The 54618-nt window shown below is 69.9% G+C and carries 60 protein-coding genes (2 of these 60 running past the window's edge); 36 read left to right on the top strand and 24 right to left on the bottom strand.

All coding sequences use genetic code 11. The features are described 5' to 3' along the window. The 6 genes from AB7I40_RS01970 to AB7I40_RS01945 all read left to right on the top strand — a co-directional run. Window positions 1-565 carry the 3' end of an MMPL family transporter gene (locus tag AB7I40_RS01970; protein ID WP_428346607.1) on the top strand. 1601 nt of this gene lie to the left of the window's left edge, so 565 of the gene's 2166 nt are visible here — the last part of the coding sequence; the start codon falls outside the window, past its left edge; the stop codon is at window positions 563-565. Window positions 566-759: 194 nt separating this feature from the next. Continuing rightward, window positions 760-987: a YgaP family membrane protein gene (locus AB7I40_RS01965; protein WP_428346608.1), complete on the top strand. Its 228-nt coding sequence runs from the start codon at window positions 760-762 to the stop codon at window positions 985-987. Beyond that, window positions 984-2441, top strand: a complete 1458-nt coding sequence (locus tag AB7I40_RS01960) for an NAD(P)/FAD-dependent oxidoreductase (protein WP_428346609.1) — start codon at window positions 984-986, stop codon at window positions 2439-2441. The genes AB7I40_RS01965 and AB7I40_RS01960 overlap by 4 nt, the downstream gene beginning before the upstream one ends. Window positions 2442-2477: 36 nt before the next feature. Then, complete coding sequence (locus AB7I40_RS01955; RefSeq protein WP_428346610.1) at window positions 2478-2639, top strand: hypothetical protein; 162 nt, start codon at window positions 2478-2480, stop codon at window positions 2637-2639. 24 nt (window positions 2640-2663) lie between these two features. Next, window positions 2664-3032, top strand: coding sequence for a carboxymuconolactone decarboxylase family protein (locus AB7I40_RS01950; protein ID WP_428346611.1), 369 nt, complete (start codon window positions 2664-2666; stop codon window positions 3030-3032). 42 nt (window positions 3033-3074) lie between these two features. Further along, on the top strand, window positions 3075-3875 hold the full coding sequence (locus AB7I40_RS01945) for a transglutaminase-like domain-containing protein (RefSeq protein ID WP_428346612.1): 801 nt from the start codon (window positions 3075-3077) through the stop codon (window positions 3873-3875). Window positions 3876-3911: 36 nt separating this feature from the next. Here AB7I40_RS01945 and AB7I40_RS01940 read toward each other — a convergent pair whose 3' ends face one another. From AB7I40_RS01940 to AB7I40_RS01925, 4 genes are all read right to left on the bottom strand, one after another. Next, on the bottom strand, window positions 3912-4664 hold the full coding sequence (locus tag AB7I40_RS01940; protein ID WP_428346613.1) for a helix-turn-helix domain-containing protein: 753 nt from the start codon (window positions 4662-4664) through the stop codon (window positions 3912-3914). A 53-nt stretch (window positions 4665-4717) separates the two neighbouring features. Further along, entirely contained in the window at window positions 4718-5017 is a 300-nt protein-coding gene (locus AB7I40_RS01935; protein WP_428346614.1) for a putative quinol monooxygenase, read from the bottom strand. Between the two features lie 121 nt (window positions 5018-5138). Then, on the bottom strand, window positions 5139-5912 hold the full coding sequence (locus AB7I40_RS01930; protein WP_428346615.1) for a hypothetical protein: 774 nt from the start codon (window positions 5910-5912) through the stop codon (window positions 5139-5141). Between the two features lie 88 nt (window positions 5913-6000). Then, window positions 6001-6624 (bottom strand): cysteine hydrolase family protein, encoded by a 624-nt coding sequence (locus AB7I40_RS01925; protein WP_428346616.1) that lies wholly within the window; start codon window positions 6622-6624, stop codon window positions 6001-6003. Window positions 6625-6732: 108 nt separating this feature from the next. Here AB7I40_RS01925 and AB7I40_RS01920 point away from each other — a divergent pair, with 108 nt between their 5' ends. After that, window positions 6733-7026, top strand: coding sequence for a hypothetical protein (locus tag AB7I40_RS01920; protein WP_428346617.1), 294 nt, complete (start codon window positions 6733-6735; stop codon window positions 7024-7026). A gap of 12 nt (window positions 7027-7038) precedes the next feature. Here AB7I40_RS01920 and AB7I40_RS01915 read toward each other — a convergent pair whose 3' ends face one another. Continuing rightward, the gene (locus AB7I40_RS01915; protein WP_428346618.1) at window positions 7039-10035 is read right to left on the bottom strand and encodes a BTAD domain-containing putative transcriptional regulator; all 2997 of its coding nucleotides are present in this window, start codon (window positions 10033-10035) and stop codon (window positions 7039-7041) included. A 78-nt stretch (window positions 10036-10113) separates the two neighbouring features. Between AB7I40_RS01915 and AB7I40_RS01910 the strand changes: the two genes are divergently transcribed. From AB7I40_RS01910 to AB7I40_RS01895, 4 genes are read left to right on the top strand one after another with little or no spacing between them, the layout of a single operon-like run. Next, window positions 10114-11043 carry a hypothetical protein gene (locus tag AB7I40_RS01910; RefSeq protein WP_428346619.1) on the top strand — a complete coding sequence of 310 codons (930 nt, stop codon included), beginning with the start codon at window positions 10114-10116 and terminating at the stop codon, window positions 11041-11043. After that, complete coding sequence (locus tag AB7I40_RS01905) at window positions 11040-11984, top strand: NAD-dependent epimerase/dehydratase family protein (RefSeq protein WP_428346620.1); 945 nt, start codon at window positions 11040-11042, stop codon at window positions 11982-11984. Before AB7I40_RS01910 ends, AB7I40_RS01905 begins: the two co-directional genes overlap by 4 nt. A gap of 29 nt (window positions 11985-12013) precedes the next feature. Beyond that, complete coding sequence (locus tag AB7I40_RS01900; RefSeq protein ID WP_428346621.1) at window positions 12014-12745, top strand: DUF4386 domain-containing protein; 732 nt, start codon at window positions 12014-12016, stop codon at window positions 12743-12745. Then, window positions 12721-13119, top strand: coding sequence for a hypothetical protein (locus AB7I40_RS01895; protein ID WP_428346622.1), 399 nt, complete (start codon window positions 12721-12723; stop codon window positions 13117-13119). Before AB7I40_RS01900 ends, AB7I40_RS01895 begins: the two co-directional genes overlap by 25 nt. On the opposite strand, the gene AB7I40_RS01890 is transcribed toward AB7I40_RS01895, so the two are convergent. Then, window positions 13116-13991 (bottom strand): Gfo/Idh/MocA family protein, encoded by an 876-nt coding sequence (locus tag AB7I40_RS01890; protein WP_428346623.1) that lies wholly within the window; start codon window positions 13989-13991, stop codon window positions 13116-13118. The genes AB7I40_RS01895 and AB7I40_RS01890 overlap by 4 nt on opposite strands. 90 nt (window positions 13992-14081) lie before the next feature. Between AB7I40_RS01890 and AB7I40_RS01885 the strand changes: the two genes are divergently transcribed. Both AB7I40_RS01885 and AB7I40_RS01880 read left to right on the top strand, forming a co-directional pair. Beyond that, window positions 14082-14600: a VOC family protein gene (locus tag AB7I40_RS01885; RefSeq protein ID WP_428346624.1), complete on the top strand. Its 519-nt coding sequence runs from the start codon at window positions 14082-14084 to the stop codon at window positions 14598-14600. A gap of 196 nt (window positions 14601-14796) precedes the next feature. Beyond that, window positions 14797-16329 (top strand): sigma-70 family RNA polymerase sigma factor, encoded by a 1533-nt coding sequence (locus tag AB7I40_RS01880; RefSeq protein ID WP_428346625.1) that lies wholly within the window; start codon window positions 14797-14799, stop codon window positions 16327-16329. On the opposite strand, the gene AB7I40_RS01875 is transcribed toward AB7I40_RS01880, so the two are convergent. Genes AB7I40_RS01875 through mftA form a run of 6 tightly spaced genes read right to left on the bottom strand, consistent with a single transcriptional unit; the run spans window position 16294 to window position 20696 of the window. Continuing rightward, a complete protein-coding gene (locus AB7I40_RS01875) occupies window positions 16294-17088 on the bottom strand; it encodes a mycofactocin-coupled SDR family oxidoreductase (protein WP_428346626.1) in 795 nt (264 codons plus the stop codon). The genes AB7I40_RS01880 and AB7I40_RS01875 overlap by 36 nt on opposite strands. Continuing rightward, window positions 17085-17783, bottom strand: a complete 699-nt coding sequence (gene mftE, locus AB7I40_RS01870; RefSeq protein WP_428346627.1) for a mycofactocin biosynthesis peptidyl-dipeptidase MftE — start codon at window positions 17781-17783, stop codon at window positions 17085-17087. Before mftE ends, AB7I40_RS01875 begins: the two co-directional genes overlap by 4 nt. Next, window positions 17780-19042, bottom strand: a complete 1263-nt coding sequence (gene mftD, locus AB7I40_RS01865; RefSeq protein ID WP_428346628.1) for a pre-mycofactocin synthase MftD — start codon at window positions 19040-19042, stop codon at window positions 17780-17782. Before mftD ends, mftE begins: the two co-directional genes overlap by 4 nt. Window position 19043: 1 nt before the next feature. Continuing rightward, the gene (mftC, locus tag AB7I40_RS01860) at window positions 19044-20273 is read right to left on the bottom strand and encodes a mycofactocin radical SAM maturase (protein WP_428346629.1); all 1230 of its coding nucleotides are present in this window, start codon (window positions 20271-20273) and stop codon (window positions 19044-19046) included. 5 nt (window positions 20274-20278) lie between these two features. Next, window positions 20279-20572: a mycofactocin biosynthesis chaperone MftB gene (gene mftB / locus AB7I40_RS01855; protein WP_428346630.1), complete on the bottom strand. Its 294-nt coding sequence runs from the start codon at window positions 20570-20572 to the stop codon at window positions 20279-20281. A 4-nt stretch (window positions 20573-20576) separates the two neighbouring features. Then, entirely contained in the window at window positions 20577-20696 is a 120-nt protein-coding gene (gene mftA, locus AB7I40_RS01850) for a mycofactocin precursor MftA (RefSeq protein ID WP_428346631.1), read from the bottom strand. 94 nt (window positions 20697-20790) lie between these two features. Here mftA and mftR point away from each other — a divergent pair, with 94 nt between their 5' ends. After that, entirely contained in the window at window positions 20791-21402 is a 612-nt protein-coding gene (gene mftR / locus AB7I40_RS01845) for a mycofactocin system transcriptional regulator (RefSeq protein WP_428346632.1), read from the top strand. Here the strand turns inward: mftR and AB7I40_RS01840 are convergent. Together AB7I40_RS01840 and AB7I40_RS01835 are read right to left on the bottom strand one after the other, a co-directional pair. After that, window positions 21392-22555 carry an acyl-CoA dehydrogenase family protein gene (locus tag AB7I40_RS01840; protein ID WP_428346633.1) on the bottom strand — a complete coding sequence of 388 codons (1164 nt, stop codon included), beginning with the start codon at window positions 22553-22555 and terminating at the stop codon, window positions 21392-21394. The two genes, mftR and AB7I40_RS01840, sit on opposite strands and share 11 nt — an antisense overlap. 16 nt (window positions 22556-22571) lie before the next feature. Beyond that, window positions 22572-23414, bottom strand: coding sequence for a 3-hydroxybutyryl-CoA dehydrogenase (locus AB7I40_RS01835; RefSeq protein WP_428346741.1), 843 nt, complete (start codon window positions 23412-23414; stop codon window positions 22572-22574). A gap of 82 nt (window positions 23415-23496) precedes the next feature. On the opposite strand from AB7I40_RS01835, the gene AB7I40_RS01830 reads away from it, so the two are divergent. Continuing rightward, window positions 23497-24180, top strand: coding sequence for a TetR/AcrR family transcriptional regulator (locus AB7I40_RS01830; protein ID WP_428346634.1), 684 nt, complete (start codon window positions 23497-23499; stop codon window positions 24178-24180). Window positions 24181-24219: 39 nt separating this feature from the next. Beyond that, window positions 24220-26772, top strand: coding sequence for a bifunctional FO biosynthesis protein CofGH (locus AB7I40_RS01825; protein ID WP_428346635.1), 2553 nt, complete (start codon window positions 24220-24222; stop codon window positions 26770-26772). 23 nt (window positions 26773-26795) lie between these two features. Here AB7I40_RS01825 and AB7I40_RS01820 read toward each other — a convergent pair whose 3' ends face one another. Then, a complete protein-coding gene (locus AB7I40_RS01820) occupies window positions 26796-27179 on the bottom strand; it encodes an SHOCT domain-containing protein (protein ID WP_428346636.1) in 384 nt (127 codons plus the stop codon). A 102-nt stretch (window positions 27180-27281) separates the two neighbouring features. Between AB7I40_RS01820 and AB7I40_RS01815 the strand changes: the two genes are divergently transcribed. After that, window positions 27282-28085 carry a thioesterase family protein gene (locus tag AB7I40_RS01815; protein ID WP_428346637.1) on the top strand — a complete coding sequence of 268 codons (804 nt, stop codon included), beginning with the start codon at window positions 27282-27284 and terminating at the stop codon, window positions 28083-28085. Window positions 28086-28151: 66 nt separating this feature from the next. Here the strand turns inward: AB7I40_RS01815 and AB7I40_RS01810 are convergent, their stop codons facing one another. Continuing rightward, window positions 28152-30941 (bottom strand): S8 family serine peptidase, encoded by a 2790-nt coding sequence (locus AB7I40_RS01810; protein WP_428346638.1) that lies wholly within the window; start codon window positions 30939-30941, stop codon window positions 28152-28154. Window positions 30942-31031: 90 nt separating this feature from the next. Then, window positions 31032-32105, bottom strand: a complete 1074-nt coding sequence (locus AB7I40_RS01805; protein WP_428346639.1) for a hypothetical protein — start codon at window positions 32103-32105, stop codon at window positions 31032-31034. 25 nt (window positions 32106-32130) lie between these two features. On the opposite strand from AB7I40_RS01805, the gene AB7I40_RS01800 reads away from it, so the two are divergent. The 7 genes from AB7I40_RS01800 to AB7I40_RS01770 all read left to right on the top strand — a co-directional run bounded on the left by AB7I40_RS01800 (window position 32131) and on the right by AB7I40_RS01770 (window position 38114). Beyond that, entirely contained in the window at window positions 32131-32508 is a 378-nt protein-coding gene (locus AB7I40_RS01800) for a (deoxy)nucleoside triphosphate pyrophosphohydrolase (RefSeq protein WP_428346640.1), read from the top strand. 188 nt (window positions 32509-32696) lie between these two features. After that, the gene (locus AB7I40_RS01795) at window positions 32697-33734 is read left to right on the top strand and encodes a hypothetical protein (protein WP_428346641.1); all 1038 of its coding nucleotides are present in this window, start codon (window positions 32697-32699) and stop codon (window positions 33732-33734) included. A gap of 88 nt (window positions 33735-33822) precedes the next feature. Continuing rightward, window positions 33823-34098 (top strand): hypothetical protein, encoded by a 276-nt coding sequence (locus AB7I40_RS01790; protein WP_428346642.1) that lies wholly within the window; start codon window positions 33823-33825, stop codon window positions 34096-34098. A gap of 13 nt (window positions 34099-34111) precedes the next feature. Beyond that, window positions 34112-35020 (top strand): N-acetyl-1-D-myo-inositol-2-amino-2-deoxy-alpha-D-glucopyranoside deacetylase, encoded by a 909-nt coding sequence (gene mshB, locus AB7I40_RS01785; RefSeq protein ID WP_428346643.1) that lies wholly within the window; start codon window positions 34112-34114, stop codon window positions 35018-35020. Beyond that, on the top strand, window positions 35020-35373 hold the full coding sequence (locus AB7I40_RS01780) for a hypothetical protein (RefSeq protein WP_428346644.1): 354 nt from the start codon (window positions 35020-35022) through the stop codon (window positions 35371-35373). Before mshB ends, AB7I40_RS01780 begins: the two co-directional genes overlap by 1 nt. A 10-nt stretch (window positions 35374-35383) precedes the next feature. Continuing rightward, window positions 35384-37135: a VanW family protein gene (locus tag AB7I40_RS01775; RefSeq protein WP_428346645.1), complete on the top strand. Its 1752-nt coding sequence runs from the start codon at window positions 35384-35386 to the stop codon at window positions 37133-37135. A 1-nt stretch (window position 37136) separates the two neighbouring features. Next, the gene (locus AB7I40_RS01770; protein WP_428346646.1) at window positions 37137-38114 is read left to right on the top strand and encodes a DUF389 domain-containing protein; all 978 of its coding nucleotides are present in this window, start codon (window positions 37137-37139) and stop codon (window positions 38112-38114) included. On the opposite strand, the gene AB7I40_RS01765 is transcribed toward AB7I40_RS01770, so the two are convergent. Continuing rightward, entirely contained in the window at window positions 38087-39013 is a 927-nt protein-coding gene (locus AB7I40_RS01765) for a GNAT family N-acetyltransferase (RefSeq protein ID WP_428346647.1), read from the bottom strand. The two genes, AB7I40_RS01770 and AB7I40_RS01765, sit on opposite strands and share 28 nt — an antisense overlap. A 49-nt stretch (window positions 39014-39062) precedes the next feature. Between AB7I40_RS01765 and fdxA the strand changes: the two genes are divergently transcribed. Continuing rightward, window positions 39063-39386, top strand: a complete 324-nt coding sequence (gene fdxA, locus AB7I40_RS01760) for a ferredoxin (RefSeq protein ID WP_428346648.1) — start codon at window positions 39063-39065, stop codon at window positions 39384-39386. Then, window positions 39383-40492 (top strand): succinyldiaminopimelate transaminase, encoded by a 1110-nt coding sequence (gene dapC, locus AB7I40_RS01755; protein WP_428346649.1) that lies wholly within the window; start codon window positions 39383-39385, stop codon window positions 40490-40492. Before fdxA ends, dapC begins: the two co-directional genes overlap by 4 nt. A gap of 6 nt (window positions 40493-40498) precedes the next feature. Here dapC and AB7I40_RS01750 read toward each other — a convergent pair whose 3' ends face one another. The 4 genes from AB7I40_RS01750 to AB7I40_RS01735 form a co-directional block, all read right to left on the bottom strand. Beyond that, complete coding sequence (locus tag AB7I40_RS01750) at window positions 40499-40867, bottom strand: hypothetical protein (protein ID WP_428346650.1); 369 nt, start codon at window positions 40865-40867, stop codon at window positions 40499-40501. 173 nt (window positions 40868-41040) lie between these two features. After that, complete coding sequence (locus AB7I40_RS01745) at window positions 41041-42009, bottom strand: hypothetical protein (protein ID WP_428346651.1); 969 nt, start codon at window positions 42007-42009, stop codon at window positions 41041-41043. Then, window positions 42009-42950 (bottom strand): 2,3,4,5-tetrahydropyridine-2,6-dicarboxylate N-succinyltransferase, encoded by a 942-nt coding sequence (gene dapD, locus AB7I40_RS01740; protein ID WP_428346652.1) that lies wholly within the window; start codon window positions 42948-42950, stop codon window positions 42009-42011. The genes AB7I40_RS01745 and dapD overlap by 1 nt, the downstream gene beginning before the upstream one ends. 28 nt (window positions 42951-42978) lie before the next feature. Beyond that, a complete protein-coding gene (locus AB7I40_RS01735; RefSeq protein ID WP_428346653.1) occupies window positions 42979-43527 on the bottom strand; it encodes a DinB family protein in 549 nt (182 codons plus the stop codon). A gap of 295 nt (window positions 43528-43822) precedes the next feature. Here AB7I40_RS01735 and ileS point away from each other — a divergent pair, with 295 nt between their 5' ends. Genes ileS through AB7I40_RS01705 form a run of 6 tightly spaced genes read left to right on the top strand, consistent with a single transcriptional unit; the run spans window position 43823 to window position 50502 of the window. Continuing rightward, window positions 43823-47101 (top strand): isoleucine--tRNA ligase, encoded by a 3279-nt coding sequence (gene ileS / locus AB7I40_RS01730; protein ID WP_428346654.1) that lies wholly within the window; start codon window positions 43823-43825, stop codon window positions 47099-47101. Window positions 47102-47142: 41 nt separating this feature from the next. Further along, a complete protein-coding gene (gene dapE, locus AB7I40_RS01725) occupies window positions 47143-48207 on the top strand; it encodes a succinyl-diaminopimelate desuccinylase (RefSeq protein WP_428346655.1) in 1065 nt (354 codons plus the stop codon). Between the two features lie 44 nt (window positions 48208-48251). Continuing rightward, entirely contained in the window at window positions 48252-48992 is a 741-nt protein-coding gene (locus AB7I40_RS01720; protein WP_428346742.1) for a TIGR00730 family Rossman fold protein, read from the top strand. Continuing rightward, complete coding sequence (locus tag AB7I40_RS01715) at window positions 48989-49276, top strand: DivIVA domain-containing protein (protein ID WP_428346656.1); 288 nt, start codon at window positions 48989-48991, stop codon at window positions 49274-49276. The genes AB7I40_RS01720 and AB7I40_RS01715 overlap by 4 nt, the downstream gene beginning before the upstream one ends. Window positions 49277-49291: 15 nt before the next feature. Then, window positions 49292-49723, top strand: coding sequence for a hypothetical protein (locus tag AB7I40_RS01710; protein ID WP_428346657.1), 432 nt, complete (start codon window positions 49292-49294; stop codon window positions 49721-49723). A 2-nt stretch (window positions 49724-49725) separates the two neighbouring features. Further along, entirely contained in the window at window positions 49726-50502 is a 777-nt protein-coding gene (locus AB7I40_RS01705) for a M14 family zinc carboxypeptidase (protein ID WP_428346658.1), read from the top strand. A 3-nt stretch (window positions 50503-50505) separates the two neighbouring features. Here AB7I40_RS01705 and AB7I40_RS01700 read toward each other — a convergent pair whose 3' ends face one another. Continuing rightward, window positions 50506-51300: an enoyl-CoA hydratase-related protein gene (locus AB7I40_RS01700; RefSeq protein ID WP_428346659.1), complete on the bottom strand. Its 795-nt coding sequence runs from the start codon at window positions 51298-51300 to the stop codon at window positions 50506-50508. A gap of 121 nt (window positions 51301-51421) precedes the next feature. On the opposite strand from AB7I40_RS01700, the gene AB7I40_RS01695 reads away from it, so the two are divergent. The 3 genes from AB7I40_RS01695 to AB7I40_RS01685 are packed head-to-tail and all read left to right on the top strand — an operon-like array spanning window position 51422 to window position 53465. Continuing rightward, window positions 51422-51589, top strand: coding sequence for a DUF3117 domain-containing protein (locus tag AB7I40_RS01695; protein WP_082599809.1), 168 nt, complete (start codon window positions 51422-51424; stop codon window positions 51587-51589). A 5-nt stretch (window positions 51590-51594) separates the two neighbouring features. Further along, window positions 51595-53130: a leucyl aminopeptidase family protein gene (locus AB7I40_RS01690; RefSeq protein WP_428346660.1), complete on the top strand. Its 1536-nt coding sequence runs from the start codon at window positions 51595-51597 to the stop codon at window positions 53128-53130. Next, window positions 53127-53465: a hypothetical protein gene (locus AB7I40_RS01685; protein ID WP_428346661.1), complete on the top strand. Its 339-nt coding sequence runs from the start codon at window positions 53127-53129 to the stop codon at window positions 53463-53465. The genes AB7I40_RS01690 and AB7I40_RS01685 overlap by 4 nt, the downstream gene beginning before the upstream one ends. 17 nt (window positions 53466-53482) lie before the next feature. Here AB7I40_RS01685 and AB7I40_RS01680 read toward each other — a convergent pair whose 3' ends face one another. Continuing rightward, the gene (locus AB7I40_RS01680; RefSeq protein ID WP_428346743.1) at window positions 53483-54136 is read right to left on the bottom strand and encodes an O-methyltransferase; all 654 of its coding nucleotides are present in this window, start codon (window positions 54134-54136) and stop codon (window positions 53483-53485) included. A 193-nt stretch (window positions 54137-54329) separates the two neighbouring features. Here AB7I40_RS01680 and sigE point away from each other — a divergent pair, with 193 nt between their 5' ends. After that, window positions 54330-54618: the beginning of an RNA polymerase sigma factor SigE gene (gene sigE, locus AB7I40_RS01675; RefSeq protein WP_428346662.1), read on the top strand. The gene runs 302 nt beyond the window's last position; only the first 289 of its 591 coding nucleotides appear in the window; the start codon lies at window positions 54330-54332; its stop codon lies off the right edge, out of view.

Genomic DNA, 54618 nt, shown 5'->3' with positions numbered 1-54618 from the left:
CGGTGTGATCCTGGCGCTCGGCTTCCTGCTGCTGCTCGTCGCCCTCCAGGCACCCCTCATCGCGCTGCTCGGCACCCTTGCCAGCCTGCTGTCCACCGCGGCGGCCTTCGGCGTGGCCCGACTGGTCTTCCAGGAAGGCTGGGGGGCCGGGTTCATGGGCTTCGAGTCGCAGGGCTTCCTCGACGCCTGGGCGCCGGTGTTCTTCTTCGCGATGATCTTCGCGATCGCGATGGACTACACGGTGTTCCTCCTGGCCTCCGCCAAGGAGCACTACGAGCGCTCCGGCGATCCGAAGGACGCCATGGTCGGTTCGCTCGCGCACTCGGGCCGGGTGATCTTCGCCGCCGGTGCCGTGATGGTCGCGGTGTTCTTCACCTTCGCCCTCTCCGGGCCGCTGCCGCCCAAGGAGATGGGCATCGTGCTGGGCGTCGCCGTCCTCCTGGACGCCTTCCTGGTGCGGCTCGTGCTGCTGCCCGTCCTGCTTCGCCTCACCGGGAAGGCGGCGTGGTGGGCTCCGACCTGGCTCACCCGTGTCCTGCCCGACATCCGGTTCTCCCACAACTGACCCTCGTCCACGACAAGAAGGAGCTCCTCCACTATGTGTCACGCAGTCACCTGCAAGACCTGCGGCAAGGCGACCTGGGCGGGATGCGGCCGCCACGTCGACCGCGCCCTGGCCGGTGTCCCCAGTGCGAATCGCTGCCCGGGACATGTCAACGAGAGCTCGGGTCGGCTCGGACGCTTCTTCGGGCGCCGGCCATGAACCTCGACCGAGCCGTCCTCGCAGTGGCCGGGAGCGTCGTCCTCCTCAGCGTGCTGCTGACCGTCACCGTCTCGACCTGGTGGATCCTGCTGACCGCCTTCGTCGGGCTCAACCTGCTTCAGTCGAGTCTTACCGGCTTCTGCCCGGCCGCGATCGTCCTACGGCGGTTCGGCGTGGTCAGCGGATGCGCCTTCACCTCGAAGGAGGAGGTGGCAGCCAGATGAGCCGCGTGGTCATCCTCGGAGCAGGGGTCTCGGGACACACCGCCGCGCTGCACCTGCGGCGGATGCTGGGCAAGGAGCACGAGGTCCTCGTCGTCTCGCCCAACTCGCAGTGGAACTGGATCCCCTCCAACATCTGGGTCGGGGTCGGGCGGATGGGCGTCAAGGACGTGACCTTCCCCCTCGCCCCCGTCTACCGGCGCCAGAAGATCACCTTCACCCAAGCCAAGGCCGTCGCCCTCCATCCCGACGGCGACACCACGGACCCCCGGCCGGCGGTCGACGTGGTGCACACCTCTGCGCAGAGGATGGGGGAGCACGAGCTGATCCGCTACGACTACCTGATCAACGCGACCGGACCCAAGCTGAACTTCCAGGCAACGCCTGGTCTCGGCCCGGACGGCAACTCGTGGTCGGTCTGCACCGCTGGCCACGCCGTCGAGGCCGCTGCCGCGCTCGAGGACGTCATCGCGCGACTCCGCAGCGGCCAACCCCAACGCCTGGTCATCGGCATGGGTCATGGCACCTGCACCTGCGAGGGCGCCGCCTTCGAATACGCCTTCAACGTCGAGCACGAGCTTCGAGCAGCCGGCGTGCGTGACCTGGCCGAGGTCGTCTATCTCTCCAACGAGCACGAGCTCGGCGACTTCGGGGTCGGCGGCATGGTCTTCGGTCAACGCGGTTTCCTGACGTCCAGCCAGACGTGGACCGAGTCGCTCTTCCGTGAGCGCGGTGTCCGGGCGGTCCTCGGCGCCCACGTCGAGCGCGTCGAGGAAGGCAAGCTCTACTACGAGACCCTTGCCGGCGACCACGAGAGCCTGACGTTCGACTTCGCCATGCTGCTGCCGCCGTTTCGTGGCGCCGAGCTGCAGGCCTTCGATCGACTCGGCGAGGACATCACCGCCACCATGTTCGCGCCCAACGGGTTCCTCAAGGTCGATGCGGACTACACCTCCAAGCCGTACGACGACTGGCGCGCGGCCGACTGGCCATCGACGTACCAGTCCCCGGCCTACGGCAACGTCTTCGGGGTCGGGATCGCCTTCGCCCCTCCGCACCAGATCTCGCGGCCGCGAACCAGCCCCAACGGCACCGTCATCACGCCAGCGCCACCACGGACCGGCATGCCCTCGGGGATCATGGGACGCCAAGTCGCCCGCACGATCGCCGACATGATCCAGACGGGCGCCACCGAACCGACACACACCGCATCCATGGCCGACATGGGCGCCGCGTGCGTGGCGTCCGCAGGCACCGGCCTGCGCTCGGGATCGGCAGCCGCCATGACCATGTACCCCGTCGTTCCGGACCACCAGAAGTACCCCCACGGTGGCCGCAGCCTGACCGACACCTTCGGCGAGATCGGGTTGGCGGGGCACTGGGTCAAGCACGCGTTGCACTACCTGTTCCTCTACAAGGCCAAGGCGCGCCCCGGATGGTTCCTCATCCCCGAATAACCCCGTCCTTCCCTTCCATCGAACCAGGAGCATCAGATGACCGACACCGATGACCGCATCGCCAGTGCCCCCTTGCCCACGGCCCGCACCCTGCGCCGGCGCAACGGACTCCTCATGCAGAGCTGGCGATTCGTCGTGATCAACCTCCGGATGATCCGGATGATCCGCCGCAGCCACACACCTCCCGCTCACCACTGACCCGCCCAGACAGGAAGGCCCCTCATGACCACCACCACCAGCGAGCACGCCCACGGCAAGGACGTCCTCGACGCCCTCAACCCGCTGCACCGGGAACTGCGTCGCGCCGTGCCCGACGTCTACAAGGGCTTCGGCGAGCTCCACAAGGCTGCCTTCGCCCCCGGCGCCCTGGACCAGCGCACCAAGGAGCTGATCGCCCTAGCCATCGGCGTCGTCGAGGGGTGCGACGGCTGCATCGCCTCCCATGCCCAGGCGGCTGCCCGCGCCGGTGCCACGAAGCAGGAGGCGGCCGAGGCCATCGGCGTCACCTTCTTGATGAAGGGCGGCCCCGCCACCATCTACGGCCCGCGCGCCTACGACGCCTTCTGCGAGTTCGCCGACGCTCTCGCCTGACCCGATGACGTCGCGGGGGCGGTTGCGTGTGAGGATCCGTGCATGGACAGGACCGTGGGTGCCGAGCTGGGAATCACCGCCTTCGGCGAGTGCGAGATCGAGCTGCAGATCGCGGTCGCTCGGACTCCGGGACTCCAGGTCACCGAGAAGCTCACGGTCGTGCACGAGAGCGGTGAGGTGGTCCCGGTCGAGGTGACGACACCTCACGGCGGTCGCCTGCACCTCCTCACCCTGCCGGCCGGCTCCTCCCAGGTCTCCTACGAGGCACAGGTGCGTGGCACTGCCGACCTCCCCACTCCGGAGCTGGCCGACCTGTCGCTCTACCGGCGACCCAGCCGCTATATCGAGTCCGACACCTTCGGTGGTTTCGCCACCTCCGAGTTCGCCGGCGTCCAGGACGGCGAGCTCCTCGAGGCCGTCTCCTCGTGGGTCGGCACCCGTCTGGTCTACGTGCCGGGAAGCAGCGGGCCCACCGACGGAGCGACGGAGACCCTGCTGAGCGGGGCAGGGGTCTGCCGCGACTACGCCCACCTGGTGATCGCCCTGCTGCGCGCGCTGCGGGTCCCCGCTCGACTGACCGCCGTCTACGCTCCCGGCTGCGACCCCATGGACTTCCACGCCGTCGTCGAGGCCTTCGTCGCCGACGGCTGGTACGTCGTGGACGCGACCGCCCTCGCGCCCCGCTCCTCGCTCGTGCGCATCGCCACCGGCCGCGATGCCGCAGACACAGCGTTCATGACCGTCGTCAACGGGCGGGCCGACCTGAACTGGTCGGCAGTGACCTCCGTCGCCGACGACGGACTGCCCCAGGACGACCTCGATCAGCTGGTCGCCATCCGCTGAGCCGACTCCTCATCGTGCTGGCCCCCACCCGCGTGCTCAGGGGCGGAAGCTGGCGCGGTAGTCGGTCGGCGTACGGCCGGTGAGGTCGCGGAAGGCCGCGTTGAACGCCGACAATGAGGTGTAGCCGACCGCATGCGCGACGGTGGTGATCGAGTCGTCGCCCGCGGCGAGCCGCTCGATGGCCCGCAGCACCCGCATCCGGCGCAGGACCGCCCGCCAGGTCATGGCGCACTCGTCCTCGAACCGGCGGGCCAGCGACCGCGGCACCAATCCCACCTCGTGCGCGATCTCCTCGAACGTGACGTCGTCGGCCAGGCGTTCGCCGGTCAGGGCCAGGGCCTGGCGCAGCTCAGGCGACCGACCGGCCGGGACACTGACCGGACTCGGTCGTGCTGCCAGCCGCCATGTCACAGCCGCCAACGCACCGAACACGGCGCGCGCGTACGGCGGCAGCGGCTCCTCGGCGTCGGGCCACGCGACGCACTCCGAGACCAGGGCCCGCGCCAGCGGGCTCAGGTCGAAGACGGTGAGCGGCCCGGGTGGTGCCGGTGCGAAGCCGGGGTCGAAGAGGACTGACGACGTGGTCACCGGATGCGGGATGGCGACCTGGATGGGCTCACCGGCCGCAATCAGGGCGGCACGTGCTGGTGGAAGCAGCCACGAGCTCCCGTGGGCCTCCAGTCGCAGTGCGCCGGCGGAGGCGCACAGCAGGTAGTGCCGGTCGACACACAGCTCCGAGGACAGCGCCGCCGGGAACTCCCGCGCGAACGCATACGCTTCGCGTCTCACGAGTTGCCTCGCATCCGCTCAGCCTAGTGGGCCCTCGCACCGCGCCAGGGCGCTCAGACCGTCTCGAGCAGTGCGGCACTGAACCGCCGACTCACCGGGGGAGCGGTCACCAGCGGTCGGAGGACCTCGCCCGAGCGGGCGAACGCCTCCGAGGACAGGTAGGCCCCGAACGACGACTCGTCGCTCCATTCGTGGATGACGGCGACGGACTCCTCGTCATCGCGGGCGGCGTACACCCGGAAGTCGAGGTTGCCGGGCATGGCGCGGATCTCCTCGCGCTCCGCGTCGAGCTGGGCCAGTGCGGCGGCCCGGTCCTCGGCGGCGGTGCGCAGGTCGAGTACGGCGATGAGCATGATGTTCTCCTCGAAGCTGGGTCTGGGGTGACTGACCTGCCCATCGTGGCGGCGAAGAGCACCGTCCGGCTCGCGCCGGTCGGACTCGTTCGCGCTCCCAACGGACACCTCCCGACAGGGCTCAGCAACAGCCCGGCTCCGGCCCGTCACCGCCCGAGAGCCGGATCAGCCGGGAGCCCGCAGGCGCGTGGTTCGGGTGGGTGAAGTCCCACTGACCAGACAGCCGCCACTCGCCGACGCCGTCGAAGATCCCCGACCACGGTGTGTCTCGCACCGTGAGGGAGGCTCCTTCGCCGCCGTTGATCGTCGTGCCCGGGTAGGCCGCGTGCAAACGCCTCCAGGGGTCGCCGAGACCCACCCCGCTGCCGGCCAGGCGCACGTCGACGCCCGTCTCCTGGGTCGGCTCGCCCGCCAGCACCCAACCTCGCAACTGCAGCGTCTGCGGCTGATCTCCGCCGAAGATGACGCAGAGGGCGTCCCAGCAGGTCTGCGAGGTGACCGGATAGTGCCAGCTCGGCGAGATCGGGTCGGCGGCGTCCTCGAACCAGCCCTCGCTGCCCCGGATGCGGAAGTAGCGCTGCGGGCCGTTTCGTCGGTCCGGGTCCCCGAGGCGCTCGGTGAGGACGGCGACCACCTCTTCGGCATCGGTGCCGAAGGCCAGCGTTCCCACGCCCGAGCCGGAGACGGTGATGCTGCCGCCCATCGGCGTGGCCGGCGAAGGCGAAGGTGGTGCGGCCGAGCCGGGGCCGGTGTCGTCGGCGAGGACCCGGGTCAGGCCGAGCACGCCCACGCCCACCACCACGGCGCAGACAGCCAGCAGGAGAAGACCTCGGGTGCGCCGGCGCCCACCGGTGTCGGCCGCGTCCTGGGAGTGCTGTCGCAGCGTGTCGGTCATGATGCGCTTCCTTCGATGCCGGAGAGGACGGCGTCGCCGAGCAGCGCCCCTTGCAAGAGAAGACGACGCTGACGTCCTTCTGGTTGTCTCAGTCGAGGAAGTCGGTGAACTCTCGGGTGGTCATGGTCTGGCCGAACTGGTAGCGGAAGCGGGCGAGCGCGAACGCGTGCGCCTCCTGGGCCGAGAACCCCTCGAAAGGCTGGGAGGCACACGCATCCTCCAGGACGACCACCTTGATCCCGGCCATGCTGAGGCCGTCGGAGGTGGTGCCCACACAGATCGGGGTCGTCAGGCCACCCATCACCACGGTGTCCCAACCGTGCTCGGCGAGGATCTCGAGCAGGTTCCCGGCGGACACGGCGGAGAAGCCGGTCTTGCGCATCTCCAGGTCCCCGGGCTCGAGCAGACCCGGATGGAACTCGGCGTTGGCCCGTCCCGACATCAGCGGATGGTGCTCGACGATCTCGGTGATCGGCTCGCCGTCAGGCCCCGGGTAGTCGCTCGGGTAGTAGATCTCGCGACACATGATGACCCGGCCACCGTGCCGGCGCCAGCTGGTCGCAGCGTCACGGAAGTTGCCCACCGCGGCATCGGCGTCCGGGGTGTGCTCCCACGCCTGGTCCCCGAAGGCCAGCTGGAAGTCGATCCCGAGCAGCACGGTGTGACCGGGGTCGAGGTCGTAGGGCTCTTCGACGCGTGGGTTGTTGCCCATGTCGGGTCCTGTCCGCTGAGGCGTACGTCGGGGTGGGATCGAACCTCCCACAGACCGGGGCCGGGCGCACGGACCGCACGGGGAGGTCCAGACGGCTACCGTTGCGCCGTGAGCCAGGACGACGTGGGCAGGTCGGTCGACGCGGCCCTCGTGCCCATGGTCGCCGCGCTCGGCGGCTGGGGGGTCGAGGAGGGCCACTGGCTGCCGGACCGCGAGGGTGCGCCGGTCATCTGGTTGCGCACGCGGACGCGGGCCCAGCAGTCCGGCCTGCAATCGCAGGTCTGGCTGCTCCCGCAGGTGCAGGTCACCCTGACGAGGCTGGGAGTGCCGCACGACATCGTGTGGCGGGTGCGGGTCGAGATCACCTCCACCGAGGCCGAGGACGGCCTCTTCCTGGAATGAGCGGCGACCTGACTAGTTCGTGAGTCCGCGCACGATCTCGGCATCCAGGCGGTCGCCGGCATCGACGACGTGGGCCACCTGGCCCACGAGGCGGTCCGCCTCGCCCAGCAGGTCACCGGCACGCGCCACCTCGCCGGCCTCGGCGGCCAGTCGGGCCAGCGCATCGAGGGCGTAGACCTGCACCTCCACGTTGTCCGACCCGCGGGCTTCGGCCAGCACCTCCTGCAGCCCGCCCTCGTCATCGCGACCGGCGCTCAGCACGCACCGGGTGAGCAACGCGAAGTCGCCACCGCCGGCCGAGCGGTACCACCGCACGTTCTCCTCCAGCAGGGCCACCGCCGCCGCGATCTCCCCGGCACCGCGCAGGAGCCGGGCCAGGTTGAGCCGAGCCGTCGCGGCGAGTCGTCCGTCCCCGACCGCCAAGGCGTCGCGGATCGCCTGCTCGTAGGACTCCGCTGCCGCCGGGTCGCCGAGGCGGTGCTGGACCCGAGCCAGGGTGGCGCCGTGCAGGGCAGCCTGGCCGAGGAAGCCCATCGTGACCGACTCCTCGGCAGCTCGGCCGAGGGCCCGGGCGGCCTCGTCGTAGCGGTGCTCGGCCTGCGCGATCCCGCCGAGTATGGCCTCGGCGTGCACCGTCGCCCAGGAGTCGCCCAGTTCGGTCACCAGGCCCACAGCCTCACCGGCGTCACGCGAGGCCGCGGCGGTGTCGCCGAGCATCAGCGCGCCGTACGCCGACAGCAGCAGGCTGGCCGCCACCCGCCAGGTCAGCCCGAGGGGCCGACAGACCACCAGGCTGGCCGCCCCGTGCGCCAGCACCAGGTCCGGGCGTCCCTGCTGGATGGCGAGGAAGGCCCGGTGCCGCGCCACATCGGCACCCAGGACAGCGTCGTCCAGCCCGCTCGCGAGCGCGGCGGCCGCATCCAGGTCTGCCGCGGCGATCGCCACGTTGCCCGCCGAGGCCTCGAGCCAGCCCGCAAGCAGGAGCGCGGTGGCCGTGTCCCGGTCCGGGGTCTCGGCGGTGAGGGCCTGGCGGATGCGCGCGGCGCCGGCCGGCCCGTCGCCGAGCACCACCCACGTCCAGCCGAGACCGATGGCGATCCGGACGCCCAGTGCCCGATCGTGCTCGGCACACCAGGCCAGAGCCGCGTCGACGTTCGCCCGCTCGGTACGGGCGAACGCCAGGCACTCGGGTTGCCGCGCGCTGCGCACGTTCTCCTCGCACCAGGCCGCCTTCTCGGCGTACCACCCGGCGTGGGCAGCAGCCGCGTTCTCGGCGTCCTGCGACTCCGCCAGCCGCGCAGCGGCGAACGCGTGGATGCTGTCCAGCAGGCGGTAGCGAACTCCACCGTCCTCGGCAGTCTCGACGCTGACCAGCGAGCGATCGACCAGGCGGCTGATGGTGTCGAGCACCGAACGAGCAGGTACGCCGAGCGCCAGGAGCACGTGCTCGGTCGCGTCCAGGCCGGCGCTGCCGGCGAAGCAGGACAGCGCCCACAGGCCCCGCTGGTCGTCGGGGAAGAGCAGCTCATAGCTCCAGGCGATCGCGCCGGCCAGGGCCCGCCGACGCTCCGGGCGCTGGCTGTTGGGGTCACGCAGCAGGACGAACCGGTCGTCGAGCCGCCGGGCGATGTCACGCACCGAGAGGGAGCGCACCCGCGAGGCCGCCAGCTCGATCGCGAGGGGGAGGCCATCGAGCGAACGGCACATCGCCTCGACCGCCGTCACCGCGTCCTGGTCCAGCACCAGCTGGTGGCGCATCTCCCTGGCCCGGCGGGTGAACAGGGCGACCGACTCGTCCTGGGTGAGCGGCTGGAGGAGGTGGACCGACTCGCCCTCCAGCCCCAGGGGGACCTGGCTGGTGGTCAGGATGCGCACCTGGGGCGCTGCCTGGAGCAGGGAGGCGATGAGCGCCCCAGCCTCGGGAACGACGTGCTCGCAGTTATCGAGCAGCAGCACGGTTTCTGCCCCGGACAGCCGCTCGAGCAGGGCCGCCTCCCCGCCGGTCACGTGGAGGGTCTCGGCCACCACCTGCGCCAGTGCAGCGGTGCGGTCCACCGCGTCGAGACGCACCAGCCACACGCCCCCCGGAGCGGTCAGTGCGCCGCCGACCTCGACGGCGAGGCGGGTCTTGCCCACTCCCGCGGGGCCGACCACGCTCACGAGCCGGTGCTCGGCCAGCTGGGCGTGCACCGAGTCGAGGTCCTTGCCGCGGCCGACCAACGGCACGGCCGACGTCGAGACATTGCCCGGCACCCCGACCGGGCGCGGCGCCGTGACCGGGTCGAGCGCGGGGCTCTGCTGTAGCACCATCCGCTCGAGCGAGCGCAGCGCTGTTCCCGGCTCGATGCCGAGCTCGTCGACAAGCGCGCGGCGTACTCTCCCATACGCCGACAGCGCCTCCGCCTGCCTTCCGGCTCGGTAGAGCGCGGTGATCAAGGAGGTCCACAGCCCTTCGCGCAGGGGGTGCTGCTCGACCAGCGACTCGAGCTCGGCCACGACCTCGCTCCCGGCGCCCAGCTCGACCCGGGCCGCCATCGTGTCCTCGACCAGCCCGAGCCGCACCTCCTCCAGCCGCGCGCGATGCGCGGCGGCCCAGTCGCCGGCCTCCACCAGCACCTCCCCCCGGAACAGCGACACTCCGGCGCGGGCCAGCTCCAGGGCGCCGGCGACATCGCCGGCACCCCTGGCCTCGGCTGCCCTGGCTGCCAGCTCCACGGCCTGGAACGCGTCCACCTGGGAGGCCGCCACGGCGAGGGTGTAACTGTCCCGGCTGCCGAGGACCAGCTCCCGGTCGCCCAGGGCGCGACGCAGTTGGGAGACCTTCGACTGCAGGGTGTTGCGCCCCGTCGGTTCCGACCAGAGGTCCTCGATCAGCACGTCCGCGCGGACCGGTGCACCGGCGTCCAGGGCGAGCCGGGTCAGCAGCTCGGTCGTCCGGCCCGCCGGGACCTCGAGGCGTACGCCGCCCTGGCTCACCTCCACCGGACCCAGCACGGACACAGTCAGCACGGTCCGAGACTAGGGCGCCGGCCGCGTTCCTCAGCCCGCCGTCAGCGCGTCGTCAGCGACCCGGTCCAGTCTCGGGACATGCCCAACGACGTGACCGCCCTCCTGAACCGCCTCGTCGGCGGAGACCCTCGTGCCGCCGGCGAGGTCCTCGTCCTGGCGCGGACCTCGGACTCAGCCCCGGTGCTCGTCGCAGCGGCCATGCTCCAGCACGACACCGACCACCTCACCCACGCAGCCCGATGCGCCACGTCCCCGCGCGAGCGCCAGCTCGTCGTGCTCGCCGAGGCACACCTGCAGGGCAACACCGACCTGCTCGACGTCCTCGTCCGCGACCACCTCGCCGATCACCCCGACCACCTGCTGGCGGCATGGATCGCCGGCCAGCGGTTGTCTGACAGCCCGAAGAAGGAGAATCCCGTGACCCAGCTCAGCCCGCCACCCACCACCACCACCACCCGGTCCACGACTGTTCGCACCATCGCCCGCTGGATGGTCTCGTTCGTCGGCTTCCCGCTCGGGGGCCTCTCGGCGATGATCCTGGTCGGACCGGTGGACACCACACCCGGCGCGATCGCCGGCGGTCTGCTCACCGGGACCGTCCTCGGGTCCTTCCAGGCGTGGGCGATGCGCTCGGATCGCTTCGTCGGGTGGGTCGTGGCCACGGCCATCGGCCTCGCCGTCGGCCTGGGCATCGGCGCCACCCTGGTCGACTTCAACACCGGCTTGGGCGACCTCGTGACCCAAGGTGCGATCACCGGACTCACCGTCGGCATCGCGCAGTCCCTGGTGCTCCTGCGGCGCACCGGCGCCCTCGCATTCGCCTGGCCGGTCCACCTCGCCGCGGTCTGGGCGCTCGGGTGGGCGATCACCACGTCCGTCGGTGTCCAGGTCGAGGACCAGTTCACGGTCTTCGGGGCAGCCGGAGCGGTCACCGCCACCCTGCTCACCGCCGTCCTTCCCGTCCTGCTGAGCACCCGCTTCGCCACCACAGAGAAGAGCACCTCATGATGCGCCACGTCGTCTTCGGAACCGGCCAGGTCGGCCACCCCCTCATCGAGCAGCTGGTCACCCAGGGACACGACGTGGTCGCGGTGAACCGCGATGGTCGCGGTGCCTTCCCCGGTGCCCGGATCGTCGGTGGTGACGCAGCCGACCCCGCGTTCACCGCCCGGGTCTGTGCCGGCGCGGACGTCGTCTACTTCTGCCTCAACGCGATGAACTACGACCGCTGGAGCGAGGAGTTCCCGCCGCTCCAGCGCGGTGTGCTGGCCGGTGCCGCCAGTGCTGGCGCCAGGCTCGTCGTACTCGACAACCTGTATGCCTACGGCCCGCCGCGCGGACAACGACTCGTCGAGACGATGGCTGCCAACCCGACGTCGGCCAAGTCCGCGACCAGGGCCGCGATGACCGAGGAACTGCTCGCCTCCCATGCCGCAGGTGAGGTGGAGGTCGTCATCGGCCGTGCCTCGGACTACTTCGGTCCCGGGGCCCTGCGCTCGGCGCTGGGCGAGTCCGTGTTCGGTCCGGCGCTCGCCGGCAGGACCGCCCAGGTCATGGGGGACGCCTCCCAGCTGCACAGCTACTCCTACACCCCGGACGTGGCCGCTGCCCTGATCACCCTCGCGACTGCACCCGGCACCACCGGGCAGGTCTGGCACCTCCCCGTGGCGCAGGCCCGCACCATCCGCGAGGTCGTCGAGATCGTCTACGCCGCCGCCGGACACCGGCCACGGCTCCTCGCGGCCGGACGGGTGACGCTGCGCGCCGTCGGGTTGTTCAAGCCTGAGATGCGCGAGTACCTGCACACGCTCTACCAGTTCACCGACGCGTGGGTGGTCGACGACGGCAAGTTCCGCGCCGCCTTCGGCGATCAGGCCACCCCGCTCGAGGAAGCCCTGACCACCACGCTCGCCTGGTACGCCGACCGAGCGAGGGTCGCGACCCACTGACACAGCCCACACAACCTCAAGGAGATCCCATGAACACCACCAGCACCCCCGACCGTTCCACCGCACGACGCGCAGGCGCCGCACTGGCGCTCGCCTCGGCCCTGGCCATCGCCGGCTTCACCGTGCTCGGCTCCGTCTTCGAGTATCCCCAGATCCTCGAGGAGCCCACCTCCGACATCCTTGCCAGCTTCCACGCGCACGAGAGCTCCGTGATGACCTGGTTCGGCGTCCTCGTCCTCAGCGCTGCGCTGATGGCGCCGGCCGGGATCTGGCTGGGCCGGATCGCCGGTGGCCGCCTCGGGCGATGGATCGCTGGCGTCGGCATCGCCGCGGCCACCGTTCAGGTGGTCGGCCTGCAGCGATGGGTCACCCTCGTGCCGGGCATCAGCGACGACGCCCTCGACCCGGCCCTGCGCGCTGACGCCGAGGACCGCTTCGAGCTCTGGCACACCCTGCTCGGCAAGGCGATCGGGGAGACCTTGGGCTACGCGCTCACCGCGACGTTCACCGTGCTGGTCGTGGTGGCGCTGCGTCGCTCGGTGCTGCCGCGCTGGCTCGGCGTCATCGGGTACGCCGCCGCAGGCCTCATCGCCACCGGCGTGGTGATCCCGGTGCTCGAGGCGGCCAGTCTGACCAACTTCATCGGGTACGTCGCCTGGTGTGCCTGGCTGCTCGCCGTGGCCGTCGTCCTGTTCCGGGTTCCCGCTCAGAAGGCGGGATCCGACATGCTGGTCCCATGCGATTCACCGAGCATGAGCTGACCGCAGCAGTCACCGGGGCGGCGAAGACGATCCTGGCGGCCCAGCGCAAGGACATCCGCCGTGGCAAGAGCGACCTCGACACGGTCTGGGACGAGATGGACCGCTACCAGCGTTTCCAGCTCCTCGACCAGATCGGGACGCAGATCCTGCCGGTGCTCGTGGCGCTGCCCGACGTCGAGGTCGAGCCGGGCACCCGGGCCACCTACACCGAGCGGCAGGTGAGCGAGGTCGTCGAGGCCCAGGTCGACGCCGGGTCGGGCAAGCTGAGGCGTGGGGTCCTGGTCAAGTCACGCACGGCCCTGGTCCAGATCGCCCTCGAGCACCTGCCTCCGCGTCAGGATCCCGATGCCCTGATCGTGCCGGACCACCTCTAGGGAGTGATCTGGGCCTGTGCGTCGGCGAGCAGCTCGACGATGCGGGCTCCGAAGGCGACGTCGACGTCGTGGGGTCGGCCCTCGCGAACCGACTCCACCAGCTCCTGTGCCGCGATGGCCAGCAGGGCCACTGCGTCGTCGGGCCGCGGGGGCATGGAGGAGAAGCCGCTCTCGCCCCACAGGGTGGTCTCGACGCAGGCAGCGGCCGGCGGTGCGAACTGGGTCAGGGTGATCGTGCTGTGGGCCCCCGACTCGTGACGCAGCGCCAGCGTCACCAGGTCGCCCTCTCCGGCGGCGGCCACGAGCGAGGTCACCGGTCCGAGGGCGGTGACGAGGTTCGACAGGGCGTGGGGGCCGGTGTCCCACAGGGCACCGCGCTCGTGGCGCCACGGCGAGTCCCCGAACGGGTTGCCGGGTTCCTGGAGCGCGCTGAACCATCGCATCCAGCCGCCGAGCCAGCCGCCGGTGCGCTGGACCTGGGCCCACCAGGCCTTCGAGTCGGCGAAGAACCGGTCGGTGAAGAACACGACCGAGCCCACGGCGTTGTCGCGGACGGCCTCCTCCAGAGCCTGGGCGGCCTCGACAGTCGTGGCGATGGGCTTGTCGAGCAACAGATGCCTGCCGGCCCTGGCGGCGTCGAGCGCCATCGTGGCCTGGAGGTCCGGCGGGACGGCGAAGGCGACAGCCTCCACGTCCTCGAGCAGGGCGGCGTAGTCGCCGTACGCCTGGACGCCGAGCCTGGCCGCGAGCGCCTCGGCCTTCTCGCTGTTGCGGCCCCAGAGCCCGACGAAGTCGACGCCCTCGGCGGCGTTCAGGCCGGGGCCGTGCGCGATCTCCGCCCACGGGCCGGTTCCGACCAGACCGAACCGCATGTCCTACCTCCTGTGCTCGCCGACAACGTCTCGACTGCAGGCTACTGCTCCGTCTGCTTGAATCGAGTCCAGGCCTGCGAGAGGAATCCGATGAACGACACCGACCCGACCCCCTCCGGTGATGAGTTGTCGACCCTGCACCAACGCAGGGCCGACCTGCGCGAGCAGTATCTGACCCCCGCCTCGGAGCGGCAGCCCTCGACCGCGCGCGGCCTGCACCACACGGCCCTCATCAGCAGCGACGTCGAGACCACCATCGCCTTCTACCAGGGCGTGCTGGGCTTCGGGTTGACCGAGCTCATCGAGAACCGGGACTACCCGGGGTCCTCGCACTTCTTCTTCGACATCGGGCACCAGAACCTCCTCGCGTTCTTCGACTTCCCCGGTCTCGACGTCGGGCCCTATGCCGAGGTGCTCGGGGGCCTGCACCACCTGGCGATCTCGGTCGATCCCGTGCGCTGGGAGGAGCTCGTGGCCAGGCTCCAGGAGGCGGGCGTCGAACACGAGGTGCACAGCGGTGTCTCGGTCTACTTCCGCGACCCCGACGGAGCGCGGATCGAGCTCATCGCCGATCCGCTGGGTGAGATGTACGGCGAGGTCGTCCTCTAGCTCAGGTCCGCAGTCGGATCGCCCATCTGAGCAGAGCGAACTACCTCACCCCAGTAAGTCAGCGATTCCCCCTAGGCGCGCGTAAGGCAATCGCCTTCTCTGCGTCTTTCACCCGTTGGCGGACAACGGTGTTCGGGCACCGGGTCCTTGGCGGGGAGGGAATCACGGTGCTGGTCGCTGTCGCTGGTGGGGGATCGTGAGCGCCCTGAGTGATGCTGAACTGATCAGGTTCGTGCGCTCGGGCGATGATGCGGCCGCCTCTGAGCTGTTCGCCCGTCACCGTGATGCCGGCATCCGTCTGGGAGCGGCGTTGGCGGGGCGATCCCACGCCGAGGACCTGGTCTCGGAGGCGTTCGTCCGGTTGCTGGTGTCACTGCGCAACGGTGGGGGCCCGGAGCGTGCGTTCCGGCCCTACCTGCTGTCCACCATCCGCAACCTCTTCGTGGACGAGTTGCGACGTGCGGGACGCGAGATCCCGGTCGACGAGTTCAGCCCTGACCTGGACGAGCTCGTCGAGCCCGACCAGTTCGAGGCTCGCTTCGAATCCACGATCATGGCGCGGGCCTTCCGTTCCCTGCCCGGGCGGTGGCAGGAGGTGCTCTGGCACACCTCGGTCGAGGGAGAACCACTGTCCGTGGTCGCCACCCACCTGGGGATGAACGCCAATTCGGTGGCCGCGCTCAGCTTCCGGGCCCGCGAGGGTCTGCGCCGCGCCTACCTCGCCGAGCACCTGGCGCAGGCGGCCGACGCCTCGTGCGCCTGGGTGATCGAGCGACTGCCTCGTCACGCCCGAGGAGCGCTGACACCAGCCGAGGTGGCCAGGGTCGACAAGCACCTCGAGACCTGCGTCCGGTGCCCCAGTGCACTGCTCGAGCTGCGCGCCATCAACTCCCACCTGGGCGGATTGCTGCTGCCGGCCCTGGTGGGCACGTCGGTCTCCCTGCGCTCCTATCTTCCGGCCTCGCCGTGGGCCGGCATCTCGGCTGCTGTCGGCGGCGTCGTCGTGGCTGTCGCGACCGTGGCCGCCGTTGCCGTGGGCGTGACCGGCGCGGACCCGGTTTCTGTGCCCAGCGTGCACGCCGAACCGACGTCCGTGGCTGCGCCGCGGCAGGCCGTCCAGCCCGCACCGACCCTTCGCCACCGCCCGGCACAGGCGCCCTCCACGACCCGAGGACCGCGAGTGCCCTCCTCCCGGCCTTCCTCGTCGTCACCCAGCCCCCGTGGACACTTCTCGGCCCACAATGAGAAACCACCACCCTCCGCACCGTCCTCCCAGCCGACGTCGCCCACCGCGCAGGTCTCCTCGACGCCGGCACCTGTCGACGTCACGCTCGGTGAGGCCTGGCTTCGCCCGAGCGGCACCTTCCGTCACGGGATCCACGTCCAGGTCCCGGTCATCAGCGCAGGACTCGCCGCCCTCACGCTGCGCGTCAGCATGAGTGGGGTCGAGGACTACGAGGTGCACAGCAACGGCGCCTACGGGCGCTGGACCTGCCAGCCGGACGGGCCAGCGCTCGTCTGCACGCTTCCGGCCTCCGAGGCCACCGAGGCGCCCTTCGCGATGGACCTGCGTCTGGCGGAGGGGAAGTCCGGACGCCTGGTGTTCGACGTCGATGCCCCGGACCGGGCCGATCCCGATCCGGCCGACAACCGGCTGGTCCTCGGCATCGACCACCCGGAGTCACCGGACACCTCAGCCGGGGAAGCCGCCATCGGCATGCACCACTGAACCGTTGAGGACGGCGCCCTCGCGAGAGCAGCAGAAGGCGATCGCGGCCGCGATCTCGTCTGGTTCGAGGAGTCGACGCAGGAGCTGCGAGGAGGCGAAGTCGGCGGGATCGGCCAGGCCGTAGGTCGCGGCGGTGGCTGCCAGCATCTCGGTCCGGGTGGAGCCGGGCGAGACGGCGCAGGCGGTGGCGCCGGTGCCGACCAGATCCGCGGCGAGGCCCTTGACCAGGCCGATGACTGCGTGCTTGACCGCGTTGTACGCCGCCAGATGGAAGAGTCCGTGAGAGCCCGCGGCTGAGGCGACGGCCACGAACCGCGCGCCGGCCGGGTCGGTGCCGGCCAGCATCGCAGGGACGCTGACGGCGGCAGTGTTCCAGACCCCGCGCACGTCGATGTCCCACAGCAGGTCGGCGTCAGCCTCGGGGGTCTCCCACAGAGCGTGTCCTCCTGACATGACCGCAGCCGCCGCCACGGCCACATCGAGCCGACCCCAACGCTCCAGGCCCTGGTCCACGGCCGACTGAAGGGCGCCGCGCTCGCGCACGTCGGCCACCACCGGGAGGATCTCGTCGCGGTGCGCAGCCGCGAGGGCGTCGAGATCGCCGCGGGTCGCCATCGGGTACGCCGCCGGGTTGCTCGGCAGGTCGCCGACGCACCAGTCCACGGCCACCACGCGGTGCCCGTCGGCGACGAGGCGACGTACCGTCGCGGCGCCGATGCCGCGCGCTGCCCCGGTGACGAGCGCGACTCGCCGGGTCATCGCAGTCGTCCTCGACCGTCGCGGCTGCCGCGGCTGATCGCGGCGACCAGGTCGCTGGCCATCACCTCGAGCAGCCGGGCGCCCTCACCGGCGTCCGCGCCGGCCGGGTCACCGAGGACGCCGTTGGGTGCCACCGCGATGACACCGCCGGAGACCAGCGCCCCAAGAAGGTCGCCGATGGGGGCCGTGTTGCCGGCCTCAGCCAGGTCGAGGCGGACCGATCCAGGACGCAGGTGCAGCATCAGTGACGTCTCGGTGAACCCCGCGTGGGCGTCCACCTCCTCCGTCGCGCAGGCAAGCCAACCGACGTCATGTCCCTCGTCGAGGAGCTGGAGTACGCCGCCCTGGAGAGCCGTCAGGTTGCCCCCGTGCGCGTTGATGAACAGCACCCGCCCCGCCCACGTGCGCATCGAGCGGACGAGCTCGACGATCACCAGCCGCAGGGTCTCGCTGCCGATCGAGCTGGTCCCGGCGAAGTGCTGGTGCTCTCCGCTGGAGCCGTAGCTGAGAGCCGGTGCGACGAGCACGTCGCCCGGCAGGCGGGCCGCCACCTCATCGGTCACCGCCTGAGCGATCACGGTGTCGGTGTCCAACGGCAGGTGCGGCCCGTGCTGCTCGAGCGAGCCGACGGGGACCAGGACCAACGTCCCCGGCGCGAGGCTCGGGGACGTGCGGGTGGCGAGCGCCTGGTTCACGCCCCGAGTTTCGCGCGCTTCGCAGAGGTCTTCGCCGTGGGCATGCCGAGAGCACGGTGGAAGTTCTCGGGGACGACGAGATGCTCAGGGGAGAGCTCGTCGAGGCAGGACACGCCCATCCCGAGAAGAGCGGAGTCGATCCCGCTGCGCAGCACGTCCAGGACGTTGCCGACGCCCGCCTCGCCGTTGGCGGCCAGACCCCACAGGTAGGCGCGGCCGATCATCACCGCGCGCGCCCCGAGCGCCACGGCCTTGACGACGTCGGAGCCCCGCCGGATCCCGCCGTCGAGGAGGACCTCGATGTCGTGGCCGACCGCGTCCGCGATGGGCTTGAGGACCCGGATCGAGGCGGGGGTGCCGTCGAGGTTGTTGCCGCCGTGGTTGGAGACCGAGATCGCGGTGACGCCGGCATCCACGGCACGCTGGGCGTCGTCGACACGACACACACCCTTGAGCATGAAGGGGCCACCGCCGAGCTGGGCCCACTGCTCGCGCATCCAGGCCACGTCGTCCCACGAGGCGGGTGGGGTGGTCATCCACTCGTAGTAGGCGCCGAAGAACGTCGGTGCGGAGCCACCGGGGGGCGCCAGGTTGGGGGCGGTGAGATCCGGGATGGCGCCGGACCTGGCCCACTGGGCCATCCACCGGGGCCGGCGCGCGACCTGCGGGGCAAAGCGCAGCATCGTCTTGAGGTCGACCTTCTCGGGGATCTCAGGACTTCCCCAGTCGCGGCCCATCGAGAACGACCAGTCCAGCGTGGCGATGAGGCCGGCCGCTCCGGCCGCCTTCGCGCGCTGCATGCGCTGGATCATCACGTCCCGGTCGCCGGTCCAGTACATCTGGAAGAACGTGGTGGCGCCCGTCGCGCACACGTCCTCGACCGAGCGCGAGGCGAAGTTGCTCAGCCCCATGACGGTGCCTCGCGACGCCGCGGCGCGCGCGACGGCGACCTCGCCTTCGGGATGAACGGCCTGGACGCCGGTCGGCGAGATGATCACCGGAAGTGAGATCTCCTGGCCCATCACCGAGGTGGCCATCGTCCGGTCCGCCTGCAGGCCGGCGACATGGGGAGCCAGGCCGAGCTCTGCGAACGCCGCCTGGTTGTCGGCGATGGTCAGCCCCTGCTCCGAGCCGGCCACCAAGGCGCCGTACACCGAGGAGGGCAGCCTCTTCTTCGCGCGTGCCTGCGCCACCGCGACGGTCTCGAACCACGGGTTCTGGGCCCACGGGTTGACCAGCCAGTCGGGTTTCGTCGCCATGTCAGTCCTTCGGTCGGAAGCCGGCCAGCGGGTTCTCAGCGCAGGCCGACACGGGTGGGGCAACGAGGTCGGGTCGCCGGCCGATTGTCAGCATCACGGGCGCGTTGCGGGCCGGGGTGGACCTGGAGTGGTCCTGACTGGCTGCGGGGATGGTGCGCTCGCCAGCGAGGGCGGATTCGCCGTACCCCTGGACGCACTCGGGGTCGGGGCCGTCCATCGGCAGTCCGGTGAAGAACTTGGCGGCCATGCAGCCCCCGCGACAGGAGTCGAAGAACTCGCAGCTCGTGCACGCGCCCGAGGTCTGCGGGGAGCGCAGTTCCTGAAAGAGCTCGGAGGTCTGCCAGACCCTCTCGAAGCCACCCTCGGCAAGCAGGTTGCCGGCATGGAAGTTGTCGTGGATCGCGAACGGGCAGGCGTAGACGTCGCCGATCGGGTCGATCAGGCAGACCACCCGGCCGGCGCCACACAGGTTGAGACCCGGCAGGGCCTCACCGAACGCGGCGAGGTGGAAGAACGAATCGCCGGTCAGCACGTTCTCTCCGTTGGCCATCAGCCAGTCGTAGAGGGTGCGCTGCTGCTCCGGCAGCGGATGCAGCTCGTCCCACACGTCGGCCCCGCGACCCGAGGGCCGCAGCCGGGTCAGGCGCAAGGTGGCGCCGTAGGAGTCGGCCAGGGCCTTGAACTCGTCGAGCTGGGTGACGTTCTGCCGAGTCACCACCACCGAGATCTTGGCGTCCTTGAACCCGGCCGCGGCCAGGTTCTCCAGGGCCGTGATCGCGGTGTCGTAGGAACCGGGGCCACGGACGTAGTCGTTGACCTCGGCGGTGGCGCCGTCCAGGGAGATCTGGACGTCCACGTAGCCCCCACACGCCGGGGAGGCCAGGAACGCGGCCCGCTCGGGGGTGAGCCGGACGCCGTTGGTGGAGAACTTCACGCCGACCTGATGGTCCACCGCGTATTGCAGCAGGTGCCAGAAGTCGGGACGGATGGTCGGCTCACCGCCGCCGATGTTGACGTAGAACACCTGCATCCGCTGCAGCTCATCGATGACGGCTTCGCACTGCTCGGTGCTCAACTCACGCGGATCGCGCTTGCCCGAGGACGACAGGCAGTGCGCACACGACAGGTTGCAGGCGTAGGTCAGCTCCCAGGTCAGGCAGATCGGGGCGTCCAGTCCGTATTCGAACTGCTCCACCAACGAACCGCCGAGCGGGCGAACACGTGTCTCCATCGTCGTCATGCGACTGCTCCGTCTGTCGTTTCCTGCTCTTGGGGGCGGATCATGTCGGTGGCGGCCAGCCCGGTCAGGGCCGACGCGTAGGCAGGCCAGTCACGAGCCGGGATGCCCGCCGCCGTCAGCGCGGACTGCACGTCGCTGTGCTCGCCCAGCGTGGTCACCACCGTGACGAGCTCGGGCCGCTTGAGGAAGCTGAGCTTGCGGTTGCCGAAGTGATAGGCGAGCGCCCCGAACGGTTCGGGGCGCAATGCCACCGACGGCGAGAGCCGCCAGGCCTCCTCCAGGATGCTCATCGGCTCAGTAGACGCCGCACATGCCGTCGATGGAGACCTCTTCGACGAGGGCCTCACCGGTCAGCACGGGGCCCTGCTCGGTGCTCGGGGCAACGTCAGTGATCTGCGGGTCAGGGGTGGTCATCGGGACTCCTTCGGTCGGGGTGTGGTCTCCGACACGTTAATGGCACTGAGCGCCAAAAAGAACCCCCCACTTGGAGAGTTGCTAGATTGCCGGCGTGGGCGTACCGGAAACCAGCACTCGTCGCAGCCTGCAGGGCAGGCCGGTCGCCACCAATCACTCGGCGATCGAGGAGGCAGCGTTCCGACTCTTCGCCGAGCGCGGCTTCGAAGGCACGACCCTGGATGCCATCGCCCGTGAAGTGGGTGTGGGGCGGCGCACCCTGTTCCGCTACTTCGACTCCAAGAACGACATCCCCTGGGGCCGGTTCGACCTGACCCTGGCCGCCTTCCGGGACCTGCTCGACGACCTTTACCACCTCCCGATCGCGGAAGCGGTCCACCTGGGGGTCCGCAGGTTCAACGACTTCCCGCCCGACGCGAGCCCCCACCACGCCGATCGGATGCGGTTGATCCTGGAGACCCCGACGCTCCAGGCACACTCGGTCCTGCGGTACGGCGAGTGGCGTGCGGTCATCGCGGAGTACGTCGCCCGGCGCACCGGGGGTGCACCGAGCGACCTGATGCCCCAGACCGTGGGGCAGGTGAGCCTGGCGCTCGCCCTCTCGGCGTACACGGTGTGGCTCGAGGACACCTCACAGTCCCTGCTCGACCTGGTGGACGCGGCCATGGCGGCCCTGCGCGCCCACCTGGCCGACGTCAGCGCTTGAGCAGCTGGCGCGCCATCACGATGCGCTGGACCTGGTTGGTGCCTTCATAGATCTGGGTGATCTTCGCATCGCGCATCATCCGCTCCACGGGGAAGTCGACGGTGTAGCCGGCACCACCCAGCAACTGGACCGCGTCGGTGGTCACCTGCATCGCGACGTCGGAGGCATAGCACTTGGCGGCGGCGCCGAAGAAGGGCAGGTCGGGGTCGTTGCGTTCGGACTTCGCGGCTGCCACGTAGACGAGTTGACGCGCCGCCTCGAGGGTCATGGCCATGTCGGCCAGCATGAACTGCAGACCCTGGAACTCGGCGATCTTCCGGCCGAACTGCGAACGCTCCTTCACGTAGTCCACAGCGGTGTCGAGTGCCCCCTGGGCGATGCCGACGGCCTGGGCTCCGATCGTGACCCGGGTGTGGTCCAAGGTGCGCAGGGCCAGTTTCAGACCGGTGCCCGGCTCGCCGATCATCCGGTCTCCGGGGATGCGGACCTTGTCGAAGATGAGCTCCCGGGTGGGGGACCCCTTGATCCCGAGCTTGCGCTCCTTGGCGCCGAACGTGAAGCCCTCGTCGGACTTCTCCACGATGAACGCGCTCACGTTCGAACCGCGGGCGCCCTCGGGGTCGGTCACCGCCAGCACGGTGTAGAACTCCGAGAAGCCGGCGTTCGTGATCCAGGACTTCTGCCCCGTCAGCACCCACTCATCGCCGTCGGCCACGGCGCGGCACTTCATCGAAGCCGTGTCAGAGCCGGCCTCGCGTTCGGAGAGCCCGTAGGAGAAGCCGGCCTCACCGCGGGCCAGCGGGGTGAGGTATTTCGCCTTCAGTGCCTCGTCGCCACCGAGCATGAGCGGCAGGCTGCCGAGCTTGTTGACCGCTGGGATGAGGGAGGAGGAGGCGCAGGCTCGCGCCACCTCCTCGATCACGATGCAGGTGGCCAAGGCGTCGGCACCCGCGCCGTCGTACTCCTCGGGCACGTGGGGGGCGTGGAAGTCCGAGGCCACCAGGGCGTCGTAGGCCTCCTGTGGGAATCGGCTCTCGGCGTCCACCTCGGCGGCGTACGGCGCGATCTTGTCGTCGGCCACCGAGCGCACCGCCTCCCGCAGGGCCTCGTGGTCCTCGGAGATGCGGAACAGGTCGAAGTCGATGGTGCTCATCTGGGTCTCCTGGGGATCAGTAGGTGTAGAAGCCGCGGCCGGTCTTGCGGCCGAGCAGGCCGGCCTCGACCATCCGGGCGAGGAGCGGCGGCGGTGCGTAGAGCTGTTCGCGGAACTCCTGGTAGAGCGACTCGGCGACGGCCTTGGTGGTGTCCAGCCCGATCAGGTCCGCGAGCGCCAGGGGACCCTGCGGATGTGCGGCCCCCTGGACGAGTCCCTGGTCGATGTCCTCGGCGGTGGCGAAGCCGGACTCGAGCATCCGGATCGCGGACAGGATGAAGGGGATCAAGAGCGCGTTGACCACGAACCCGGCGCGGTCCTGGCAGTCGATGGCGTGCTTGCCCAGGTCGCCTTCGACGAAGCTGCGGGCGCGTTCGGTGGTGTCCGGGGCGGTGAGCAGGCTGGGGACGAGTTCGACCAGGGAGAGCACCGGCACAGGGTTGAAGAAGTGCACCCCGAGCACGTGGGTGGGGCGCTGGGTGGCCACGGCCAGCTTCATGATCGGGATGGAGGAGGTGTTGGAGGCCAGGATGGCGTCGGGGGAGCTGACGACCGCGTCGAGTTGCCGGAAGAGCTCGACCTTGGTCTTCTCATCCTCGACGATGGCCTCGACCACCAGGTCGCGGTCGGCCAGTGCGTCCAGGGACTCCACGACGGTGATCCGGGCCAGCACCTCCGCGGCGCTGGTGATGCGGCCGCGCTCCTCGGCGCGGCGCAGGGAGGTCTCCAGGCGCTTGATCCCCGCGGCAACTGCTGCCGGGCTGGACTCGGCGACCACGACATCCTTGCCGGCCCGGGCGCTGACCTCGGCGATCCCGGCCCCCATGAGTCCACACCCGACGACTCCGACGTTCTTCACCACGGACGCTCCTCCACCTCTTTGGAATGCAGTACCATGCAGATGGTACTCAGTCCCATCACCATCGGCAACCGGAGGTCCCGTGGTCGAGCGCACACCGAAGAGACCGGTGCAGGAGCGGTTGTCGGAGGCGGCCTTCACCCTGTTCGAGGAACGGGGGTACGACGCCACGACCGTGGACGCGATCGCCGAGCGCGCCGGCGTCGGCCGCACCACCTTCTTCCGGGCGTTCCCGACGAAGGAGGACGTGATCTTCCCCGATCACGGCGACCTGCTGGCCCGGGTGCGCGACCGATTGGCGATGGCCTCGCGCGACACCTTGATGCTGGCGGTGACGGAGGCCGCCAGGCTGGTGCTGCTGCGCTATCTCGACGAGGGCGACCTGGCCCGGAGCCGCTACCGGCTCACCAGCTCGGTCCCCGCCCTGCGTGAGCGCGAGTTGATCAGCCGCCAGCTCTACCAGCAGGTGTTTCGCGACGCGCTGCGACGCTGGTCGCCGGGGGACCGAGGCGGGGAGCTCCGCGCGGACCTGCTCGCGGCCGCCGTCGTGACTGCCCACAACCACGTCCTGAGGCGTTGGCTGCGTGGCCTCACCGATGAACCTGAGGCGGAGTTCGACCTGGCCATGACCGACGTGGTCGCCCTCTTCGCGGACCGCCCCGAGCAGGGTGGGACCTCGGTCGTGGTGCTGTCGTCGACCTCCGACGTGGACACCACCGTTGCCAGGGTGCGGGCAGCCCTGACCGCGGTCGGCGGGGCGACGTAGGCTCCTTTCCTCAGCAACCGGAGGTCGGTCAGGGGCACGATGCGCAACCAACGTGAGATCGCTCGGGCGGTGGTGCGTGCCGAGGCGGGTAGGTCGTTGGACGTTGCGGAGGCGTCGGCGCTGTTGGAGGCCCGTGGCGGTGAGCTGACGCGGTTGATGGTGGTTGCGGCTCGGGTGCGGGATGCGGGGCTGGCTGAGGTCGGTCGTGCGGGGGTGGTGACGTATTCGCGCAAGGTGTTCATTCCTCTGACCCGGTTGTGTCGCGATCGGTGTCATTACTGCACGTTCGTGACGGTGCCGGGCAAGCTCACGGCTGCTGGTGAGGGGATGTTTCTGTCGCCTGATGAGGTGGTGGCGATCGCGCGTGAGGGTGCGGCGTTGGGGTGCAAGGAGGCGTTGTTCACGTTGGGTGATCGGCCTGAGGATCGGTGGCCGGAGGCGCGGGCGTGGTTGGAGGCGGCGGGGTATGCCTCGACGTTGGAGTATGTGCGGGCGATGGCGATCGTGGTGTTGGAGGAGACCGGCCTGTTGCCGCACCTGAACCCGGGCGTGATGAGCTGGGCGGAGTTGTCGAGGTTGAAGCCGGTGGCGCCGTCGATGGGGATGATGTTGGAGACCACCTCGAGCCGGTTGTTCGAGACGCCGGGGTTGGCCCATTACCGGTCGCCGGACAAGGACCCGGCAGTGCGGGTGCGGGTGTTGGAGGATGCGGGCCGGTTGAACATCGCGTTCACGACGGGGTTGTTGGTGGGGATCGGCGAGACGGTCACGGAGCGCGCGGAGTCCATCTTCGAGTTGCGTCGGGTCGCGCGGGCCTATGGCGGGATCCAGGAGGTGATCGTGCAGAACTTCCGTGCGAAGCCGGACACGGCGATGCGTCATGTCGATGACCTGGGGTTGGAGGAGTACCTCGCTGCGATCGCTGTCACCCGGATCTTGATGGGGCCCTCGATGCGGGTGCAGGCGCCGCCGAACCTGGTCGACCTGGGTGAGTGCCGGGCTTTGTTGGATGCCGGCGTGGATGACTTCGGTGGGATCAGCCCGTTGACCCCGGATCATGTGAACCCGGAACGGCCGTGGCCTGCGGTCGACAAGCTGGCCGCGTTGTGTGCCGATGCGGGGTTCGTGCTGGCCGAGCGGTTGACCGCGCACCCGGGCTACTTGGATGTGCCGTGGCTGGACCCGCGGTTGCGGGCCCATGTGGAGGCGCTGGTGGGCCCGGATGGGCTGGCCGATCCGGACGCGATGGCGGTGGGGTTGGTGTGGCAGGAACCCGACGGCGGGTTCACCTCATCGGGACGCACCGACCTGCACGCGAGCATCGACACGACCGGCCGCACCGAGGAGGTGCGGTCCGACTTCGAGGATGTGTACGGCGACTGGCAGGTCCTGCGCGACCAGGTGAACAGTGACCGGGTGAACAGTGGCCGGGTCAGGGATGCCCGGGCGCCGGAGCGGTTGGACTCCGAGGTGAGGGCGGCCCTGCGTGCCGCGCACGCCGACCCGTCGCAGATGTACACGGCCGAGAACACCGGGCATGCGGTGGCGTTGATGACCGCCGAGGAGGGGCCTGCGTTGGAGGCGGTGTGTGCGCTGGCCGACGACCTGCGCCGGGAGGCGGTGGGGGACACCGTGACCTATGTGGTGAACCGCAACATCAACTTCACCAACATCTGTTACACCGGGTGCCGGTTCTGTGCGTTCGCGCAGCGCAAGACCGATGCGGACGCCTACTCCCTGTCACTCGACGAGATCGCGGCCCGCGCGGTCGAGGCGGTTGAGGTGGGGGCGACCGAGGTCTGCATGCAGGGCGGGATCGACCCCGAGCTGCCTGGTACGGCGTACTTCGACCTTGCTGCTGCGGTCAAGGACGCGGCACCGAGTCTGCATGTGCACGCGTTCTCCCCGATGGAGGTCATGAACGGGGTCACCCGTACCGGCATGTCGATCCGCGAGTTCCTGGTCGCCGCCAAGGAGGCGGGGGTGGACTCGCTGCCTGGGACGGCGGCGGAGATCCTCGACGACGACGTCAGGTGGATCCTGACCAAGGGCAAGCTCCCCACCGCACAGTGGGTCGAGGTCGTGACCACCGCGCACGAGGTCGGGATCCCGACCACGTCGACGATGATGTACGGCCATGTGGACCACCCCGGACACTGGGTCACCCACCTGCAGACGCTGGCGAACATCCAGGAACGCACCGGTGGGTTCACCGAGTTCGTGCCGCTGCCGTTCGTGCACCAGTCCTCCCCGATCTACCTTGCCGGGGTCGCCCGCCCCGGCCCGACGGTCAGGGACAACCGGGCCGTGCACGCGGTCGCCCGGATCATGCTGACCGGGCTGATCGACAACATCCAGTGCTCCTGGGTCAAGCTCGGCCCCGACCAGTGCACCCAGGTCCTGGCCGGTGGCGTCAACGACCTCGGCGGAACCCTGATGGAGGAGACCATCAGCCGGATGGCCGGCTCCACCAACGGCTCCCGCAAAGACGTCGCCGAACTCCAGGCCATGGCCCAGAAAGCCGGACGGCCGACCCGCCAACGCACCACCCTCTACGGGCACGTCGACGGATCGGCCGCGTCCGTCAGGTGACGGAAGGGTCGATCACCAGGCGGTCAGCCGAGCGCCTTGGCCTTCAGTGCGTCGTACTCGCTCGCACTGATCGTGCCGGAGTCGAGCAGCGCCTTCGCCTTGGCGATCTCCTCTGACGGGGAGGAGCCTCCACCGGCCACGGACTGGATGTAGGCCTCCGTGTCGCGCTGGGCTGCCTGCATCGAAGCCATCTGCCGGTGGGCCATGCCACCTCCGCGGGTGATCAGGTAGGCGAGCGCGGTGAGCAACGGCAGGATGAGCAGGCCGAAGACCCAGAGGGCCTTCGCCAGGCCGCTGACCGAGTGGTCGCGGAAGAGGTCGATGATGATCTGGAAAAGCACCACCAAGTAGCCGAAGAACAAGAAGGTCGAGATCATCAACCAGAAGAAATCCCAGAAGCTGTCCACGTGCGTGTCCCTTTTCTTATGAAATGACCGCCTTTGCGGTCAGCGTGCCGACACTATCGCCTCAACCGGGATGGTCGAGCGCGCCCCTCTAGGCTGGCAGGCATGGATTTCGAGTTCGACCGCACCACCTCGGTGACCTCGATCGATGGAGGCTTCGAGCTCGATCTCGACCCTGGCTGGGTGGTCGGGGGCGGCGTCAACGGCGGCTACCTACTCGCGGTCCTCGGCCGAGCCGTACGCCGCACTCTTCCCGGCAAGCCGGACCCGTTCAGCGTCAGCGCCCACTACTTGAGTGCCAGCGTGCCCGGACCGGCCCGGGTGCAGACCCACGTCGTGCGCGACGGTGGCCGGACCGGCACCGCGCGAGCCGAGCTGAGCCAGGCCGGCGAGGCCCGGATCACCGCACTGGCCACGTTCGGTGACCTGGCGGCGCTCCCCGACGAGGTCCGCACCACCGCGCTCCCGCCTGATCTGCCCCCGCTCGAGGACTGTGTGCAGACCGCGATGGCGCCGGCGGAGACCCGGCGTACGGCGCCGGTGCTGGACCGCTTCGACCTGCGGTTGGACCCCTCCTCCATCGGATGGGCGCTCGGTGCGCCGAGCGGCCGCGGAGTGATCCAGGGCTGGACCCGGTTGGCCGACGGGCGCGAGCCGGACCCCCTGGCGTTGCTGATGTTCTGTGACTCGCTCCCGCCGGTGACCTATGACCTCGGCCTGATGGGGTGGGCGCCGACCATCGAGCTCACCTGCCACGTGCGCGCCGTGCCGGCGCCGGGGTGGCTGCGGATCCGGCATGCCACCACCAACCTCGCGGGAGGGATGTTCGAGGAGGACTGCGACCTGTGGGATTCCCGCGGTCGACTGGTCGCCCAGAGCCGGCAACTCGCGTTCGCCCCTCGGGGTTGAGGCTCCGCACGCGAGGAGAGGGGCCGATGGCATTCGCCACCGACCCCTCCCTGAGGTGTTCCTCGCCTACGGGAACCCGACCTTGACCTCGCAGGAGGTCGCGGTGTCACTGCCAGGTCCGCCGGCACAGCTGTCCCGAGCAGGGCCGCCATTGACCCGGTCGTTGCCGGCCTGGCCTCGCAGCACGTCGCGACCGGAACTGCCGCTGATCACGTCGTTGCCACCCCGGCCGTTGACGGTGTCCGGACCGACCGCGCCGTTCAGCGCATTGACGAGCGCGTTGCCGGACAGGACGTCGTGGAACGACGAACCGGTGAGGTTCTCGACCAGGACGAGCGTGTCGTTGCCACCGCCCCCGGACGCCGTGCCGGTGGTCAGGTTGGCCGTGACCGGCCCGGTCGCGGTGGCGTAGACGACGCGGTCGACGCCGGCCTCGCCCCGGATCTGGTCGTTGCCCAGACCACCGTCGAGCGTGTCGTTGCCGAACCACCCGTCGATGAAGTCGTTCCCGGTGCCGCCGCTGATGGTGTCGCCACCGTCGTCGTTGCTGCCCGCTCCCGGATTGCCGACCAGGGTGTCGTCGCCCGATCCACCCACGATGGTGTCGGAGCCGGAGCCGCCGAGGATCAACTCGGTCCCCGGTCCGCCGCGGATCGAGTCGTTTCCGGCGTCGCCGCAGACCCGGTCGTTGCCCAGGCCGGCGTACAGGTCGTCGTCACCGTCGCCGAGGACGATCACGTCGTCGCCGTCGGTGCCGTCGAAGTTGTCGTTGCCGGAGGTGCCCACGATCGTGGCCGGAACCCCGAAGCAGGTGGGCGGCGGGCCGTTCTCGACGTGCAGGTTGAGCAGGCCCGTCTGGGCACCGAAGCCGTCGACCTTGATCCGGTACGTCGTGCCTGCGTTGACCGGGAAGGTGACCAGCGAACGGTTGCCGGTCCCGCTGTCGTCATCGGCAGCGATGTTGGTCAACGAGCCGATCGAGTTGCCGGTGTAGACCGCCAGCGTGGTGTCGAAGGTGGTCGTGAAGCCACCGCCGTCCTCGGTGGAGATGGTGGCGGTCCCGGTCGCGGCCGGAGTCCAGTTCCACCAGATGCCGTTGTCGATGCTGAACGGCCCGGGTTCCCCGGCCTCGGTGTCGGAGCAGACGTTGAAGTCGAAGTCGTTGACCGTCCCGGTGCCCGGCAGCGTCTCCGCGTTGGCGAAGTCGTTGTTGTTGACGGTGCGAGTCGCTGCGTCGAGCACGTTGATCCGCTTGCGGGTCACCCCGTTGCGGGTCACGTCCACCCCGGTGGCGTCCAGGTTGGCGGCGGCCGCGGCGTTCGTGATCGGCACACCGTTGCCGTCGACGCACTCGCGCAGCAGCGCGAACGCACCGGTGACGTGGGGCGTCGCCATCGACGTCCCGTCCTTGGCGCCGTGGTTGTCGCCGGTGGGTACGGCGGCGTCGATGTTCACGCCGGGGGCCCACCACCGCATGCCCGAGCTCGAGTTGGTGAACCCGGCCGGGACGTCGTTGTCGTCGGTGGCACCGATGGCCATCGCGTTCGGCGCACATCCGGGGAAGCTCATCTGGCTGTTCGAGCCGTTGTTTCCCGCGGCGACCAGGACCGCGACCCCAGCAGCCTGGAGCTGGCCGAAGAGCGCGCCGGTGGTCGGGTCGACGTTGTTGCAGGCCGCGTCGCCAGGGGCGAACGTGGCGTTCGTGCCGATGCTCAGGTTGACCGAGGCCAACCGGGGGAACGGTCCGTTGCGCAGGTTGAGCACGTGCTGCAGTGCGGTGTCGATGGCCGAGAACTGGGCCGTCCAGCGGGTGCTGGTCGGGTTGTCCTGGGCCACCTTGATCGCCACGATTCCGGCGCCGCGGGCAACGCCCTCGTGGCCGCCGGTGAACGAGCCGCCAGCCGCGATGCTGCCGACGTGGGTGCCGTGGTCACAGTCGTTGGAGTGCGTGCACTCGTCACCGCTGCCGGCAGCGGTCGTGAAGTTGGTGCCGCCCAGGCAGGAGTTGTCGGTGACCGAGCAGGCCTGCGACACGATCCGCCCGGTGAAGGCGTTGTGCTGGTTGTCCACACCGGAGTCGATGATCGCCACCTGGAACTGGCCCGCGCTGCCCTCGAACCCGTTGCCCAGCACCCCGGCCGCGTTCAGCTGGGTCGACTGGATCACCTGGGTGCTGGAGGCGAGCTCGCCCTGGACGGTGCCGTCCAGCGCCACCGAGACCACGTCCGGGTTGGCCAGCAGCGCGTCGAGACCCTCCTGGGTGACCTCGTAGACGGCACTCGGGACGGACTGGAGCTCACTGATCCGGTGCGAGCCGGTGCCCGACAGGCTGGACTGGAGAGCGTCCAGCGACTGCGCGATGGCGGAGCGCTGCGACCGCAGTGCGGTGCCCTGGAGCTTCGCCTCGAGCCGCTGGGTGGCGTTGGTCATCACGATCACCCGCGCGGTGCCACCGGCGTCGATGGCGGACGCCACCTGGTTCACCTTGGCGGGACTGGGGGCGGTCGGGACCGTGAGCGACGCGAGTCCGAGGTCGGACGGCGTCGTCGTGGACTGGCCGACGACGTCAGGTCCCTGCGCCTTGGTCGGGTCGCCCAGCGTGGGGTCGGCTGGCTTCGTGCGGTCGTGGGTGACGGCAGCCCCTCCGCTGGTGCCGTCCTCGCCGAGGTAGCCGACGTAGCCGCCGAACTCCGGTTGGGTCTCTCCGCTCTGCCAGTCGTGGTCCGTGGAGCTTCCGGGTGGAGCCGCGGACAGCGCCACCGGCGTGGAGAGGACGCCGCCCACGCCGATCAGCAGGGCGGTCACCACCCCCGCTCCGCTGGCGAGGTGCAGGCCCCGTCGAGTGTTGGTACGCATCGTCAGATGCCCCCTTCGGTTGGTGGTTGTTTCACGCCGAAGAGGAGGAGCCGGCAGGCAGTCGGATACGCCTGGTTTGTCCGGAAGGCGTCAGGGGCGGTGCAATCGGTCGCGCCGTACGGCGTAGACCCAGCGGCGGTGCGGGTGCTCCGAGACCGACCAGAAGGTGTCAAGGGAGGGCCAGTAGGTGATGTCCTCGGGACCCATCGGCAACGCCCACCGTCGCTCGCGCATCGCCCCGGGCCGCCCGACCCAGAGGGAGCCCGGTCCCCACGGTCCGTGGCTCTGGGTGGCGTACCAGGTGTCGCCGACCAGTGCGGCCCCCTGCATCCCGGGTTCCCCGTCGGCCAGCCGTTCGGGGCGGGCCAGGCCGTCCTCGCCGGCGCTGAGATGGAAGGTGTCGGGGTCCAGCGCGAAGCTTGCCAGCCGACGGGTCTGCGCCGCCCGTCCGTACTCGCCGGCGATGACCCGGGGCTGCGTGCCTGAGCGGTCGAGCGAGACGAAGGAGTAGCGGAGCTTCGCGACGCCCTGGTCGGTGCTCGGCTGGTAGGCGAATCGCACCGGCAGGACGTAGCGGTAGCCGTGCGTGGACAACCGGTCGCCGTGCCAGCCGATGCGCTCCGGATCGGGGTCGAAGAGCGGGTCCGGGATCCGCAGGAGGTCATCGACCCGGCAGGTGAACAGACCCTTGGCGGTCCCGGCGACATGCAGGTAGGGCCCCGCCCAGACGATCCCGCCGGCGTGCACGGGCAGCGCCTCGAGGTCGACCCGGCCCTCACGGAGCACCGGCCGCACCAGCAGCACGTGGCGATAGCGCAACGCGTGCGGATCGATGAAGCTGATCCGCGAGCCCTGACCGTGCTTGGCGTACCAGCTCACGGCCAGCACCTTGCGCCCACCGATGTCCTCGGTGTCGCTGGCGTCGGCGCTCGTCGTGATGCCCTGCGGCCACCAGTCACGGGTGCCTCGGTCCTCGGCGTCCCAGGTGAAGCCGTGGCTGACGGCCAGGCCGGGCACCCACCGCTTGCGCGCCCGGCGGTCGAGGTCACCGAGCACCTCGTCGATCCCCGCTCTCGCGCCGATGAGGCCGACCAGCGCGTCGATCTCGGCGCTGTTCTCGTCGGTGCGGCGCAGGTGCACGCCCGGTGGGGACTCAGCTGACATGGCGCCACCGTAATAGGTTCGGGGGATGAGGACGGTCGTCGGCGCTGCCATCGTGGTGCGCGGCCGGGTCCTGGCTGCTCGGCGTACGACCCCCGCAGCGGCAGCCGGACGGTGGGAGTTCCCGGGCGGCAAGGTGGAGACCGGCGAAGCCCTTGCTGCTGCCCTTGTCCGGGAGATCGGCGAGGAGCTGGGCTGCACCATCGCGGTCGAGCAGTGGCTGGAGGGGGCCGCGGCCATCGGCACCACCTACGAGCTGAGGGTGGCGCTCACGCGTCTGGTCGAGGGTGAGCCCGTGCCACGTGAGCACGACGCCCTGCGCTGGCTGGCCCCCACGGAGCTCGACGACGTGGACTGGCTCGCACCGGACCGTCCCTTCCTGCCTGAGCTGCGCCGACTCCTGTAGCCGACCCACCCCCGATAGTCCCGAACGTTCGGCACCGCGACACGCCGGTGGGGCGTGCCAAACGTTCGGGACTATCCGGCGGGGTGGGTGGGGCCATCCTTCGTCCACAGGTGCGTCACGGACGCAAGCCATCCACAGGCATTCGCCAGCACCCCCAATCGGTGCAGTGTTCTTTGCAGTCTGTTCCCGTGGCTCAGCACCCATGGGACCCCGTGTGCACCCGCCCCGACGGCCTGGTCCGCCCCTCCCGGATCGATACGTCGGCCCGGACCGGCCCGACGCGCGGGCTGGTGCAGGGCCACGGCTTCCGGCGGACGTCTCGGGGGCTCTACGTCGCCAGCGACGTCGACTCGTCGATCGTGGAACAACGGATCCTCGAACAGGGCGCCCGCCTTCGAAAGTACGGGGCGGTGACCGGCTGGGCATGTCTCAGGTGGCGAGGTGCGCAGTTCTTCGACGGTACGGCGCCGGGCGGGACACAACTCCCCGTGCCGCTGGTCGTCGGCGCCGCCAAACTGCGAGCCGTCCCCGGCGTCCTGGTCAGTCAAGAGCAGCTCGCACCCTCGGAGCGTGAGTGGGTGGCGGGGCTGTGGTGCACCACGACTCAACGTGCTTTGTTCGATGAGATGAGGCGCCACGGTCAGCTCAGGCAGGCCGTGGTGGACATGGACATGGCCGCGGCGGCGCGACTCATCTCCGTGGATCTGATGCGTTCCTATGTCGGCCATCGTTCGGCCTGGACCGGAGTCCCGCTGGTTCGCCAGGCTCTGCGCCTCGCCACCAACGAGAGTCGGTCGCCTCAGGAGTCACGGATGCGTCTGACCTGGCTCCTCGATGCAGGGCTCCCCGCACCGGTCTGCAACCGGCCGGTCTTCGATCTCAGCGGACAGTTGCTCGGCGTACCTGACCTGTTCGACGAGGAAGCAGGGTTGGTGGGCGAGTACGACGGCGCCGATCACAGGGAATCGACTCGGCATCGGTCGGATGTGGCCCGTCAGCAGCGGTTCCGAGATCACGGCCTGGAGTACTTCGCCATCGTCGCTGGAGATCTTCGCGACCGGTCGGCGGCCGCTCAAAGGATGCTGAACACGCGCGCGCGAGCGAAGTTCCTGCCGCCCGAGTCGCGTGCCTGGACGCTGACTCGACCGGTCTGGTCGCCCGAGCCCGAGTCGCTGGATGAGCAACTGCTCCGCCTCGGCTTGGCCGCTGATCTGACCCACCGATAGTCCCGAACGATCGGCACCCTTCTTCGGCGTGTCGCCCTGTCAAACGTTCGGGACTATCGGGGCATCGGCGAGGTGTCACCATGAACCCATGAGAGGGATCTTCTTCGAGGAGGACCATGCACGTGCGGTGGCAGAGCGCCTCGCGCGCGACGGATACGACGCGAGCATCCGGCGCGAGAGGCTGGCTGGTGAGGACGACGACGAGGCCCACCCCTGGGCTGTGCTGACCGACGCCCCGGGCTTCGTGTTCGAGCTCCTCATCGACCAGTACGACGGGTGGCTGGAGGTGGACGAGCCGGCCGCACCCGCCGATCAGCACCCGGTGGAGCTGCCGACCGCTCCCCGAAGGATCAAGCGACCGTGACTACGCTGGTGGCATGACTTCTGACAGGCGCCTCCTCCTGGTGCACGCCCACCCCGACGACGAGACCATCGGCCAGGGCGCCACCATGGCCAAGTACGTAGCGCAGGGCGCCGAGGTGACCCTCGTGACCTGCACCGCGGGCGAGATGGGCGAGATCCTCGTCCCCGAGCTGGAGCACCTCGCCGCCGACCGTGAGGACGGCCTCGGGGTGCACCGGCGCGGTGAGCTCGACAATGCCATGAAGGTGCTCGGCGTCACCGACCACCGGTTCCTCGGCGGGTTCGGCACCTACCGCGACTCCGGGATGAAGTGGCACGAGGACGGTCACGCGATCGCCGCCGACGACGTCCATGAGAACGCGTTCTGGCTGGCCGACCTGACCGAGGCGGCCGACCACCTGGTGACCGTGATCCGCGAGGTCCGTCCCCAGGTCCTGGTCACCTACGACCAGTTCGGCGGCTACGGTCATCCCGACCACATCAAGGCGCACCGGGTGGCCATGTACGGCGCCCAGCTGGCCGCCGTTCCGTCGTACCGCAAGGACCTCGGTGAGCCGTGGGACATCGCGAAGATCTACTGGGGCGCCATGTCGGAGAACAACATGCGGGCGAGTCTGCGTGCTCTGCGGGCATCTGGGGACACGACCACGTTCGAGGGGATGGACCCCGACGGACCGATGCCGCACTTCGTCACCCCGGACGAGAACCTGGCCGCAGGCGTGGACGGCAGCGACTACCTCGTGCAGAAGATGGACGCGCTCAAGGCGCACGCCACCCAGATCACCGTCGACGGGCCGTTCTTCGCGCTGTCCAACAACCTGGGCAACTCGATATGGGGCACCGAGTTCTACCGGATCGCCAAGGGCACCCCCGCCCCGGACGGTGCCGAGCGGCTGGAGACCGATCTCTTCGCCGGACTCTGATGCCTTCAGCTGCCCGGGCGGTGCTGGTCCCCGTGCTCGTTGCCGCCGGCGCATGGACGGCCGTGTGCGTGATCGCACTGAACACGCGATGGTGGGGCCTGCCGGTCGCTGTTGCCGCCACGGTGCTGGCCGCGTTCGCCCTCCCTGCCGGCTGGTTGCGCGGGGGCTTCACCCTCGGTTGGGTGACGGTTCTCGGCCTCGCGCTGGTGGGGCGACCCGAGGGGGACTGGGCGATCGTCTCGGACTGGCGCGGCTACACGATGCTCGCAACCGGGCTGTTCGTGCTGACCTACGCGGTCGGCACGATCCCACGACGGGCGCGGAAGCCGGAGAATCCTTCGCTCCCAACTTAGGATGACCAGCGTGACCACGACCCCCTCTCCGCGTGATGACAACGGTGGCCGTGTCGTCCTCGTCCTGATCCTCGTGCTGGTCGCCCTGTTCGGCGGCGGCTACGTCGCGGCGTACGCCTTGGCCGGCGACAAGCTCCCGCGCGGTACGACGGTCGCCGGGGTCGAGGTGGGTGGACGCACCCCGGCCGAGGCGGAGCAACTCCTGCGCGACGCGCTGGCCGACCGCGAGTCCGAACCGATCGCGGTCACGGTCGGCACGAAGACCACGCCCATCACTCCCGACGAGGCCGGGATCAGCGTCGACTACGCGGCCTCCGTCGCTGGTGCGGGCGGTGGAGGCAGCTGGTCCCCGCAGTACCTCTGGGACTACTGGACCGGCGGATCCGACCTCGATCCGGTCATCGAGTTCGACGAGGGCGAGCTGGCCGCCACGCTGGACAGGCTCGAGACTCGCGGTGGCACGGCCCCGGTCGACGGCACCGTCTCGTTCGTCGCGGGCCGGGTGCGGACCACTGCGGCCGCGGACGGCGAGGGCATCGACCCGGCCACGGCCCAGGACGCGATCGCGGCGGCCTTCGTGTCCGGGGAGAGCGCGCTCACCCTCGAGCTGGAGCCGATGGCTCCCGAGATCGACGACGACGACGTCCAGAGCGCCCTCGACGACTTCGCCAATCCGGCCGTCTCGGGGCCGGTCACCCTCGTCTTCGACGACTCCCCGGTCCGGATCCTCCCCGCGGAGTACAGCCGGGTGCTGAGCATGAAGGCCGACGACGGTGTCCTGGTGCCGGCGCTCGACACGGCCCGGCTCGCCAAGCTCGTCGACCGGCGGACCGTCGCCCGGGGCGAGCCTGTCGACGCCACGGTCCGGCTGGTGAACGGCAGGCCGAAGGTCATCCCGGCCAAGCCCGGGGTCCAGTACGACGAGCAGGACATCTCGGCGGCGTTCCTCGACGTGGTGGTGAAGGACCCCGGTGAGCGCCAGCTGAAGGTCAAGGCGAGCGTCGCCGAGCCCGAGTTCACCACCAAGGACGCCAAGGCCCTGAAGATCCGGCGCAAGGTGTCGACCTTCACGACGTACTACCCCTACGCGGAGTACCGCAACATCAACATCGGGCGCGCGGCCGAGCTGGTCAACGGCACCGTCCTCAAGCCGGGGGAGACCTTCTCCCTCAACCGCACCGTGGGGGAGCGGACCCGCGAGAACGGCTTCACCGAGGGCTTCATCATCAGCAACGGCATCTTCGCCGAGGATCTCGGCGGCGGGGTCTCACAGATGGCCACGACCACCTTCAACGCCATGTTCTTCGCGGGCCTCAAGGACATCGAGCACAAGCCGCACTCGTTCTACATCGACCGCTACCCCGTCGGGCGGGAGGCTACCGTGGCCTGGGGATCGGTGGACCTCCGGTTCAAGAACGACACTCCCTACGGCATCCTGATCCAGGCCAATGTCACCCCGGCCACCGCGGCCACGCAGGGGGTGGTGACGGTCTCCATGTGGTCCACCAAGGTGTGGGACATCACGAGCAGCACGTCGGCGCGCTACGCCTACACCCCGCCCGCCACCAGGACGCTCACCACGGCCGACTGCTACCCCAACACCGGCTACAGCGGCTTCCAGGTCGACGTGACCCGCTTCTTCCGGAAGGTGGGGGAGAGCAAGCTGGACCACAAGGAGGTCTTCCACACGGTCTACACGCCGTCGGACACGGTGATCTGCAAGCCACCTCCGTCTCCCTCACCCAGTCCCTCGGGGCAGTAGCGTGTTGCTCCACGTCCGCCTCAACGTGCCCGTCGACCTGGCGCCGCAGATCCGGGAGCTCCTCCTGGCCGACGACCATGTCACCAACGTGGTATCCCTCCCGGGGGCGTCCCTGGACCCCGCCGGTGACCTGATCACCTGCGAGGTGGCACGCGAGAGTGCTGGGGATCTGCTCACCACCCTCACCGACCTGGGCCTGCGTGAGCGTGGCGGCATCGTCGTCGTCACGCCCACCGCCACCCCGTTCGCGGCCGCCCGGCGCCTCGAGGTCGCAGCGCCCGGGCATCCCGACGATGCGGTGATCTGGGAGGCGGTGGTCGCGAAGGCCGATGCGGCCAGCCGGCCCACGGTGACCTTCCACCTGTTCCTGGTGCTGGCCACGATCCTCGCCGCGATCGCGGTGATCACCGACTCGACCATCCTGATCATCGGGGCCATGGTGGTCGGCCCGGAGTTCGGGGTGGTCGCCGCCATCTGCATCGGCATCGTGTTCGCCCGTTGGGGGCTGGTGCTGAGGAGCGTGCGGTTGCTGGTGCTCAGCTTCACCTTCGCCATCCTCGTGGTCGCGCTCCTGGGTCTGCTCGGAGCGGCGGTGGGCGATGTGACGGCGGAGATGGTGAGCCGGCCGCGTCCCCAGACCGGATTCATCTGGCACCCCGACCGCTGGTCGTTCATCGTGGCTCTCGTCGCGGGCGCCGCCGGTGTGCTCGCCCTGTCGACGAACAAGGCGGACGCGCTCGTCGGGGTGTTCATCTCGGTCACCACGGTGCCCGCGGCGGGCAACCTGGCGCTGGCTCTGGCGACCTGGGAGACCGGCGAGATGCAGGGTGCACTCGGACAACTGGGCATCAACCTGCTCGGCATGGTGGTGGCCGGAGTCGTCGTGCTCGCGCTGCAACGACTGCTGTGGGATCGGGTGATGGCCGGCAGCGAGCGCCTCTTCGGCATCCGTCAGTCAGGGGCAGGCGGCGCCAGGTAGCGGTAGGCGTGATGGGTCGCGAAACCGATCCGCTCGTAGAGGGCGATGGCCCCGGTGTTGTGGCCCAGCACCTGGAGGTACGCCGTGGTGGCCCCCCGCTCGGCACCCCACTCCAGGAGGATCGCCATGACGGCCAGGCCCAGGCCCTGGCGACGGTACGCCGGCACGACCTCGATGCCCCGGAACCCGACCCAGTCCTCGGCACAGGCGGCCACACCGGTGGCCACGGGAGCCCCCGGATCGCCGATCGACACCGTGACCAGGTCTCGGTCCTCCTCGAGCAGCACCTGGTCGGCGCCATGCCCGCGCAGGGTCCGCAGGGCCCGCGCCACCGGGGCGATCTGGAACAGGGTGTCGGCGTCGTGGCTCTCGGGAACCCAGCCCCTGCTCGCGAACAGCTCGCACTGTGCGGAGTCAGCCACGACTGCGGCGATCGGACGACGGTCGTGCCCGAGGTAGTAGGACGTCACCTCAGCGACAGGGTCCGCCAGGCCCGACTCCCCGATGGCGAGCACCGAGTTGGCGCGGCGGGCGGTCGAGCTGTCGCTGAGACGCAGGATCCAGTCGCCGCGGGGCTCGGTGACCAGGTCCGGCCACAGTGCCAGTGCCCGACGCTGCGCGTCGGCTGCGGCCACCCGGAGGCGTGCCGAGGGCCGGGGCGGGACCGGCTTGCCCGAGACGATGTCGGCGATCTCGATGACCACCGGGCCCCGGTCGGACTCGACCACGCAGCGACCCTGCCCCCATGAGGTGCACACCCCGAGCACGTCGGTCATGGCCGGCCCACCGGACGGGCCGGTGACGCCGCGCAGCACGCGGCGAACGACGACGCGCTGGCCCACCACGTGTGCGCCGAGGAGGTGTCTGCCCACCTCCGGGGAGCCGGTGTCGGAATCCATGGCGGGGATACTAGGCTGTGGCCGTTCCCGCAACGCTCAGGAGGATCAGTTGACCTACGTCATCGCCCAGCCGTGTGTCGATCTCAAGGACCGTGCCTGCGTCGACGAGTGTCCGGTCGACTGCATCTACGAAGGCAAGCGGATGCTCTACATCCACCCCGACGAGTGCGTCGACTGCGGTGCCTGTGAGCCGGTCTGCCCCGTCGAGGCGATCTTCTACGAGGACGACACGCCGGAGCAGTGGAAGGACTACTACACCGCCAACGTCGCCTTCTTCGAGGACCTCGGTTCACCTGGTGGCGCTGCCAAGATGGGCGTGATCGACAAGGACCACCCGTTCATCGAGGCGCTTCCTCCGCAGAACCAGGAGTGACTTCCCGGCTCGTCTCCGCCCGGCTCCCGGACTTCCCCTGGGACCATCTGACGACCTACGCCGCCACGGCGCGGGCGCATCCGGACGGCATCGTCGACCTGTCGGTCGGCACCCCTGTCGACTCGACCCCCGAGTCCGTCCAGGCGGCGCTGCGCGGCGCCAGTGACGCGCCCGGCTATCCGCTCACCGTCGGGCGGGTCGAGACCCGTCAGGCGGCGATCGACTGGCTGGCCCGACGATTCGGCGTGGTCGGTCTCGGCCTGGACGCCGTCCTTCCGGTCATCGGGTCCAAGGAGCTCATCGGCTCGCTCGCCGTACACCTCGGGATCGGTGCCGGCGACCTCATCGTCCATCCGGCCCTGGCCTACCCGACCTACGAGGTGGGCGCTGCCCTCGCCGGCGCGCGAGTCTTGGCGACAGACTCCCTGACCGCGATCGGTCCGGAGGTCCCGCGGTTGCTCTGGCTCAACTCGCCGTCCAACCCGACCGGGCGGGTGCTGCCGGTCGAACACCTCAAGAAGGTGGTCGACTGGTGCCGCCAGCGAGGCACTGTCCTGGTCTCCGACGAGTGCTATCTCGAGTGCGCCTGGGATGCCGAGCCCGTCTCGATCTTGCACCCCGACGTGTGCGGTGGTTCCTTCGAGGGCCTCCTCTCGGTGCACTCGCTGTCGAAACGGTCCAACCTCGCCGGCTACCGCTGCGCCTTCGTCGCCGGCGACCCGGCCCTGGTCGCGGAACTGCTGGCGGTGCGCAAGAACCTGGGCCTGCAGCTGCCGGCCCCTCAGCAGGTCGCCATGGCTGCGGCCCTCGACGACGACGTCCACGTGAGCGAGCAGCACGCGCGCTACGCGGCCCGGCGTACGGCGCTGCGTGCTGCCTTCGAGCAGGCCGGTTTCCGCATCGACCACTCCGAGGCGTCGCTCTACCTGTGGGCCAGTCGCGACGAGGACTGCTGGGAGAGCGTGGGTCGGCTGGCCGAGCACGGCATCCTGGTGGCCCCGGGCGCCTTCTACGGGCCCACCGGCAGCAGGCATGTGCGCGTGGCGTTCACCGCGACCGACGAGCGGGTGGCCGCGGCTGTGGAGCGACTCGCTGCCGCCTCGTGAGCTCGGTCAGCTGGACGAGATCGCGAGCACGACTCCGTGCAGGTCGCTGGCCTCGTGGCGGGGACCGGGCATCGGGTGGGCGGCCTGGCCTGCCGGCTGGCTGTGGATGCGGGATTCGCCTGCCGGTCGGTGTGGCTCCTGGTAGGCCTGCTGCGGGCGGCTCGCGGTGGCGCTCAGCACCCGGACGGCTGAGATGCTCTGCATCCGGACGACGGACTGCTCGCGCGCCTCGTTGCTGAGCACCAGTCCGTGGCCGTCGGAGGCCTGGACCGTGCCGCCGAGCCATTGCCCCTCCACGAGCACCTGGACCGGAAGGTCCTGGTCCTTGGCCCGGTTGAGTGCGGTGCCGATCGTGTAGACGGTCGAGTCGTTCATGAAATGTGCCCCCCATTTTCTCCCCGCGAGTGCGGGGAGCCCCAGCGCCAATCTAGGTGCCACCCCGCCGCGAATCCATCCTTGGCACCCGGAACAGTGTCATCGGGCCAGGCCTTGGCCCTGACCATGACTCGATCGGACCATCCGGTGGCCGACGAGCGGTCGGGGACGCCTCAGGCCACGTCGACGTGGACATGGTCGCGGTGCTCGAGGATCGCGATCGTGTCCTTCGACTTCCCGGAGGTGTCGCCGGGATCGTAGTCGCGCCATCCGGACTCCGAACGCCGCCCGGAGGTCCAGATCCGGTCGTCGAAGATCACGTGGTCGATGTCGAGGCGATCTGCCTGGGCCACCAGATAGCTGGCGATCGCCCAGCCGAGCCGTGTGTTGTCGGCACTGATCGGTCGCACGAACACGTCGAGGGCCCGGCCCTCGTAGTGCGCGGAGCCGGGCATGTGCCCGCTCGTCACCCCGCCGGGGGCGAAACCACCCAGCGGAAGCTCTCCGAACGCCGCCTCGAGGTCGCGACGGACCGCGGCGGCGGGCTTGGTGAGGCCGGCCGGGTTCAGCTTGCGTCCTCCCGAGGCGGCCTCGTCGACGACACAGGTGAAGGCGCTGGGGGAGTAGCCCGTCAAGGCGGAGGCGACCGCCCGGGCGTCCTCGGCGTGGTCCTGGTAGGCCTCGGGGAAACCGGAGCGCTGCACCTCCTGGGCTGCCTCGGTGATCCTCATGTCCTCGTAGCCGTCGATCTGCTCGAGGGCGTCGTAGAACGTGTTGATCGAGTAGTAGGGGTTGAGGATCTCCTTCACCGTGCCCCAGCCCTGCGAGGGCCGCTGCTGGAAGATCCCCACGGAGTCACGGTCGCCGGTCTCGAGGTTGGTGATCTTGCTCTCCTGGTAGGCCGTGGCCAGCGCGATGCTCACCGCTCGTGCCGGCAGGCCCCGACGCACGCCGATCGCGGCGATCAGGGCCGCGTTCTCGGCCTGCTCGGTCGACAAGGACACCTCCAGCCCGTCGACCGTGGCCGTGCAGCCGGGAGGGTCGGCCAGCGGGCCGACGCCGGTCCACAGGGCGACCGCGCCCGCCGTGATGACTCCGAGCCCCACCACACCGATGAGAGCCGCCTTGGCGCCTGTCCCCATCAGTTGGCGTGCAGGGCGGCGTTCAGCTCGATGCCCTTGCCGTCCGCTCCGCCCTTCCACGGCACGGCCTCGATCGCTCCGGTGACCGAGTTGCGGCGGAAGAGCACGTTGCTGGCCCCCGACAGGGTCAGCGCCTTGACCACCGAGCCGTCCTGCAGGGTCACCTTGGTGCCCGCAGTCACGTAGCACCCCGCCTCGACCACACAGTCGTCGCCCAGGGAGATGCCGATCCCGGCGTTGGCGCCGAGCAGGCAGCGCTCACCGACCGACACCACCTCCTTGCCACCACCCGACAGCGTCCCCATGATCGACGCGCCGCCGCCGATGTCGGAACCGTTGCCGACCAGGACCCCGCCCGAGATCCGGCCCTCCACCATGGAGACTCCGAGAGTCCCGGCGTTGAAGTTCACGAATCCCTCGTGCATCACGGTGGTGCCCTCGGCCAGGTGGGCCCCGAGGCGGACCCGGTCGGCGTCGGCGATCCGCACCCCGGAGGGCAGCACGTAGTCCACCATGCGGGGGAACTTGTCGACCCCGAACACCGTCACGTGCCGACCTTCGCGCTGCAGGCGGGCGCGAGTGAGCTCGAAGCCCTCGACGGCGCATGGACCTGCCGAGGTCCACACCACGTTGGTCAGCAACCCGAAGACCCCGTCCAGGTTGATCGAGTGCGGCACCGCCAGCCGACTGCTCAGCAGGTGCAGTCGCAGCCACACGTCCTGGGTCGAGACGGGCGCGGCGTCGAGGTCGTCGACGACCACCAGCTCCACCGTCCGGCGTACGCCGCGGGCCGGGTCGTCGCCCTCGAGGGCGCTGAGGTCCGCGGGGATGGCGGGGTCGTCGGGGACGCTGCCCCGTGCGGGCGCGGGGAACCAGACGTCCAGGACGGTGCCGTCGGCGGCGAGAGTCGTGAGGCCGAAGCCCCAGGCAGAGTGGGTCACGGGACCCAACTCTACGGACCCGGCACGACTACTGGCCCGTGCGCCCGTCCACACACTCGCGCAGCAGATCGGCGTGGCCGACGTGGCGGGCGTACTCCTCGATCATGTGCACCAGGACCTCGCGCAGGGCTACCGGCCCGTCGTGGTGGGCTCCTTCCACGTCGAGCGAGGGAGCCGAGGCGACGTACTCCTCGGCATGGGCGACCTCGCGCCGCCAGGACTCCCAGGCATCCGCCACCACGGCGGGGTCGGGCACGGCACCGTTGAAGTCGAGATCGCGGTCCTCGCTGCTCCAGTAGAGCCGGGGCAGGTCCTGGCCCTCCATCACCCGGCGGAACCAGCTGTGCTCGACCTTGGCGAGATGGCGGACCAGTCCGAGCAGGGAGAGGGTGGAGGGGGGCACCGAGCGGCGCGCCAGCTGCTCGGCGTCCAGGCCCTCGCACTTCATGGCCAGAGTGAGTCGGTAGTGACGCAGGTAGTCCACCAGCGTGGCTCGCTCCCCGACCGGGCTGGTGCCGGTGTCGCGGGGATCGTCGTCGGGGTCGACCCACATGTCGGGAAAGCTGCGTTCGGTCACGGAGCCACGCTCGCTGCTCACGGCACGGAACGCAACCGGTATTGATTGGCGGGCAACCTCGACCAGCCCGTACGCTGGTCCCAACAGCGTCTGAGCCGTCATCAGCGGCGAGCTTCCGGAGGAACGGCTTCGGCCCAGTAGAACCGGACGGGTGGGCCCGTCAGAGCCTTCGATGAAGCGGTCCTGGTCTCGACAAGCTCGATGACCGAGAGCAGGGCAAGCGAGGTGGTACCGCGGCTCCTCCGGGAGGTCGTCCTCGTGGATGTTCGAGCCCACGACCGCAGGAGAGCCACTGATGACCTACCCCAAGGTCTCCACCGACCCCGATCAGTCGGGCGTCCCCTCGAGCCCCAGGTTCCCGGCCATCGAGGAGCGGGTGCTGGACTACTGGAAGACCGACGACACGTTCGTGGCCAGTGTCGAGCAGCGCGACCCCGGCTCGGATGGTGAGAACGAGTTCGTCTTCTACGACGGCCCCCCGTTCGCCAACGGGCTCCCGCACTACGGGCACCTCCTCACCGGCTACGTGAAGGACCTGATCCCGCGCTACCAGACCATGCGCGGCAAGCGCGTCGAGCGCCGCTTCGGGTGGGACACCCACGGGCTGCCCGCCGAGCTCGAGGCGATGCGCCAGCTCGGGCTCAAGACGACCGACGAGATCCACGAGCTCGGCATCGAGAAGTTCAACGACGCGTGCCGGGCCTCGGTGATGAAGTACACCGACGACTGGCGCGAGTACGTCACCCGTCAGGCACGCTGGGTCGACTTCGAGCACGACTACCGCACCATGAACCCCGACTACATGGAGTCGGTGATGTGGGCCTTCGGTCAGCTCCACGAGAAGGGCCTGATCTACGAGGGCTTCCGGGTGCTGCCCTACTGCTGGAACGACGAGACGCCGCTGTCCAACCACGAGCTGCGCATGGACGACGACGTCTACCAGATGGTCACCGACCCCGCGGTCACCGTGGGTCTGCGCCTCGAGGATCGCGGTGACGACCTGGACGGGGTGCTGGCTCTCGTGTGGACCACGACGCCGTGGACCCTGCCCAGCAACCTGGCGATCATGGTCGGCTCCGAGATCGAGTACGTCGTCGTCGAGGCGCCGGTCCCGGGCACCGACCGCACGGCCCGCTACCTGCTGGCCGCCGCCCGGCTGGCTGCCTACGCCCGGGAGCTGGGGGAGGAGCCGACCGTGGTCGGGAGCTACCGCGGCGCCGATCTGGTGGGCCGTGGCTACACCCCGCCGTTCTCCTACTACCTCGGCCGTGAGCGGGCCTTCCGGGTCGTCGCGGCTGACGACGCCGTCACCACCACCGACGGTTCCGGGCTCGTGCACACCGCCGGAGCCTTCGGTGAGGTCGACAAGGAGATCACCGACCGCGAGGGCATCGAGCCGGTCATGCCGGTCGGCAAGGACGGGCGGTTCACCGAACCGGTCCTCGAGTACGCCGGCATGCTCGTCTTCGACGCCAACCTGCCCATCATCGACCACCTGAAGGCGGCGACCCGGGTCTCGACAAGCTCGACCACCGACGACACAAGCTCGACCACCGAAGCGACCGGCTCGGTCACGCCAGGCACGGTGCTGCTGCGCCGCGAGGGCTACGAGCACTCCTACCCGCACTGCTGGCGCTGCCGCGAGCCCCTGATCTACAAGGGGGTCTCGTCGTGGTTCGTCGAGGTCACCGCGATCAAGGAGCGGATGCTGGAGCTCAACGACCAGATCCGCTGGGTGCCCGAGCACATCAAGGACGGTCAGTTCGGCAAGTGGCTGGCGAACGCCCGCGACTGGTCGGTGACCCGCAACCGGTTCTGGGGCTCGCCGGTGCCGGTGTGGAAGAGCGACGACCCGGCCTACCCGCGCGTCGACGTCTACGGCAGCTTCGCCCAGCTGGAGGCGGACTTCGGGGCGCCGCCGCTGAACGACGGCGTTCTGGACCTGCACCGCCCCTACGTCGACGACCTGGTCCGACCGAACCCTGACGATCCGACCGGGCGTTCGATGATGCGCCGGGTCCCGGACGTGCTGGACGTCTGGTTCGACTCCGGCGCCATGAGCTTCGCCCAGGTGCACTACCCGTTCGAGCACGCCGACTGGTTCGACGGCACGGCGACGAGCAAGGGGCACTTCCCGGGCGACTTCATCGTGGAGTACATCGGGCAGACCCGCGGCTGGTTCTACACCCTGCACGTGCTGGCCACCGCGATCTTCGACAAGCCGGCGTTCGAGACCTGTGTCAGCCATGGGATCGTGCTGGGGTCCGACGGCAACAAGATGTCGAAGTCCCTGCGCAACTATCCCGACGTACGCGAGGTCTTCGACCGGGACGGAGCCGACGCGATGCGCTGGTTCCTGATGTCCTCGCCGATCCTTCGCGGCGGCAACCTGGTCGTCACCGAGCAGGGCATCCGCGACTCGGTGCGCCAGGTGATGATCCCGCTGTGGAACAGCTGGTACTTCTTCTCGCTCTACGCCAACGCGGCGGGCAGTGACGGGCACGAGGCGTCGTGGTCCACGAGCTCGACCGATCCGCTGGATCGCTATCTGCTGGCCAAGTGCCGGCAGTACGTCGAGCAGATGACCGACCAGCTCGACAACTACGCGGTCGCCGAGGCCTGTGACTCGACCCGGTCGTTCCTCGACGTGCTCACCAACTGGTACATCCGGCGCTCCCGGGAGCGCTTCTGGGCTGCGGGCGGGATCGTCGACGAGGGTGCGTTCAACACGCTCTACACGGTGCTCGAGGTGGTCAGCCGCGTCACGGCTCCACTGCTGCCGCTGACCACCGAGGAGATCTGGCGCGGCCTGACCGGCGGCCGTTCGGTGCACCTGACCGACTGGCCGCTGGTCTCCGACCTGCCGGCCGACGATGCTCTGGTGGCGGCGATGGACGTGGTCCGCGATGCCTGCTCGGCCGGGTCCGCGCTGCGCAAGAGCGCCGGCCTGCGCAACCGGCTCCCGCTGTCGGGACTGACGGTGGTGGTCTCCGACGCGGCTTCCCTGGGCGGCTTCGAGGGCATCATCGCCGACGAGCTCAACGTGAAGTCGGTGCGGTTGCTCGACGCCGCCGAGCCGGAGGCCGCGACGTACGGCGTCTCGCAGAAGCTCAACGTCAACGCGCGTGCTGCCGGGCCCCGGCTGGGCAAGGACGTCCAGGTCGCGATCCGGGGGTCCAAGTCGGGCGACTGGTCGGTGGCCGAGGACGGCACGGTGACTGCCGGTGGGCTGGTGCTCGTCGAGGGTGAGTTCACCCTGGAGACCGTGGCCGGCGGCTCGGGTGGCACGGTCACCGGGATGCTGCCGCGCGGCGGGTTCGTGGTTCTCGACACCTACCTGACGCCGGAGCTCGAGGCCGAGGGCCTGGCCCGTGACCTGGTCCGCCAGATCCAGCAGGCTCGACGCGACGCCGGACTCGACGTCTCGGACCGCATCGCCCTGCGGGTCGGGGGCCCCGCCGACGTCCTGGCCGCGGCGCGCACCCACGAGCTCCTCATCGCAGGTGAGACGCTGGCCACCAGCGTGAGCTTCGTGGAGGCGCAGGAGACCGAGATCGAGCTGGCGACGAGCTGAGGAGTGGCTGATCGGTGCCGGTCGGCTGACAGGATGGGTGCATGAGTCTGGATCTGAACGCTGACACCGTGACCCTGACCGAGCAGCTGGTCAACATCGAGTCGGTGAGCCACGACGAGCAGGCGATCGCCGACGCGATCGAGGCGGCGCTGTCCCCGCTGCGGCACCTCGAGCTCACCCGGCGAGGCAACACGATCGTGGCCAGGACGGCGCTCGGGCGCCCCGAGAGGGTGGTCATCGCCGGGCACATCGACACGGTGCCTCTGAACGACAACCTGCCGGCCCGCAACGATGGCACGCATCTGCACGGGCTGGGGACCTGTGACATGAAGGGTGGGGTCGCGATCGCGCTCAAGCTCGCCCAGGACCTGGTGAGGCCCAACCGCGACATCACCTTCCTGTTCTACGAGTGCGAGGAGATCGAGGCCGAGCACAACGGCCTGTCCAAGCTCGTCGTCAGCGACCCCGACCTGATGGCCGCCGACTTCGCCATCCTGATGGAGCCGTCGAACGCCGGGGTCGAGGCTGGTTGTCAGGGCACGCTTCGCGTCGACGTCCGGCTCACCGGTGAGCGTGCGCACTCGGCGCGCAGCTGGCGCGGGGTCAACGCGATCCACCGCGCCGCCGCGGTGCTCACCCGGCTCGCCGAGTACGACGCCCGACGCCCCGTGATCGACGGCCTGGAGTACCACGAGGGTCTCAACGCGGTCTTCATCAGTGGGGGAGTGGCTGGCAACGTGCTACCCGACGAATGCGTGGTGACCGTCAACCACCGCTTCGCCCCGGACCGGAGCGAGGCTGAGGCGGAGGCGTTCGTGCGCGAGTTCTTCGACGGCTTCGAGGTGGCCGTCTCGGACTCCGCGCCCGGTGCCCTGCCGGGCCTGGACAAGCCGGCCGCCAAGGACTTCCTGGCCGCCGTGGGGGGCCAGGTGAACCCGAAGTTCGGCTGGACCGATGTCGCCCGGTTCACCGGGTTGGGGATCCCGGCGGTGAACTTCGGCCCGGGAGACCCGATGCTGGCGCACAAGCAGGAGGAGTTCGTCCCTCTCGAGCACATCGCTCGCTGTGAGCGGCAGTTGCGTGCGTGGCTCGGTGAGGACCGGTGAGCGATCCGATGGCCGACCAGGAGAAGTACAAGGGCCCGGTCCTGATGCGGCGCGCCCGCATCGACCGGGGCACCACCGACCAGCGACTGCTGGACTCGCGGGGCGACTCCGACTGGGTGCACACCGACCCGTGGCGGGTGCTGCGGATCCAGGCCGAGTTCGTGGAGGGCTTCGGCACCCTGACCGAGCTGGGGCCTGCGATCGGGGTGTTCGGGTCTGCCCGCACCGCGGTCGACGACCCGTACTACGCCTTGGGTGAGGAGCTCGGCCGCAAACTGGTGCAGGCCGGTTTCGCAGTGCTGACCGGTGGCGGCCCGGGTGCCATGGAAGCGGCCAACAAAGGGGCGAGTCTGGCCGGCGGCAAGAGCGTCGGCCTCGGCATCGAGCTGCCGTTCGAGACCGGCCTCAACGAGTGGGTCGAGCTCGGCATCAACTTCCGCTACTTCTTCGCCCGCAAGACGATGTTCGTCAAGTACTCGCGCGGCTTCGCCGTCCTGCCCGGCGGCCTGGGCACCCTGGACGAGCTCTTCGAGGCGCTCACGCTGGTGCAGACCGAGAAGGTGACGTCCTTCCCCGTGGCCCTGATCGGGGTCGACTACTGGAGCGGACTGATGGGCTGGCTCACCGACACGGTGCTGGCCGACGGGAAGATCTCGCAGCGCGACCTCGACATGCTGACCGTGACCGACGACATCGACCAGGTCGTCGAGCTCATGGTGGAGGCGCAGGCCGACCACGGTCTCACCGTGGTGTCGCGAGCCGAACGGGAGGAGTCCGAGTCATGATGTGGTTCTTCGCGATCCTGGTGGTGCTGGCACTCGGTGGCGTCGCGGCCGTCGCGTCCGGCCGGGGTACGCCGCTCGCCGAGGCCTACGACGATCGCCCCGACGCGCTCGTCCCGGCGGATCGACCGCTCGAGGCCGCCGACCTGCGCGCGGTCCGGTTCTCGACCGCCCTCGTGGGCTATCGGGTCTCCGAGGTCGACGCCCTGCTCGACCGGCTGGCCCGCGAGCTCCAGATCGAACGTGACCGCACTGCGGCCGGTCGTGGCGACGACGAGGCCGTCTAGGGCACACTGCCTGTCGTGTCCACGCCCGTCCTCGTCAACGTCGTCTACGTCCTGACTGCGCTGGCCGGTCTCGTCGTGGTCCTGACCCGAGTCCGCCTCGCCCGGGCGCTGGCCTCCGGTGCGTTCCCGATGGGTCGCGGCCTCCTGAACCTGCACACGGTGGCAGGTGTGCTGGCCCTGGTCATCTGGGTGGTCTTCCTGGTGGCCGACGAGGAGACGTTCGCCGGGGGTTCCCTGGTGGGCATCATCGCGCTGTTCTTCTGGTGGGTCACGGCCCTGGTCGGGCTGATGACCTTGGCGCGCTGGTTGCCGAGTCGTGGCAGGCATGCGGGGGACACGGCCATCGACTCCTCCGGCCTCGGCCCCTGGTTGTCGTTGCTCGCGCATCTGGGCGTGCTCGTCGGTGTCGTGGTGTTCACGTGGGCCTACCTGAGTTCGGCGGTGTGACGATGTCTCGATTGATCCCCCTCTTCCTGGCCACGGTGCTGGCGAGCACGGTGCTGGCCGGGACCGAGAGCATCGCCGTAGGGGTCGCGCAGCCCCCACCGCCCCGGGCCGCCGTACCGAGTCTCGCCACGCGTCCGGCAGTCCTCGAGACGCGGGTGATCGGCCGATCCGCGAAGGATCGCCCCATCGTGGCCTACCGCCTGGGCAAGCCCGGTCGACCGGTCGTGCTGGTCATCTCAGGGATGCACGGCAATGAGGGCGCTCCGCGCCAGATCCTGCGCTCGTTGCGCGACGGTCCCCCGGTGCGGGGCATCGACCTGTGGATCCTGCCGTCTTACAACCCCGACGGGCTGGTGCGCCACACTCGCAAGAACGCCCATGGGGTGGACCTGAACCGCAACTTCCCCTACAGCTGGCGCGATCTGGACGGCAGCTACGAATCGGGTCCCCGACCCGGCTCCGAGCCCGAGACCAAAGCAGCGATGAGGTTCCTGCGCGACATCCGCCCCCGGCGCATCGTGAGCTTCCACCAGCCACTCAACGGCGTGGACACCGACACCAAGCTCCCGGCCTTCTCCCGGCGGCTGTCTCGGCACCTCAACCTGCCGCTGAAGAACTTCAACTGCACCGGGGTGTGTCACGGCACCATGACGGGTTGGTACAACCACAACTTCCCCGGCGCGGCCGTGACCGTCGAGTACGGCGCCCACCCGGGCCGGCACCGCATGCGGGTCACGGCACCGCGCCAGCTGTTGCGTGCCCTGGGCGGGCGGCGCTGAGGCTCAACGCCCGGTGAACACCGGCTTCTCCTTGGCCACGAACGCGGCGACGGCGTTGCGGTGGTCCTCGGTGGATCCGGTGGCCGCCATCATCGTCGCCTCGAACGCCAGGGAGTCCTCGAGGCTGTGCCCGGCGGCGTACGCCACGGAACGACGGATGGCCCCGTAGGAGACGGTCGGACCTGCGGCCAGGCGGGTGGCCAGCTCATCCACGGTGGCCGCGAACTCCTCGGCCGGGACCACGGTGGTGGCCAGACCCAGGGCGAGTGCGTCGGCTGCTGACATCGTGGTGGGCTGGTAGAGGAGCTCGATGGCCTTGGCGTGACCGACGAGCCGCTGCAGGGTCCAGGAGGAACCGGTGTCGCAGGACAGCGCCACCCCGGTGAAGGCCAGGTTGAACCCTGCCGACTCGACGAGGATCCGGAAGTCGCAGGCGAAGGCCAACGAGGCTCCGGCGCCGGCAGCCACCCCGTTGACCGCGGCGATCACGGGCTTCGGCATCGTGGCCAGGGCGGTGACGATGGGGTTGTAGTGCTTCTCGACGGTGCTGGACAACGCGCCGTCGGGGTCGGCGGCCAGCAGGGCGATGTGCTCCTTCAGGTCCTGCCCGACGCAGAAGCCCCGTCCGGTCCCGGTGAGCACCACGCACCGCACCGCGGCGTCGGCCGAAGCCTCCTGGACCCGGGCCAGCAGGGCCTCCTTGGTCGCGAGGTCCAAGCTGTTCATGGCCTGAGGACGGTTGAGGGTGATGGTCGCGACGCCGTCGGTGACGACGTAGGACACGGGCTGTTCGGGCATGGTGGACCTCTCGGTGACGGGTCTGTTCAGGGTAGTGGTCAGGGCGAGGCTCTCCATGAGGGATAATGGTTGCTGCGTACTGCGCCGACCGGCGCGTGACGACGAAAGAAGAGGTGCGCGCATGGCGGCGATGAAGCCGCGGACGGGCGACGGTCCGCTTGAAGTCACCAAGGAAGGGCGCGGCATCGTGATGCGAGTCCCGCTCGAGGGCGGTGGCCGTCTGGTCGTGGAGTTGAACGCCGACGAGGCCGGCGCACTCGGTGATGCGCTCAAGGACGTCGTCGGCTGACGGGCGTGGCCATCTCGGAGTCTCACGCCGCTGTCCTGCCACCGCAGGTCTCTCCCCCCGAGTTCGCACTCAGCGCTCTGCTTCCGCATGCTTTGCGGGGTGTCGAGGCGCTGGCCGTCCCCGTGTTGCCCGGCGAACCACTGACCCTGGGGCCGGGAGCCGGCGAGCTGCTCGACCTGCTCGACCTCGACGGGTTCGCGCTGCTGGAGCACCACGCGGCGACCGGGGCCGCCGGTGAGGTGACGACTCACCCCGTGCTGGGCCGGGATGACCTCGCCCTGGTCGCGTTCGTCGGTGTCGGCGATCAGACCCCGGCGGATCTGCGTCGGGCCGGAGCCGCTCTGGCGAGGGCGATGACCGGCCGGGCCAGCGTCGCGACCACCGTCGCCTCGGTGGTGCCCGACGAGGGCTTCGAGGCCTTCGTCGTCGGCGCCATGCTGGGGTCCTTCGGGTTCGCCTGGCGCCAGGACGGCCCGACCTCCCGGCCGGTGGCCCAGATCGTGCTCGCCGGAGCCCACGCGGGGCGCGAGGCCCCCCTGACGCGTGCGCTTGCCCTCGGCGGCGCCGGCTGGCGGGCCAGGGCGCTGGCCACCGTGCCCTCCAACGTCAAGAGTCCGCAGTGGCTGGCCGATCAGGCGCAGGCCGTCGCGGATGCCGCTGGGCTCGGGTTCCGGGTCTGGGACGAGGTCGAGCTCGCGGCCGCGGGGTTCGGCGCGCTCGTGGGTGTCGGCCGGGCCTCCGCCACCCCGCCCCGGCTGATCCAGCTCGACTACACCCCCCGCGGCGTGTCGAGCTCCACGGCTCACGTGGTGCTGGTGGGCAAGGGCATCACCTTCGACTCCGGCGGGCTGTCGATCAAGCCGGGTGAGGCGATGGCGACGATGAAGCGCGACATGACCGGCGGCGCCGTCGTGATCGCCACCCTGGGTGCGCTCGCCGAGGTGGGGTGTCCGGTCCGGGTGACCGGGTTGATCCCGACTGCCGAGAACGCGATCAGCGGCAGTGCACTGCGCCCGGGCGACGTGGTCCGGCACTACAACGGCCGCACCACCGAGGTGACCAACACCGACGCGGAGGGTCGCCTCGTGCTGGCCGATGCGATGGCCTACGCCGTGGCCGAGCTGGCTCCCGACGTCCTGGTCGACGTGGCCACCCTCACCGGTGCCATGAAGATCGCGCTGGGCTTGCGCACGGGTGGCTACTTCTCCAATGACGAGGCCCTGGCCAGCCTGATCGCCACCGCTGGAGCAGCCTCCGGCGAGCCGTTGTGGCGCTTCCCGCTGGCGAGCGTCTACGAGGACAAGCTGGCCTCGAAGGTGGCCGACGCCGACAACGCGGCCGGCACACCGGGGGCCATCACGGCGGCGCTCTTCCTCCAGCACTTCGCTGGGGACGTGCCCTGGGCTCACCTCGACGTCGCGTCGTTCGGTGACTCTCCCACCGAGAACTACGAATGGACGACCGGACCCACCGGGTTCGGCGCTCGCGCTCTCCTGGCGTGGTTGCGCCAGGAGGAGCCGCTGAAGGGAGTGGGCTCGTGAAGGGTCTGACGGTTCGCTGGTCGTTGGCCGAAGCGCCGGAGGGTGTCGAGGAGGCGTTGGCGTCGTACGTCGCCGACACCTCGCACGCGCGATTCACCGGGATGGCCGGCCTGCGCTTCAAGACCTGGCGGATGCGGGCCGGGGAGTGGTTCGAGGGCTGCTACGTCTTCGTCTCCGACGAGGCGCGAGCGGAGTTCCAGGCCACCTTCTCCGCCGGCGCCGCGGACGCCCCTGGGTCCCAGATCGTCGGCGCGCCCCCGATCCTCATCGAACCCTGTGACATCGTTGCGGTCGCCGAGGGCTGGGACGGCTTCGAGGCCACGCCGCGCGCCTGAGCGGCGGCCATCACGTCTCAGTCGGACTCGGGAGTCCATTCCTTCTTGGCGACCAGCAGTCCGTCTCCCACGGGCAACAGCACTGGCACGAGGGACTCAGTCTCCGTGATCTCGCGACCCAACGCTCGGATCGCGGTGGTCTCCTCGTCACGCTGGGCCGGATCGGCGACCCGGTCGTGCCACAGTGCGTTGTCGAAGGCCACGATCCCGCCCGGACGCAGCAGCCGCAGCGCCTCGCGCAGGTAGGCGTCGTACTCCCTCTTGTCGCCGTCACAGAAGACCAGGTCGTAGTGGCCGTCGGTGAGTCGCGGCAGCACCTCCAGCGCAGCGCCGGAGATGGTGCGAGCTCGTTGAGGAGCGATCCCGCCCTCGGCGAAGGTCTGCTTGGCCAGCCGTTGGTGCTCGGTCTCGATGTCGACGGTGGTCAGGACACCGTCGGGGCGCATGCCGCGCAGCAACCACAGCCCCGACACGCCGGTCCCGGTGCCGATCTCGACGACGGCGCGAGCCTCCAGGATCGAGGCCAGGAAACGCAGGGCGGCACCGCCGCCGTTGCCGATGGGGCTGACTCCGACCTCCTCGGCGCGGGCTCGGGCGGCCGCCAGGACCTCGTCCTCGGCGACGAACTCCTCGGCGTAGGTCCAGCTGGCTGGCTTGATCGGGCTGGTGATGGGGGCCTCCTGAGTCGGTGCCGGTTCCTGAACGCCACGACGATACCGCGTTCGGTGGGCCGGATCCGGAACAGAGTGACGTGCTCGGTCGTTGTTCACACCAAGGACCGTGTGTTCTCACAGGCTCCTCTCAGATCCCGTCTCTAGCGTGAGAGGTCAGATGCTGATCCGCACCACATCACAGGAGCCTTCGATGGAGAGCACGGCGAGCGAGATCCCGACCTGGGACGAGATCGTCGAACAGCACTCCGATCGCGTCTACCGGCTTGCCTACCGCCTGACCGGCAACCGTCCTGACGCCGAGGACCTGACCCAGGAAGTGTTCGTCCGGGTGTTCCGATCCCTGTCGACCTACACCCCAGGGACCTTCGAGGGCTGGCTCCACCGGATCACCACCAACCTGTTCCTCGACCAGGCCCGCCGCAAGCAGCGGATCCGGTTCGACGCGCTGTCGGAGGAGCGTGAGGCCAGGCTCGAGAGCG

The organism is Nocardioides sp. (genome assembly GCF_050246775.1).
Classification (GTDB): domain Bacteria; phylum Actinomycetota; class Actinomycetes; order Propionibacteriales; family Nocardioidaceae; genus Nocardioides.
The sequence above is the reverse complement of the archived record's forward strand: the minus strand, read 5'-3'. Positions and strand labels throughout refer to the sequence as shown.

What these genes read in the sequence shown, in the direction of transcription:
- AB7I40_RS01935 (WP_428346614.1), bottom strand. Translation starts at nt 5,017, where the DNA reads ATGCTCATCGCCGTACTCGACCTGCGCACCGCCGCCGAGGACCGGGCC.
- AB7I40_RS01700 (WP_428346659.1), bottom strand. Translation starts at nt 51,300, where the DNA reads ATGCCCGAACAGCCCGTGTCCTACGTCGTCACCGACGGCGTCGCGACC.
- AB7I40_RS01965 (WP_428346608.1), top strand. Translation starts at nt 760, where the DNA reads ATGAACCTCGACCGAGCCGTCCTCGCAGTGGCCGGGAGCGTCGTCCTC.
- AB7I40_RS01805 (WP_428346639.1), bottom strand. Translation starts at nt 32,105, where the DNA reads ATGTCAGCTGAGTCCCCACCGGGCGTGCACCTGCGCCGCACCGACGAG.
- AB7I40_RS01900 (WP_428346621.1), top strand. Translation starts at nt 12,014, where the DNA reads ATGAACACCACCAGCACCCCCGACCGTTCCACCGCACGACGCGCAGGC.
- AB7I40_RS01895 (WP_428346622.1), top strand. Translation starts at nt 12,721, where the DNA reads ATGCGATTCACCGAGCATGAGCTGACCGCAGCAGTCACCGGGGCGGCG.
- AB7I40_RS01885 (WP_428346624.1), top strand. Translation starts at nt 14,082, where the DNA reads ATGAACGACACCGACCCGACCCCCTCCGGTGATGAGTTGTCGACCCTG.
- AB7I40_RS01790 (WP_428346642.1), top strand. Translation starts at nt 33,823, where the DNA reads ATGAGAGGGATCTTCTTCGAGGAGGACCATGCACGTGCGGTGGCAGAG.
- AB7I40_RS01800 (WP_428346640.1), top strand. Translation starts at nt 32,131, where the DNA reads ATGAGGACGGTCGTCGGCGCTGCCATCGTGGTGCGCGGCCGGGTCCTG.
- AB7I40_RS01905 (WP_428346620.1), top strand. Translation starts at nt 11,040, where the DNA reads ATGATGCGCCACGTCGTCTTCGGAACCGGCCAGGTCGGCCACCCCCTC.
- AB7I40_RS01890 (WP_428346623.1), bottom strand. Translation starts at nt 13,991, where the DNA reads ATGCGGTTCGGTCTGGTCGGAACCGGCCCGTGGGCGGAGATCGCGCAC.
- AB7I40_RS01925 (WP_428346616.1), bottom strand. Translation starts at nt 6,624, where the DNA reads ATGGGCAACAACCCACGCGTCGAAGAGCCCTACGACCTCGACCCCGGT.
- AB7I40_RS01745 (WP_428346651.1), bottom strand. Translation starts at nt 42,009, where the DNA reads ATGGGGACAGGCGCCAAGGCGGCTCTCATCGGTGTGGTGGGGCTCGGA.
- AB7I40_RS01815 (WP_428346637.1), top strand. Translation starts at nt 27,282, where the DNA reads ATGGATTTCGAGTTCGACCGCACCACCTCGGTGACCTCGATCGATGGA.
- mftC (WP_428346629.1), bottom strand. Translation starts at nt 20,273, where the DNA reads ATGGAGACACGTGTTCGCCCGCTCGGCGGTTCGTTGGTGGAGCAGTTC.
- AB7I40_RS01950 (WP_428346611.1), top strand. Translation starts at nt 2,664, where the DNA reads ATGACCACCACCACCAGCGAGCACGCCCACGGCAAGGACGTCCTCGAC.
- AB7I40_RS01810 (WP_428346638.1), bottom strand. Translation starts at nt 30,941, where the DNA reads ATGCGTACCAACACTCGACGGGGCCTGCACCTCGCCAGCGGAGCGGGG.
- AB7I40_RS01875 (WP_428346626.1), bottom strand. Translation starts at nt 17,088, where the DNA reads ATGACCCGGCGAGTCGCGCTCGTCACCGGGGCAGCGCGCGGCATCGGC.
- AB7I40_RS01705 (WP_428346658.1), top strand. Translation starts at nt 49,726, where the DNA reads ATGTCTCGATTGATCCCCCTCTTCCTGGCCACGGTGCTGGCGAGCACG.
- mftB (WP_428346630.1), bottom strand. Translation starts at nt 20,572, where the DNA reads ATGAGCATCCTGGAGGAGGCCTGGCGGCTCTCGCCGTCGGTGGCATTG.
- mftD (WP_428346628.1), bottom strand. Translation starts at nt 19,042, where the DNA reads ATGGCGACGAAACCCGACTGGCTGGTCAACCCGTGGGCCCAGAACCCG.
- AB7I40_RS01945 (WP_428346612.1), top strand. Translation starts at nt 3,075, where the DNA reads ATGGACAGGACCGTGGGTGCCGAGCTGGGAATCACCGCCTTCGGCGAG.
- AB7I40_RS01720 (WP_428346742.1), top strand. Translation starts at nt 48,252, where the DNA reads ATGCGGCGCGCCCGCATCGACCGGGGCACCACCGACCAGCGACTGCTG.
- AB7I40_RS01930 (WP_428346615.1), bottom strand. Translation starts at nt 5,912, where the DNA reads ATGACCGACACGCTGCGACAGCACTCCCAGGACGCGGCCGACACCGGT.
- AB7I40_RS01780 (WP_428346644.1), top strand. Translation starts at nt 35,020, where the DNA reads ATGCCTTCAGCTGCCCGGGCGGTGCTGGTCCCCGTGCTCGTTGCCGCC.
- mftA (WP_428346631.1), bottom strand. Translation starts at nt 20,696, where the DNA reads ATGACCACCCCTGACCCGCAGATCACTGACGTTGCCCCGAGCACCGAG.
- AB7I40_RS01960 (WP_428346609.1), top strand. Translation starts at nt 984, where the DNA reads ATGAGCCGCGTGGTCATCCTCGGAGCAGGGGTCTCGGGACACACCGCC.
- AB7I40_RS01840 (WP_428346633.1), bottom strand. Translation starts at nt 22,555, where the DNA reads ATGAGCACCATCGACTTCGACCTGTTCCGCATCTCCGAGGACCACGAG.
- AB7I40_RS01695 (WP_082599809.1), top strand. Translation starts at nt 51,422, where the DNA reads ATGGCGGCGATGAAGCCGCGGACGGGCGACGGTCCGCTTGAAGTCACC.
- mshB (WP_428346643.1), top strand. Translation starts at nt 34,112, where the DNA reads ATGACTTCTGACAGGCGCCTCCTCCTGGTGCACGCCCACCCCGACGAC.
- ileS (WP_428346654.1), top strand. Translation starts at nt 43,823, where the DNA reads ATGACCTACCCCAAGGTCTCCACCGACCCCGATCAGTCGGGCGTCCCC.
- dapE (WP_428346655.1), top strand. Translation starts at nt 47,143, where the DNA reads ATGAGTCTGGATCTGAACGCTGACACCGTGACCCTGACCGAGCAGCTG.
- AB7I40_RS01825 (WP_428346635.1), top strand. Translation starts at nt 24,220, where the DNA reads ATGCGCAACCAACGTGAGATCGCTCGGGCGGTGGTGCGTGCCGAGGCG.
- AB7I40_RS01955 (WP_428346610.1), top strand. Translation starts at nt 2,478, where the DNA reads ATGACCGACACCGATGACCGCATCGCCAGTGCCCCCTTGCCCACGGCC.
- AB7I40_RS01750 (WP_428346650.1), bottom strand. Translation starts at nt 40,867, where the DNA reads ATGAACGACTCGACCGTCTACACGATCGGCACCGCACTCAACCGGGCC.
- AB7I40_RS01910 (WP_428346619.1), top strand. Translation starts at nt 10,114, where the DNA reads ATGCCCAACGACGTGACCGCCCTCCTGAACCGCCTCGTCGGCGGAGAC.
- AB7I40_RS01765 (WP_428346647.1), bottom strand. Translation starts at nt 39,013, where the DNA reads ATGGATTCCGACACCGGCTCCCCGGAGGTGGGCAGACACCTCCTCGGC.
- AB7I40_RS01715 (WP_428346656.1), top strand. Translation starts at nt 48,989, where the DNA reads ATGATGTGGTTCTTCGCGATCCTGGTGGTGCTGGCACTCGGTGGCGTC.